The 57,671-nt window shown below is 67.4% G+C and carries 48 protein-coding genes (1 of these 48 running past the window's edge); 10 read left to right on the forward strand and 38 right to left on the reverse strand.

The window, feature by feature from the left end; genetic code table 11:
- The coding region (locus GD429_RS33970; RefSeq protein ID WP_152863778.1) for a cyclic peptide export ABC transporter at positions 1 to 1,652 on the forward strand (1,652 nt) is incomplete at its 5' end.
- A gap of 179 nt (positions 1,653 to 1,831) precedes the next feature.
- On the opposite strand, the gene GD429_RS33975 is transcribed toward GD429_RS33970, so the two are convergent.
- The 14 genes from GD429_RS33975 to GD429_RS34045 form a co-directional block, all read right to left on the reverse strand.
- A complete protein-coding gene (locus tag GD429_RS33975; protein WP_321575086.1) occupies positions 1,832 to 2,854 on the reverse strand; it encodes an iron-siderophore ABC transporter substrate-binding protein in 1,023 nt (340 codons plus the stop codon).
- Entirely contained in the window at positions 2,851 to 3,651 is an 801-nt protein-coding gene (fhuF, locus tag GD429_RS33980) for a siderophore-iron reductase FhuF (RefSeq protein WP_152863780.1), read from the reverse strand. Before fhuF ends, GD429_RS33975 begins: the two co-directional genes overlap by 4 nt.
- Positions 3,648 to 5,738: a Fe(3+)-hydroxamate ABC transporter permease FhuB gene (fhuB, locus tag GD429_RS33985; RefSeq protein ID WP_152863782.1), complete on the reverse strand. Its 2,091-nt coding sequence runs from the start codon at positions 5,736 to 5,738 to the stop codon at positions 3,648 to 3,650. The genes fhuF and fhuB overlap by 4 nt, the downstream gene beginning before the upstream one ends.
- Positions 5,735 to 6,583 carry an ABC transporter ATP-binding protein gene (locus GD429_RS33990; protein ID WP_152863784.1) on the reverse strand — a complete coding sequence of 283 codons (849 nt, stop codon included), beginning with the start codon at positions 6,581 to 6,583 and terminating at the stop codon, positions 5,735 to 5,737. Before GD429_RS33990 ends, fhuB begins: the two co-directional genes overlap by 4 nt.
- Complete coding sequence (locus GD429_RS33995; RefSeq protein ID WP_152863786.1) at positions 6,573 to 7,592, reverse strand: TauD/TfdA family dioxygenase; 1,020 nt, start codon at positions 7,590 to 7,592, stop codon at positions 6,573 to 6,575. Before GD429_RS33995 ends, GD429_RS33990 begins: the two co-directional genes overlap by 11 nt.
- 44 nt (positions 7,593 to 7,636) lie before the next feature.
- Entirely contained in the window at positions 7,637 to 7,879 is a 243-nt protein-coding gene (locus GD429_RS34000; protein ID WP_152863788.1) for an MbtH family protein, read from the reverse strand.
- Between the two features lie 88 nt (positions 7,880 to 7,967).
- Complete coding sequence (locus tag GD429_RS34005) at positions 7,968 to 8,636, reverse strand: RNA polymerase factor sigma-70 (RefSeq protein ID WP_152863790.1); 669 nt, start codon at positions 8,634 to 8,636, stop codon at positions 7,968 to 7,970.
- Between the two features lie 316 nt (positions 8,637 to 8,952).
- Positions 8,953 to 9,975, reverse strand: a complete 1,023-nt coding sequence (locus GD429_RS34010) for a fimbrial protein (protein WP_152863792.1) — start codon at positions 9,973 to 9,975, stop codon at positions 8,953 to 8,955.
- Positions 9,972 to 10,718, reverse strand: coding sequence for a molecular chaperone (locus tag GD429_RS34015; protein ID WP_152863794.1), 747 nt, complete (start codon positions 10,716 to 10,718; stop codon positions 9,972 to 9,974). Before GD429_RS34015 ends, GD429_RS34010 begins: the two co-directional genes overlap by 4 nt.
- A 16-nt stretch (positions 10,719 to 10,734) precedes the next feature.
- Positions 10,735 to 13,188: a fimbria/pilus outer membrane usher protein gene (locus GD429_RS34020; RefSeq protein WP_258282842.1), complete on the reverse strand. Its 2,454-nt coding sequence runs from the start codon at positions 13,186 to 13,188 to the stop codon at positions 10,735 to 10,737.
- Positions 13,189 to 13,308: 120 nt separating this feature from the next.
- Entirely contained in the window at positions 13,309 to 13,821 is a 513-nt protein-coding gene (locus tag GD429_RS34025) for a fimbrial protein (RefSeq protein WP_034184132.1), read from the reverse strand.
- A gap of 861 nt (positions 13,822 to 14,682) precedes the next feature.
- Complete coding sequence (locus tag GD429_RS34035; protein ID WP_152863882.1) at positions 14,683 to 16,173, reverse strand: efflux transporter outer membrane subunit; 1,491 nt, start codon at positions 16,171 to 16,173, stop codon at positions 14,683 to 14,685.
- Positions 16,173 to 19,310, reverse strand: coding sequence for a multidrug efflux RND transporter permease subunit (locus GD429_RS34040; RefSeq protein ID WP_152863796.1), 3,138 nt, complete (start codon positions 19,308 to 19,310; stop codon positions 16,173 to 16,175). Before GD429_RS34040 ends, GD429_RS34035 begins: the two co-directional genes overlap by 1 nt.
- 15 nt (positions 19,311 to 19,325) lie before the next feature.
- Entirely contained in the window at positions 19,326 to 20,525 is a 1,200-nt protein-coding gene (locus tag GD429_RS34045) for a MexX/AxyX family multidrug efflux RND transporter periplasmic adaptor subunit (protein WP_152863798.1), read from the reverse strand.
- 150 nt (positions 20,526 to 20,675) lie between these two features.
- Between GD429_RS34045 and GD429_RS34050 the strand changes: the two genes are divergently transcribed.
- Positions 20,676 to 21,323, forward strand: coding sequence for a TetR family transcriptional regulator (locus tag GD429_RS34050; RefSeq protein WP_152863800.1), 648 nt, complete (start codon positions 20,676 to 20,678; stop codon positions 21,321 to 21,323).
- Positions 21,324 to 21,660: 337 nt separating this feature from the next.
- Entirely contained in the window at positions 21,661 to 22,929 is a 1,269-nt protein-coding gene (locus tag GD429_RS34055) for a M23 family metallopeptidase (RefSeq protein ID WP_152863802.1), read from the forward strand.
- A 165-nt stretch (positions 22,930 to 23,094) separates the two neighbouring features.
- Here the strand turns inward: GD429_RS34055 and GD429_RS34060 are convergent, their stop codons facing one another.
- From GD429_RS34060 to GD429_RS34150, 19 genes are all read right to left on the reverse strand, one after another.
- On the reverse strand, positions 23,095 to 23,820 hold the full coding sequence (locus GD429_RS34060; protein WP_152863804.1) for an amino acid ABC transporter permease: 726 nt from the start codon (positions 23,818 to 23,820) through the stop codon (positions 23,095 to 23,097).
- 2 nt (positions 23,821 to 23,822) lie between these two features.
- Positions 23,823 to 24,545 carry an amino acid ABC transporter permease gene (locus tag GD429_RS34065; RefSeq protein ID WP_152863806.1) on the reverse strand — a complete coding sequence of 241 codons (723 nt, stop codon included), beginning with the start codon at positions 24,543 to 24,545 and terminating at the stop codon, positions 23,823 to 23,825.
- A 94-nt stretch (positions 24,546 to 24,639) separates the two neighbouring features.
- The gene (locus GD429_RS34070; protein WP_105390223.1) at positions 24,640 to 25,455 is read right to left on the reverse strand and encodes an ABC transporter substrate-binding protein; all 816 of its coding nucleotides are present in this window, start codon (positions 25,453 to 25,455) and stop codon (positions 24,640 to 24,642) included.
- Positions 25,456 to 26,036: 581 nt separating this feature from the next.
- Positions 26,037 to 27,341 carry an MFS family transporter gene (locus tag GD429_RS34075; RefSeq protein WP_111017129.1) on the reverse strand — a complete coding sequence of 435 codons (1,305 nt, stop codon included), beginning with the start codon at positions 27,339 to 27,341 and terminating at the stop codon, positions 26,037 to 26,039.
- Positions 27,342 to 27,575: 234 nt separating this feature from the next.
- Positions 27,576 to 29,255 carry a SpoVR family protein gene (locus tag GD429_RS34080; protein WP_152863808.1) on the reverse strand — a complete coding sequence of 560 codons (1,680 nt, stop codon included), beginning with the start codon at positions 29,253 to 29,255 and terminating at the stop codon, positions 27,576 to 27,578.
- Positions 29,252 to 30,520, reverse strand: a complete 1,269-nt coding sequence (locus GD429_RS34085; protein WP_034184124.1) for a YeaH/YhbH family protein — start codon at positions 30,518 to 30,520, stop codon at positions 29,252 to 29,254. The genes GD429_RS34080 and GD429_RS34085 overlap by 4 nt, the downstream gene beginning before the upstream one ends.
- A gap of 125 nt (positions 30,521 to 30,645) precedes the next feature.
- Positions 30,646 to 32,568 (reverse strand): PrkA family serine protein kinase, encoded by a 1,923-nt coding sequence (locus GD429_RS34090; protein WP_034184123.1) that lies wholly within the window; start codon positions 32,566 to 32,568, stop codon positions 30,646 to 30,648.
- Between the two features lie 553 nt (positions 32,569 to 33,121).
- Positions 33,122 to 34,903: a methyl-accepting chemotaxis protein gene (locus GD429_RS34095; protein ID WP_152863810.1), complete on the reverse strand. Its 1,782-nt coding sequence runs from the start codon at positions 34,901 to 34,903 to the stop codon at positions 33,122 to 33,124.
- 294 nt (positions 34,904 to 35,197) lie between these two features.
- A complete protein-coding gene (gene rbsK / locus GD429_RS34100) occupies positions 35,198 to 36,127 on the reverse strand; it encodes a ribokinase (protein ID WP_152863812.1) in 930 nt (309 codons plus the stop codon).
- Complete coding sequence (locus GD429_RS34105; RefSeq protein ID WP_152863814.1) at positions 36,124 to 37,155, reverse strand: LacI family DNA-binding transcriptional regulator; 1,032 nt, start codon at positions 37,153 to 37,155, stop codon at positions 36,124 to 36,126. The genes rbsK and GD429_RS34105 overlap by 4 nt, the downstream gene beginning before the upstream one ends.
- Before the next feature lie 34 nt (positions 37,156 to 37,189).
- Positions 37,190 to 38,209, reverse strand: a complete 1,020-nt coding sequence (locus GD429_RS34110) for an ABC transporter permease (protein WP_152863816.1) — start codon at positions 38,207 to 38,209, stop codon at positions 37,190 to 37,192.
- The gene (locus tag GD429_RS34115) at positions 38,206 to 39,819 is read right to left on the reverse strand and encodes a sugar ABC transporter ATP-binding protein (RefSeq protein ID WP_152863818.1); all 1,614 of its coding nucleotides are present in this window, start codon (positions 39,817 to 39,819) and stop codon (positions 38,206 to 38,208) included. The genes GD429_RS34110 and GD429_RS34115 overlap by 4 nt, the downstream gene beginning before the upstream one ends.
- Positions 39,820 to 39,964: 145 nt before the next feature.
- Positions 39,965 to 40,915: a sugar ABC transporter substrate-binding protein gene (locus tag GD429_RS34120; RefSeq protein WP_152863820.1), complete on the reverse strand. Its 951-nt coding sequence runs from the start codon at positions 40,913 to 40,915 to the stop codon at positions 39,965 to 39,967.
- A 326-nt stretch (positions 40,916 to 41,241) separates the two neighbouring features.
- Entirely contained in the window at positions 41,242 to 41,628 is a 387-nt protein-coding gene (locus tag GD429_RS34125) for a DUF805 domain-containing protein (RefSeq protein ID WP_152863822.1), read from the reverse strand.
- 506 nt (positions 41,629 to 42,134) lie between these two features.
- Complete coding sequence (locus GD429_RS34130) at positions 42,135 to 43,061, reverse strand: CysB family HTH-type transcriptional regulator (protein ID WP_006404867.1); 927 nt, start codon at positions 43,059 to 43,061, stop codon at positions 42,135 to 42,137.
- A 75-nt stretch (positions 43,062 to 43,136) separates the two neighbouring features.
- A complete protein-coding gene (locus GD429_RS34135; RefSeq protein ID WP_152863824.1) occupies positions 43,137 to 44,195 on the reverse strand; it encodes a sulfate/molybdate ABC transporter ATP-binding protein in 1,059 nt (352 codons plus the stop codon).
- Positions 44,196 to 44,208: 13 nt separating this feature from the next.
- Positions 44,209 to 45,159: a sulfate ABC transporter permease subunit CysW gene (gene cysW / locus GD429_RS34140; RefSeq protein WP_152863826.1), complete on the reverse strand. Its 951-nt coding sequence runs from the start codon at positions 45,157 to 45,159 to the stop codon at positions 44,209 to 44,211.
- On the reverse strand, positions 45,156 to 46,049 hold the full coding sequence (gene cysT, locus GD429_RS34145) for a sulfate ABC transporter permease subunit CysT (protein WP_152863828.1): 894 nt from the start codon (positions 46,047 to 46,049) through the stop codon (positions 45,156 to 45,158). The genes cysW and cysT overlap by 4 nt, the downstream gene beginning before the upstream one ends.
- A 122-nt stretch (positions 46,050 to 46,171) precedes the next feature.
- Complete coding sequence (locus tag GD429_RS34150) at positions 46,172 to 47,209, reverse strand: sulfate ABC transporter substrate-binding protein (protein WP_152863830.1); 1,038 nt, start codon at positions 47,207 to 47,209, stop codon at positions 46,172 to 46,174.
- A gap of 264 nt (positions 47,210 to 47,473) precedes the next feature.
- Between GD429_RS34150 and lexA the strand changes: the two genes are divergently transcribed.
- From lexA to GD429_RS34170, 3 genes are read left to right on the forward strand one after another with little or no spacing between them, the layout of a single operon-like run.
- Entirely contained in the window at positions 47,474 to 48,121 is a 648-nt protein-coding gene (lexA, locus tag GD429_RS34160) for a transcriptional repressor LexA (protein ID WP_009689103.1), read from the forward strand.
- Positions 48,122 to 48,147: 26 nt separating this feature from the next.
- Complete coding sequence (locus GD429_RS34165; protein ID WP_034184111.1) at positions 48,148 to 48,483, forward strand: hypothetical protein; 336 nt, start codon at positions 48,148 to 48,150, stop codon at positions 48,481 to 48,483.
- 29 nt (positions 48,484 to 48,512) lie between these two features.
- On the forward strand, positions 48,513 to 49,229 hold the full coding sequence (locus tag GD429_RS34170; RefSeq protein WP_321575087.1) for a DUF2939 domain-containing protein: 717 nt from the start codon (positions 48,513 to 48,515) through the stop codon (positions 49,227 to 49,229).
- A gap of 87 nt (positions 49,230 to 49,316) precedes the next feature.
- On the opposite strand, the gene GD429_RS34175 is transcribed toward GD429_RS34170, so the two are convergent.
- Entirely contained in the window at positions 49,317 to 49,814 is a 498-nt protein-coding gene (locus GD429_RS34175) for a universal stress protein (protein WP_152863834.1), read from the reverse strand.
- 330 nt (positions 49,815 to 50,144) lie between these two features.
- Between GD429_RS34175 and nodI the strand changes: the two genes are divergently transcribed.
- Positions 50,145 to 51,059, forward strand: coding sequence for a nodulation factor ABC transporter ATP-binding protein NodI (nodI, locus tag GD429_RS34180; protein WP_152863836.1), 915 nt, complete (start codon positions 50,145 to 50,147; stop codon positions 51,057 to 51,059).
- 6 nt (positions 51,060 to 51,065) lie between these two features.
- On the forward strand, positions 51,066 to 51,899 hold the full coding sequence (locus GD429_RS34185) for an ABC transporter permease (protein WP_152863838.1): 834 nt from the start codon (positions 51,066 to 51,068) through the stop codon (positions 51,897 to 51,899).
- Positions 51,900 to 51,936: 37 nt separating this feature from the next.
- On the opposite strand, the gene GD429_RS34190 is transcribed toward GD429_RS34185, so the two are convergent.
- The 4 genes from GD429_RS34190 to GD429_RS34205 all read right to left on the reverse strand — a co-directional run bounded on the left by GD429_RS34190 (position 51,937) and on the right by GD429_RS34205 (position 55,661).
- Positions 51,937 to 52,359 (reverse strand): hypothetical protein, encoded by a 423-nt coding sequence (locus tag GD429_RS34190; protein WP_152863840.1) that lies wholly within the window; start codon positions 52,357 to 52,359, stop codon positions 51,937 to 51,939.
- A 101-nt stretch (positions 52,360 to 52,460) separates the two neighbouring features.
- Positions 52,461 to 53,519: a permease gene (locus tag GD429_RS34195; protein ID WP_152863842.1), complete on the reverse strand. Its 1,059-nt coding sequence runs from the start codon at positions 53,517 to 53,519 to the stop codon at positions 52,461 to 52,463.
- The gene (gene mnmH / locus GD429_RS34200; RefSeq protein WP_152863844.1) at positions 53,516 to 54,643 is read right to left on the reverse strand and encodes a tRNA 2-selenouridine(34) synthase MnmH; all 1,128 of its coding nucleotides are present in this window, start codon (positions 54,641 to 54,643) and stop codon (positions 53,516 to 53,518) included. Before mnmH ends, GD429_RS34195 begins: the two co-directional genes overlap by 4 nt.
- A 64-nt stretch (positions 54,644 to 54,707) precedes the next feature.
- Positions 54,708 to 55,661 carry a LysR family transcriptional regulator gene (locus GD429_RS34205; RefSeq protein ID WP_152863846.1) on the reverse strand — a complete coding sequence of 318 codons (954 nt, stop codon included), beginning with the start codon at positions 55,659 to 55,661 and terminating at the stop codon, positions 54,708 to 54,710.
- Between the two features lie 165 nt (positions 55,662 to 55,826).
- Here GD429_RS34205 and GD429_RS34210 point away from each other — a divergent pair, with 165 nt between their 5' ends.
- Together GD429_RS34210 and GD429_RS34215 are read left to right on the forward strand one after the other, a co-directional pair.
- On the forward strand, positions 55,827 to 57,248 hold the full coding sequence (locus GD429_RS34210; RefSeq protein WP_152863848.1) for a M20 family metallopeptidase: 1,422 nt from the start codon (positions 55,827 to 55,829) through the stop codon (positions 57,246 to 57,248).
- Positions 57,249 to 57,283: 35 nt separating this feature from the next.
- Positions 57,284 to 57,671 carry the start of an MFS transporter gene (locus GD429_RS34215; RefSeq protein ID WP_152863850.1) on the forward strand. The gene runs 899 nt beyond the window's last position, so the window shows 388 of its 1,287 coding nt (coding positions 1-388); it begins with the start codon at positions 57,284 to 57,286; its stop codon lies off the right edge, out of view.

Below are 57,671 nucleotides of genomic sequence, written 5' to 3' on the forward strand. Positions count from 1 at the left end.
GCCGTACGTCGCTCGCGCTGGCGCTTACCGCGTGCGTGCTGAACGGCGTCGCGAGCGTGCTGCTCGTCGCGACGCTGAACCGCGCGCTCTCGCAACCCGGTGCGGCCGATGCGTCGCTCGCGTGGCGCTTCGCGCTGTGCGCGGTGATCGCGCTCGTCACGCGGATCGTGTCGGGCACGCTGTTCGCGCGCCTGTCGCAGGACACGATGGCGCGGCTGCGCGCGCATCTCGCGCGGCGCGTCGGCGCGGCCGAACTGCGCGACATCGAGCGGATCGGCGCGGCGCCCGTGCAGTCGGTGCTGACCGACGACGCGACCAACGTGTCGATGCTGTTCTTCGCGCTGCCGAACCTGGTCATGCACGGCTCGATCGTGTTCGGCTGCCTCGGTTATCTCGCGTGGCTGTCGTGGCCCGTGTGCATGCTGGCGCTGGCCGCGATCGTCGCCGGCTCGCTCGGTTACCACACCGGCGACCGCCGCGCGATCGCGTCGCTCGAAGCGGCCGGCCACGCGCAGGACCGCCTGTTCGGTTATCTCGGCTCGCTGTTTTCCGGCGCGAAGGAACTGAAGCTGCACGATGCGCGCGCACGCCAGTTCGTCGACGGCCAGCTCGGCGCCGCGATCGGCGAAGTGCGCGACCACCGCCGCCGCGCGTTCAGCGCGTACGCGGTCGGCGTCGGCTGGATCATCTTCCTGTTCTATGTATTTCTTGGCGTGGCGTCGTTCTGGCCGCAGCTCGGCGTGCATGCCGATCCGGGTGTGGCGGCCGGCTACGTCGTCGTGTTCCTGTTCATGCTCGTGCCGCTCGACGGACTCCTGAACAACCTGCCGACCGTCAACGCCGCACGCGTGTCGCTCACGCGCATCGAAGGCGTGATGGCCGAGTTCGGCGCGCTGCGCACGGTGCCGCCCGCCGCCGACGCGCCGGACGTACCGCCGGCCGGCGCCGTCACGTTGCGCGGCGTCACGCACGCGTATTTCCACGAGCGCGACGAGCGGATGTTCAGCATCGGGCCGATCGACCTGACGATCGAGCCGGGCGAGCTCGTGTTCATCGTCGGCGGCAACGGCAGCGGCAAGACGACGCTCGCGAAGGTGCTGACGGGGCTCTACGAGCCCGAGGAAGGCACGATCGAGGTCGACGGCCGCACGATCGGCTGGCGCGAGCGGGCAGCGTATCGGCAGCGCTTCAGCGCGGTGTTCAACGATTTCCACCTGTTCGATGCGCTGCTCGGCATCGTCGATCCCGACGATCCGGCCCGCGCGCAGGCCGATGCGCGGGCGAATGCGCTCATCGCGAAGCTGGCGCTCGACCACAAGGTGAAGGTGGTCGACGGCGCGTTCTCGACCCGCGCGCTGTCGACCGGGCAACGCAAGCGGCTCGCGCTCGTCGTCGCGTATCTGGAAGACCGGCCGTTCTACCTGTTCGACGAATGGGCGGCCGACCAGGATCCGTCGTTCAAGGCCGTGTTCTACGAACAGCTGCTGCCCGAGCTGCGCGCGCGCGGCAAGGCCGTGATCGTGATCACGCACGACGACCGCTATTTCGATCTCGCCGACCGGCTGCTGAAGCTCGACAACGGGCGCATCGTCAGCGACACGATGCCAGCGCGTTCGCGTGCTCAGAATAGTGTCGACGCGCTGAGCGCGTAAGCCATTCATCGATGGATCGCCGATGCGCCGCAATGAAGGCGCGTCGGCGATGTTCGATTCGGAAGGGAATGTTGCCGGAGAGTGGCGACAAGGAAAGGCCGGGGCATTGACCGTCAAGCCGATTACAACGCGCTGCCTGTTACGACAGCGTTATCCATGCGCGACAACCGTCCGCGCGCTCAACGCGCAGCCGGCAGCTTCAGCATCGTATCGGTCATCACGTCGGCCAGCTTCAGCGCCGACATCGGCCCGCCGAACCCCCAGATATTGCGTTCGACGAGCGCGATCCGGCGGTCGCGCAGCGCGGGCACGAAGCGCCACACCGGCGAGTCGAGTTTCGCCGACAGCGGCACATCCATCCCCGACGCGGTCACGAACAGCACGGCCAGGTCGCGCTGCGTGAGCAGGTCGGCCGACGTCACGTACAGCGTGCCTTCCCGCGTCGGTTTCTTCGGCCACGGATCGAGGCCGAGCGCACGCGCGAGGCCGGCCGACGTGCTGTTGCCCGTATAGGCCCAGTAACGGTCGGGCAAGCCGAGATCCTGCAGCAGCGCGATGCGCTCGCCCTTTCTGCCCGCTGCCGCGAGCCGTGCCGCATTGCGCGCGATCCCCGCGTCGAGTTGCGCATCGACCGCCTGCGCGCGCGCGTCGCGCCCCGTCACCGCACCGATCGTCCGGAAGATCTGCCGCATCCAGTCGAGCTGCGTGACGGGTACGCCATCCTCGGAAACATTCGGGCTGAACTGGAACAGGATCGTCGGCGCGATCCGGTCGAGCGCGTCGAAGATCGGCGCATGCCGGAAGCCGACGCCGATGATCAGATCGGGCTTGACCGCGGCGATCGCCTCGAGCCCCGGCTCCTGCCGCGAGCCGATGTCGGTCACGTGCGCGAGCCGGCCGCTCCGGTAGCCGAGCCAGCCCGGATAGAACGCGGTATCGGCCATCCCGACCGGCACGAGGTCGAGCGCGATCACGCTTTCCGCGAACATGAAGTCGAGCGCGACCACGCGCTGAGGCCGCGCGGGCATCTTCGCGCTCGCCTGCGACACGACGGGGTTGCCGGTCAGCGATACTGCGCCCGGCGTGCCGGGTCCGCCGCCGGCAACGACAACCGCACCGGCCGACGCGGGAAACACGCCGCAGCACGCGGCACCGAGCGCGGCGAGTGCGCCCAATGCGTGCCGGCGACCGGCATGCGTCACCGGATCGCGTCCTGCCGGGCCAGCGCCGCGTCGTCCATCGTCAATAGCAGGGGGCAGCTTCCACACAGTTGCGTTTCTCCAGGAATTTCGTAGCGCAGGCAGCACACGCGGCGCGCGCGGAACGGCGTCGGCAGCAGCGGCGAGCGCGGCACGGCATCGCGCACCGGCATGCGCAGCGGATTCGGTTCGCACGCGAAGCACGTCGAGCCGAACAGCCAGCCCGCGTCGCGCACGGGATCGGCCGAGCAAGGCAGCGACCGGCAGGTGTCGAGCAGATAGTCGAGCAGGTTGCCCGCGTTGCTCCACAGCACGCGCGGCGTGACACGGCCCATCGCCGCGAGCAGGTCGATCACCGCGCCGAGATGCGCGACGAGCCCCGCATAGCGCGGCGCGGGATCGTCGCACGGCGCGCCGAGCGCGTCCGCCGCGAAATACAGCGCGGCGGGCATCCCGTCGTCGAGCGCGACGAACGTGCGTTCGGGCGTCATGTCCAGCGGCCGGCCGAGCGTCAGCGCGGCGACGACGCCGGCCGGCGCCGCACGGCCGAAATAGTATTTGCTCCATTGCGACGTCAGCGCGCGCGCATGCCGTGCAGGATCGCCGCCGTAATGGCGGACCATCGCGTCGAGCACCGCGTCGCGATGGTCGGGCAATGCGCTGACGGGCACGACGATGCGGCCCGGCGCGTGCGTGTCGTCGGGCATGCCGAGCCAGACGACGTCGAGATGGTCGGCGAACGGTTCGGGCGCGAACGCCGAGAAGCGCGTGGCGCGCACGCCGTCGAGCGACGGCGTCATCGCCCCGCGCGCCGGGCGCGGCGCCCCTCGAGGATCAGCAGCCCGAGCAGGTACGGCGCGCCGATCAGCGCGGTCAGCACGCCGGCCGGCACTTCGCGCGGCGCGACGACCGTGCGGGCCGCGAGATCCGCGACGCCGAGGATCAGCGCGCCGCACGCGGCCGCGAGCCACAGCCGCGTGCGATGCCGGCGCGCACCGAGCATCGTCGCGACGTGCGGCGCCATCAGCCCGATGAAGCCGACCGGCCCGACCGCCGCGACGGCCGCGCACGCGGCGAGCGTCGCGATCGTCAACGCGAGCGGCCGCAGCGCGGCCACCGGCAGGCCGAGCGCAGCCGCCTGGTCGTCGCCGAGCGCGAGCATGTCGAGCGGTCGCGCGAGCCACGCGAACACGGGCACCGCGAGCACGCACCACGGCAGCAGCATCGACACCTCGCCCCAGCTGCGACCATAGGTGCCGCCCACGAGCCATACGACGAAGCGCGCGGGCTGCACGCTTTGCTGCGTGATCAGCCATTGCGCGAGCGTCGTCCACAGCGCGCCGATCACGATACCGGTCAGCGCAACCGCGAGCGGCGCATAACGATGCCGGTGATTCAGCGCGAGCGTGATCGCGAGCGACAGTCCGCCGCCGATCAGCGCGGCCGCCGCGAGCGTCACATGGCCCATCAGCGGCCACGTCGACAATGCGAACAGCGTGACGAGCCCCGCGCCCTGCGTGACACCGAGCACTTCGGGGCCCGCGAGCGGATTGCGCACGACGCTCTGCATCGCGACGCCGCTCACGGCCAGCAGCGCGCCCGCGAGCAGTGCGCACAGCAGGCGCGGCATGCGCAGGTCGATCAGCATCCGCGCGAGCGCATCCTGGCCGGACAGCGCGGCGGACCAGCGCGCGGGCGACAGCCACTCCGGGCCGACCGATACGCCGATCAACACCACCAGCGCGCCGACCACGACGAACAGCGCCGTGCGCAGCGGCCAGCCGAGCCGTTCGAGCCAGCCGACGAGCCGCGTCGAGCCGCCGCCCGCCGCACGTTCGGCATCCGCGTGCAGCACGCCCGACCACGCGGCGCCGCGCCGGATCATCGCGAGCATCAGCGGCGTGCCGACCAGCGCGATCGCAACGCCGGTCGACAGTGTCGCGTCGAGTCCCGACGCGAGCACCGCGCTGTCGGTGACGAGCACGAGCGCGCCACCGGCGAGCGCCGACAGCGGCACCAGCAAGCCGAGCCGAGCCGCGCGCGCGCCGCGCACCTGGCGCAGCAGGTTCGGCGCGACGAGGCCGACATACGACAGCGGGCCCGCGATACTGACGGCCACGCTCGTGAACGCGACTGCGACGAGCGTCGCGGCGAGCCGCGTCGCATCGACGCGCACGCCGGCCGCGGCCGCCGCATCGTCGCCGAGCGTGAGCGGATTCAGCGGCCGGATCACGAACGGCAGCGCGACCAGCGGCACGACGAGCCAGCGCGCGGCGAGCGCGAGGCCCGTTGCGCCCGGCTGGTAAAGGCTGCCGTTGGTCCACAGCGCGGCGCCTGCGATGTTCTGCTCGAAGAACGCGAGCACGAGCGTCGACAGCGCCGCGAACAGCAGCATGCACACGCTGCCCGCAAGCACGAGCCGCAACGGCGTCGCGCGCCAGCCGCCGGCCGCGACGATCGCGACCGCAGCGGCGGCCAGCCCGCACACGAACAGCAGCGGCACCGATGCGACGCCCGCCAGCGCCGGCACGAGCATCGCCGCGAGCAGGCCGAGTTGCGCGCCGCCGGTCACGCCGAGCAGATCGGGCGACGCGAGCGGATTGCGCGTGAGCGACTGGAACAGCGCACCCGCGATGCCGAGACAGCCGCCCGCGACGAGCGCGGCCGCGACACGCGGCAGGTTGAGGTCGAACAGGAACACATGCGCGAGCGCGGCGCCGTCGCTGCCGGGCGCCGCTTCCCACCACACGCGCAAATCGAGTGCGACGCGCAGCGCCGCAAGTATCGCGATCAGCGCGACGAGGCCGATCGCGATCGTACCGGCCCGGCCGGACGTCGCGCCCTTCCCCGTCGCCGCGAGGCGCTTGCGCATCGCGAACGTCGTCATATGGCGAGATCCCGATCGAAGACGCTGGCCGCCTGCGGTGTGTCGGATGTGGACGGCCCGTAGGCCGGCACGCACATCGGTGCGCCCGTCTGCGGATGCGCGAGCTTCAGCATCTCGACGCCGAACGCCGCGCGCAGCCGCGCCGGATCGAGCATCGCATCGGGCGAGCCCTGCGCGACGAGGCGGCCCGCGCGCATCAGCACGATCTCGTCGCTGTACGCGGCCGCCTGGTTCAGGTCGTGCAGCACCCACACGATCGTCAGCCCGCGCACGCGGTTCAGCGCGCGCAGTGCATCGAGGATGTCGAGCTGGTGATGGATGTCGAGATAGGTGGTCGGCTCGTCGAGCAGCACGACCGGCGCCTGCTGCGCGAGCGCCATCGCGATCCACGCACGCTGGCGTTCGCCGCCCGACAGCGCGCCGACGTCGCGACCCGCGTCGTCGGCAAGGCCGCTCGTCTCGAGCGCCTCGTCGATCGCCGCATGGTCGGCACGCGACAGCCCGCGCAGGAAGCCGCCGTACGCATAGCGCCCGTACGCGACGAGTTCGCGCACCGTCAGGCCCGACGGAATCTGGTTGAACTGCGCGAGCATCGTCAGCTCGCGCGCGAGCGCGCGACGGCGAAACGACGCGAGCGGCTTGCCGTTCACTTCGACATGGCCGGCACGCGCGGGCTGCAGGCCCGCGAGCGTGCGCAGCAGCGTGCTCTTGCCGCAGCCGTTCGGCCCGCACAGCGCGGTCACGCGGCCGGCCGCGATCGACAGGTCCAGCCCGTCGATCACGACATGGTCGCGATAACCCACCGTCAACCCGCGCGCGGCAAGCGCGGCGGTACTACGCGTCATCGGTCCTCCGTTCGGTCGCGCGCGGGACCGCGTAACTCTGCGCCATCGCGACGACGACCTTGCGCGGCCCCTCGAACGGGTCGCGCGCATGCGCGGTCAGCATGTTGTCGAGCATCAGCACGTCGCCCGTGCGCCACGGGAACACGATGCGCTGCTGGTCGAGCACGCCGCGGATCTCGGCAAGCGCATCGGCCTCGAGCGGCTCGCCGTCGCCGTAATACACGTTGCGCGGCACGTTCTCGAGCCCGACCGCATCGACGAGCGCTTCCTGCATGTCGTCGTCGAGCGCGGACAGGTGGAACAGGTTCGCCTGGTTGAACCACACGCGATCGCCGGTGCGCGGGTGGCGCGCGACGGCCTGGCAGCGTTCACGCGTGCGCAGCAGCAGTTCGCCGTCGTCGTCGGTGCGCCATGCGCATTCGATGCCGCGCGCCGCACACATCCGTTCGACCTCGGCCGGCTCGTCGGTGCCGAACGACTGCTGCCACGGCAGGTCGAGCCCCTGCCCGAAATTGCGCACGTACAGCAGCTCGCGCCGCTCGAAACGCGCGACGAGCGCCGGATCGAGCGCGCGATACACGGCGCGGCTGTCCGCGATCGGCGTCGCGCCGCCCTTGGGCGCCGCGAGCGCGCAGTGGAACCAGATCCGCAGCGGCCATTCGCGCGTATACGACTGCTCGTTGTGCAGCGGAATCGCGCGGTGCGGCGGGTATTCGGTCGACGTGTAGACCGCGCCTTCGACCTGGCTGCGCGGCGTCGACGCATATTCATAGCCGATCAGCGGATCGCCGAACGATGCCGCGAACTGCTGGAACGCGTCGATCGACGGCACGTGAAAGCCCGTGAACAGCACGCCGCCCGCCCGTTCGAGCGTGTCGGCCGCGATCTCGCGCCCCAGCGGCGCGACTTCGTCGATCGACATCCCGTCGCTGCCGCGCGGCGACACGACGGTGGGCAGCCCCGGCTCGATACGCAGGTCGTCGAGCGTCGGCAACGAAAGCAAGGTCATGCAACGTCCTCTTCAGGTGGCGCGCCGGATCACGGCGCAGCGGGTCACGATGCGCGCGACGCGCGCTCGCCGTCCATCGCGCGGCGCAGGCTCGCGGGGCGCATGTCGGTCCAGACGGCCTCGATGTGCGCGAGACAGTCGGCCTTCGGGCCGCGCACGCCGACCTCGCGCCAGCCGGCCGGCACGGGCCGGAACGTCGGCCAGATCGAATACTGTTCTTCGTCGTTGATGACGACCGTGTAGACGAGATCGTCGGTGTCGGCGGAAGGCGTCGTGGCTTGCGTCATGATCGGAAAAAAGCGGGAGACGGTTGAAGGATGCGAAGCGGCGGATTGCGCCGCTCCTGTCTGATAGACGATTGGCCGGCGCGTTTTTTTACCGACGCCGCGCGCGGCCGCCCAGGAACACCGGGCACGCGACGCCGCGATGGCATGCGTCGAGGCATTCCGCGCAGTGGCGCTCCGCGTCGCGCACCATGAAATGCACGAGCGTCTGCGATACGTTCAGCGCGCGCGCCGCGGTCTGCAGCGTCTCCTCGCGCAGCCGCACCATCTCGAAGGCCGCGCGGCTGCGCGCCGGCAGGTCGTCGAGCGCGGCCCATACGCGCCGCAGCGTATCGCGCGTCATCAGCGCGGCTTCCGGCGTCGGCTCGGGCGACGGCACGTCGAAGCCGTCGTCCTCTTCCGTGTGATAGACGTTTTCGAGGCTCTGCCGACGGCACGCGTCGATCGACGCATTGCGCACCATCCGCGTCACGTACGCGACCGGCTGGCGCACCGCGTCCTGGTTCGGGAATTCGACGAGCTTCACGAATACGTCGTGCACGACGTCCTCGGCGCGGCTCGCACAGCCGACGAAGCCGCGCGCGACATTGACGAGCATCGAACGATGCGAGATCAGCACGTCGAGCAGCGCGCCCTGCGCGCGGGGCTCGGCGGCACGGCGCGCTCGCGGCGCGGCGCGCGGCGGCAGGTCCGGATAACTGCCGAGGAACGGGTTCGCCGTTGCCGCCGCCGGTCGGTCGAGCACTTCCGCCATGGCCATCGATCTGCTCCGTCAGATTTCGAGATAGCGCAATTTAACGTAAACGCAAATCATTCTCAATCCGATTACCGAATGCCCCTTTCAGCTGTCAGGATTTGTCTGAACAATAAACGGGATCGTTGTTCGAGCGAACGGGGTTCGCATCGTGCGACGCGCTTTCGGTCCTGAAGGGCCGGTACGATGCGATCATCACCACCCCAAAGTGGGCCGCCGGGTGCGACAAGCGTCGCTTAGCAGATGTGGAAAAGCGCCGGCAAGCCGACGCTTTTTTCCTGACTCGCGTGCAAGGGTGGCAGCCGCGTCCACCCCACCCGCATCAGTAGATAAACAGCCGAATCGTCGCCGTCGCATCGAACCGCCCGATCTTCGGCGGCCCGAACGACTTCAGCACCGCGTCCATCAACACGCTCTGATTCATCACGTTGGACGGAAACTGCGTCAGCGTGAACTGTTGGTTGAACGGAATCGCCTTGCCCTGGCTGTCTTCGATGCCGATACCGAAATTGCTGTCCTTCGCGGGTACCAGCAAACCGTTCCGAACCGGATAGCTCGTTTCGAAGTACCCGTCGACGCGTACCGCGACGTTGCATTTCTTGGTCAGCGACAACGAGAATCGCTTGCGCGGCACCGCCGGCAGGAAGCCGTTGCCGACCGCCTGCACCTGTCCGAAATTGACGATGCCCGGTTCGGGCGTCACGAGCACGTCGACGAAACACGGTGTCGGCTTGAGGTTGCGCAGGCCGCTCAGGCGGTACTGGAAGCTCGGGTTGTACGCGTTCAGCCCGAACTCGCCATCGAACTGGAACACCGTGTAGATATCGCTCGGCGGCTGGACCCAGTTGCCCTTCTTGCGCACGACGACCTGGTAGTCGATGCTGATGCGCGTCTGCTGGCAACGCCCGCGGTCGAAGTCGTACCTGCTGCACGGCGGCACCGAATACCCGGTAAACACGCCGCCGCCGCGATTGCTGGTCTTGTCGAAATAGTCGACGCCCTTGTAGCGGATGCCGATCTCGAGCCCCCACGCGGCAGGGTTCGTGCGATTCGGATTCGCGTAGAAATAAATGTTGTCGACGACCTTCAGGCTGCCGTCGTCACCCAGGTCCTTGTAGCAATATCCCGACGTCGTGCGCACCGGCGACACCCAGATCACGTAGCCGTCCGGCGCGTCGGTCGGATACGACGCAACGCCGCCGATCGGCTCCGTCAACGAAGTCGCGCCGCTGTTGGTCAGGCAGCGCAGTGCCCACGCGGGCTGCACGGCCGCGATCAGCAGCACGAGTACGATCCAGCGCAACCAGGCCGTCGGCGCTTCCCGAAGACGCATTCCCCCGCTCATTTCTTCACGCTCTTGCAAGCCCCCGCGTCGCACGCATACTCGACCGCCACCTGGCCGCCGTAATCGTCGATATGCGTGACGAACAGCGTCGACGGCGTCGCGGCCTTGAACGGCACGTCGGCCGTGCTCATCGGGCTCACCATCACCGGCTCGATCGGCACCGGCGTCTTCTGCGCGCCCGAGCTCACGTCGACCACCGTCACGTGGTAAGGCGTCGGGTTGTCGAACACCAGCTTGTGCGCGACCGCGTCGACGCGCAGCGTCATCGGCAGCGTCCAGTCCTCGTCGCGCGCGGGCTGCACGGCCTTCGGCCGGTAGAACAGCTTCATCTGCGTATGCAGCGCGATCTGCAGCGTGTTCGGCGTATCGGTCTTCGGCGGCACTTCGCGGATGTTCAGGTAGAACACCGATTCGCGATCGGCCGGCAGCGCGGTGCCCGGCAGCTTCGCGATCCGCAACACGTTGCGCTCGTTCGCCTCGACCCGCTGCAGCGGCGGCACGACCATCAGCGGCGACGTGATCTTGTTGCCGTTCGCGTCCTCGAGCCACGACTGCACGAGATACGGATACGTCGTGCTCTTGTTGGTGATCGTGACGATCGCGGCCTGCTCGCCTTCGTTGAAGATCACGCGCGTGCGGTCCGGCACGATCGCCGCATGCGCGGCGCCCGCGAGCAGCGCGCCTGCGGTCGCGAGCGCGCACGATGCGCGGCGCGGGAAGGAAAGGGAAAGAGAATTTTTCATCGCAGGATCCGTGGATTCATCGTTCGACCCGTGCGGCCGCTGCGTGCGACTCGCCGGGCGTCTGGCACGTCACCGGGATCGGCGTGCCTTCGAGTTGGAGCTGGTTCGGCAGCGCATCGACCGTGCAGAGCGTGCGTTCTCCCGCGCGCACCGCGAGCGACGATTTCGGCTGAACCTGCGTCAGGAACGCCGCGCCGCCCTCGCCGACGATGCCGAGTTCCTTGCCGTTCGCCGCGTCCTGCACCGACGCGCCGAACGGCAGCGGCTTGCCGGCCGGGTCGGTCAGCGTCAGGTACAGGTTGCTGCCGCGCGCGGCGGAGAACTTCACGAAGCCGATCGCGCCGTCGGTCAGCACCATCCGCTGGATCGGGTTCGTCACCTGCACTTCGAGCGGCAGCTTCTCGACGTTGACGGTCGCGTCATACACGTTGTACGGCGAGATGCCGTCGAGCACCGCATAGCCGCGCGAATCGGTATGCGTGAGCGTGCCGGACAGCGGCACGTCGGGCACGCCGTCGGTCGACACCAGCAGCCTCGTGTCGCCCGCATTGCCGTTCGCGTGCGCGGACACGCCGTACTGCGTCGCGACGAACGAACCGTCGACCTCGAGCGACGCGGCCGCATACGCATTGGCGAGCGTCGACGCCTGTGCCGTGAGCTGGTACGCCGACGAGCGCTGGCGGAAGCTCGCGTTCGCCGAGGCGCGGCCGTCGGTCGCGCCCGCATTGACCTGGTAGGTGCGGCCATCCGGATCGTCGTAGATGTAGCCCGCGTTCACGCTCGTGCTGCCGCTGCCCGTCGTCAGGTTCGACGTGACGGTGTGGCGGCCGCCGATCGGCAGCGTCGCGGTGACCGAAAACTGGTTGCCGCTCGCGCCCGCGCTCTGCGTGCGAAACGCCGACACGCTGACGTTCAGGTTGCGCAGCGCGCCGATCGAGAACGCGCGCGTCAGCGTGAGGCCGACGCGCTGCTCGGACGAACGCGCCCAGTAGGTCGTCTGGTCGTACGAGAAATAGGTCGACGTGTCGCCGAAGCGCTTCGACATCGTTGCCGAGTAGCGCTGCTTGCTGTTGGCAAGGCCGTACGCGGTCGGGTCGCCCGTGAACTGCGCGAAGTTCGTGTAGTCGCGCTCCGAAAACCGGTAGCCGAAGAAGCGCACGTCGGCATCGAGCCCGTCGAAGTGCTTCGAATAGTTGACGCGATACGAGTTGCCGTTGCGCGTCGCGCCGTTCCACCACAGGCGTGCCCGCGCATGCGTGACGTCGGCCGACACCGCGCCGAACGCGCCGAAATCGCGGCCGACGCCGAGCGCGATCGACGTATAGCCCGATGCGGCGATGAAGCCGCCGTACACGGTGACGTCGAACGGCAGGCCGTACGCGATTTCGCCGAAGCCGAAGAACGGCGTGACGCCGGCGCCGCCGAACAGGCGCGGCTTGCCGACGGCGGCCTTGTAGCGCAACTGACCGGTGCGCGCGAGGAACGGCACGGCGGCCGTCGTCACCTGGAAGCGCTGCACGCTGCCGTCCTCTTCCTCGACCGCGACGTCGAGCGTGCCCTGCACGCTCGTGTTGATGTTCTGCAGTGCGAACGCGCCCGGCGACACGCGCGTCACGTACAGCACGCGGCCTGCCTGCGACACGGTCACGGTCGCGTTGGTGCGTGCGACGCCCGCGATCAGCGGCGCATAACCGCGCAGCGAAGGCGGCAGCATGCGGTCGTCGCTGCGGATCGACGCGCCCGTCAGCGCGAACGTATCGAAAATGTCGGAGCTCAGGTAGTCGTCGCCGAACGTCACCGTCGACTGGATCGACGGCAGCGCGCGAAATGCATAGAGTCGGCTGAAGCGGAACGTGCGGTCCGCGTACGCCGTGTTGCCCACGTTCGACTGCGCCTGGTAGTCGCCGCGAAAGCGCCATGCATCCCAGTTCGCGCCGATCGTCCCGTAGGCCTGGATCGAATTCGTCTGCCCGCCGCCCGCACCGAAGTTGCGGTTCGTGTTCGCGATCACGCGATAGTCGAGCATCGCGCCGGGGATCCCTTCGGACCAGCGCTCCGGCGGCAGGTAGGTCGAATCGGTGAATTCGAGCGCGGCCTGCGGAATCGTGATCTTGAGCCGCCCGTCGCTCTTCAGGTAACGCACGGTCGCCCCCTCGATCGCGCCGAGGTCGACGCAACGCCCGCCCTGGAAGCGTGGCAGGTCCTTCGCGAGCGACGGCTTCAGCCCGAACTGCGCGACGAGCTCCGGCCGCAGGCACGGCTTGCCCGCGCCGGACGCGTCGACGGCGATGAACTCGATCGCCTGCAGCCCGTAGAACAGGTCGTTGACCTGCACGTCGAGCATGTACTCGCCCGGCAGCGTGAAGTCGGCCTGCGAGAACTGCGACAGGTCGACATTGCTCGTTCCGTCGATGTCGAGGAACGACGAATTGAATTCCGTCGCATGGCCCTGGCTGCCGACGACCAGCACGGAGACGCAAAGGAAGGAATGTCTGATTCGCACGCGGTGCTACCGGAAGTCCGAGGGAGAGAAAAAGCGGGGGGGAAATGAACGAGGAAGGGTGCGCGCACCCTTCCCCGGTATGGCGGCTTACTGGTAGCGGACCGTGAAGTTCGCGACGCCGTCGGCGGTACCCGGCGTCACGCCGGCTGCCGTCGCTTCGTACATCGCTGCGAAGCGGGCGATGTTCGTGCCGTTTTGCAGCACGGTCGGGGCCTTCTGCTCGGCGCCGTTGTCGAGGTATTCGCCCGACGCGGCCTGCAGGCGGATGCCGACGTTGGTTGCCGAACCGATCGTGGCGAGCAGCTTCGGCTGGCCCGCGCTCGACGTGCCCGTGAACGTGAAGTACGCGTTCTGCGCGATGCTCGTGTCGCAGTCGGTCAGCTTGATGTCGAAGTTGGTCGGCGTGGACTTGTCGCCGGCCTGCTTGAACACGTTGGTCGGCACCTTGCCGAGATTCACGGTCTGGTTGACCGAGCCCGAATCGATGCCGCACGCGCCCGCGACGATCTCGCCCGTGAAGTTGATCGTGCCGGTGCCCGCTGCGAAGGCCGAGGTCGACAGGGCCGCGAGTGCGACAGCGGTCAGGAGGGATTTTTTCATGACGTTTTCCGTGAGAATTGCAAAGGGAATGGGCGACGTGGCGGATACAAAAGGCAGCGCGTGGTTGGCTCCCGTCCGTCACGAGGCGGCATTATCGAGATAATCATGAAAGTTTTTTGTAAATCATTGTCAAATATCTCTGACAATGTTCGATTTACGCCTCTTGAATCCAATTATTTCCCGACGATTTTCAATCGCGCCATTTTCGTACGCAGTCCTTTTTTGCTCCACGGAACCAATTGAAGATTAACGAAATTTTTCGCTGATAATCAGCCCACCCCCGCCAACTCCATCTGGTACGGGCTCACGCAAGATTCGATCCCAAAAGGACAAAACATTGTCAAATGCCGCCACCGTTGTCATTCGACAACGCCAATATCAAGTCATTTTCAACTGACAGGAAATTAACCGCGATCTTCGCCAACCTCTATTTAGAGCGCAAACGATTGCGAAGCGAATGCAAACGTTTCACCGCGACTTTTTGTCTTCGTTATTAATTCCAATACACGGATTAATCCGACCGTCAATTCCCGATCGAGAATCAGGCATTCGCGCGACCGTCGGAACGCGACATGCGGGCCTGAATGAAAGCGCTGAAAAAGGAAGATGCGCGGCGCACGTTTGCGCCGGCTGGCGACACGATCGGTCACCGGATGCGGGCCGTTCCGGAAGATGCCCTTCCGCACCGCCCGGGGATGAAACACGGCTCGGATGACTTGCCCGACAGCGGAAGGCATCGCCGATGGCGATCGGCAATACAACGGGCAACGATGTCGATCGAAACGGGAAACGGCGACCGCACGTCGAATCGTGCGGCCGCCGTCTCGTTGCCCGGCACGCTGCGGCGTCAGGCGACGCGCATCATGCGGAAGCCGCGACCTCCGCCGAGGCCGACGCCGATGCCGGCGCCCAGCCGCCGCCGAGCGCGCGATACAGCGCGATCACGTTCGCGAGCCTGAGCTGCTTGAGCCGGATCAGCTCCTGCCCCGACTCGTACGTGCTGCGCTGCGCGTCGAGCAGTTCGAGATACGTCGCGACGCCGCCCGCATAACGGCGCTCCGCGAGCTTCAGCCGCGCACCGTCGGCCGTGTAGACGTCCTGCTGCGCGGCAAGCTGGCGATCGATCCAGTCGCGCGCGGCAAACGCGTCGGCCACTTCGCGGAACGCGATCTGTACCGCCTTCTCGTATTCGGCGACCGCGATGTGCTTGCGCGCGTTCGCGACGTCCAGATTCGCGCGATTGCGTCCGCCCGCGAAGATCGGCAGCGTGATGCGCGGCGCGAACGTCCACACGCTCGTGCCGGCCGCGAACAGGCTCGAGAACGCGTCGCTGACCGAGCCGTAGTCGGTCGTCAGCGCGATGCGCGGGAAGAACGCCGCACGGGCGGCGCCGATCTGCGCGTTCGCGGCCTTGAGCCGCGCCTCGGCCTGCCGGATGTCCGGCCGCCGCTCGAGCAGCGCGCTCGGTGCGCCGGGCGCCACGGGTGCGATCGACAACGTGTCGAGCGCGGTCGCGTCGCCGGGCACGTTGCGCGCGAAATCGCCCGCGAGCAACTGCAGCGCCCGCACGGCCTGCGCATGCTCGCGCTGCAGCGCGGCCTGCGACGCACGCGCGGACGCCACCAGCATCTCGGCCGAACGCAGCTCGATCGCGTCGCTCGTGCCGGCCGCGTAGCGGCGCTGCGTGAGCGCAGCCATGCGCTCGCGCGCGTCGAGCGTGCGCTGCGCCAGCGCGAGCTGCTCGTGCAGCGAGCGCTCCGATACATACGCCCCCGCCACTTCGGCGATCACGCCGATGCGAACCGTGCGCTGCGCGTCGGCCGTCGCGAAATATTCGGCGAGCGCCGCGTCGGACAGGTTGCGCACGCGGCCGAACAGGTCGAGCTCGTACGCGCTGACGCCGACGCCCGCGCGATACAGCCCGCTGATCGCGCTTTGGCGCACGACCGGGTCGTACTGGCGCGCGCGTTCATAGCCGAGATTCGCATCGACCGACGGCATCAGGTCCGCGCGCTGCACGCCGTACAGTGCGCGTGCCTCCTCGAGCCGGCCGGCCGCGATCCGCAGGTCGCGGTTGTTCGCGAGCGCCGCGTCGATCCACGCCTGCAGCGCCGGATCGGTGAAATACGCATGCCAGTCGTCGAGCAGCGCGGCATCGGACGCCGCAGCCGCAGCCGCAGCCGCAGCCGATTCGGCAACCGGCGCCGCGCTGCCGTCAACCGGCGCATAGGTCGCCGGCACCGGCGCCGCCGGCCGCTCGTAGCGCGGCGCGAGCGAGCAGCCGGCGAGCGCGAGCGTAGCGGCCAGCGCGAGCTGCGCCCGCAGTACGGCGCGTGCATTCAGCGCAAACATCATTGCGATCCCTCCATCGTCGCCGGTTGCGCGCCGCCGCGCCGGCGCGGGCCGACGTCGAAGAGGCGGCCGACGATCACGAAAAACAGCGGGACGAGGAACACCGCGAGCACGGTCGCCGTGATCACGCCGCCGAGCACGCCGGTGCCGATCGCCATCTGCGCGCCGGACGCGGCGCCCGACGCGAACGCGAGCGGCAGCACGCCGACGCCGAACGCGAGCGACGTCATCACGATCGGCCGCAGCCGCAGGCGCGCGGCCTCGAGCGCGGCGTCGACGAGCGACATGCGCTGCGCGACCAGATCCTTCGCGACTTCGACGATCAGGATCGCGTTCTTCGCGGACAACCCGATGGTCGCGATCAGTCCCACCTTGAAATAGATGTCGTTCGGCATCATCCGCAGCGTGACGCCGAGCACCGCGCCGATCACGCCGAGCGGGACGACCAGCATCACCGCGAACGGGATCGACCAGCTCTCGTAGAGCGCCGCGAGCGCGAGGAACACGACCAGCACCGACAGCGCGAACAGCATCGGCGCCTGCGTGCCCGACAGCCGCTCCTCGAACGACTGCCCCGACCACGCGTAGCCGATGCCGGCCGGCAGCTTCGCGGCGATCCGCTCGATCGCGGCCATCGCCTCGCCGCTGCTGTGGCCCGCCGCAGCCGAGCCGTTGATCGTGAACGACGGATAGCCGTTGTAGCGCGTGAGCTGCGGCGGCCCCATCGTCCAGTGCAGCGTCGTGAACGCCGCGAGCGGCACCATCTCGCCGCGCGCGTTGCGCACGCGCAGCTTCTTCACGTCATCGGGATCGAGCCGGTGCAGCCCGTCGGCCTGCACGACCACGCGCCGCACCTGCGTGCCGTGCATGAAGTCGCCGATATAGTCCGAGCCGAACATCACCGCGAGCGTCGTGTTGATCTCGTCCATCGACACGCCGAGCGCCGACGCCTTCGCGCGATCGATGTCGAGCTTCAGTTGCGGCGCGTCCTGCGTGCCCGCGAACATCAGGTCGGTGAGCGCGCGGTCCTTGCCGCCCGCCGCGAGCAGCTGCTCGCGCGCGGCGCTGAACGTCGCGTAGTCGAGCCCGCCGCGGTTCTGCAGCCGGAAGTCGAAGCCGCTCGACGAGCCGAGATCGGGCAGCGCCGGCGAGTTCATCGCGAACACCGTCGTGTTCGGCGTGCCCGCGAAGCGCTCGTTGATGCGCGCGACGATCGACTGCACGTGATCGCGCGCGGCCTTGCGCTCCTTCCAGTTCTTCAGCGAGACGAAGATCATCCCGCCGTTCGGCCCTTCGCCGTACAGGTTGAAGCCGCCGAGCGCGAACGTATACGCGGCCGGCTCGTCGTGGCGGATATACGACTCGACCTCGCGCACGCTCTGCATCGTTTCCGCGAGCGGCGTGCCCTGCGGCCGGATCACCATCACCATGAAGTTGCCCTGGTCCTCGTCGGGCAGGAACGCGGTCGGCAGTTGCGTGAGCATCAGCGCCGCGGCCGCGGTCAGCGCGCCGTACACGACGAGCCAGCGCACCGGCTTCTTCAGCATCGCGCCGACGCGCGTCGCGTAGCGCTGCGTCGCACGCGCGACGAAGCGGTTGAACCAGCCGAAGAAGCCGCGCTTCTCGTGATGGTCGCCGGACACGGGCTTGAGCAGCGTCGCGCACAGCGCGGGCGTCAGCGACAGCGCGAGGAATGCCGAGAAACCGATCGACACCGCGAGCGACAGCGCGAACTGCCGGTAGATGTTGCCCACCGCGCCGCCGAAGAACGCCATCGGCAAGAACACCGACGTCAGCACCACGGTGATCCCGACGATCGCACCGCTGATCTGCGTCATCGCCTTGACGGTCGCGTCGTACGGGCCGAGCCCTTCCTCGACCATCAGCCGCTCGACGTTCTCGACCACGACGATCGCATCGTCGACGAGGATGCCGATCGCGAGCACCATCCCGAACATCGTCAGCACGTTGATCGAGAAGCCGGCCGCATACATCACGCCGAACGTGCCCGCGAGCGCGACCGGCACGACGAGCGTCGGGATCAGCGTCGCGCGCAGGTTCTGCATGAACAGGAACATCACGAGGAACACCAGCACGCCGGCCTCGATCAGCGTCGTGACGACCTTGTTCATCGACACGCGCACGAACGACGACGTCTCGTACGGAATCTGGTATTTCACGCCCGGCGGGAAGTATGCGGACAGCTCGTCCATCGCCGCGCGCACGCGCTTCTCGGTGGACACCGCGTTCGAGCCGGGCGCGAGCTTGATGCCCATCCCGGTCGCGACCTTGCCGTTCACGTACGACGGATAGTTGTAGTCGTTGCCGCCGAACTCGACGCGTGCGACGTCGCGCAAGTACAGCGCGGAGCCGTCGGCCTGCGTGCGCAGCGCGATCGCGCCGTAATCGGCCGGCGTCTTCAGCGGCGCGTCGGCGAACACCGTCGCCGCGATCGGCGCACTGGCCGGCACCGCGCTGCGGCCGATGTCGCCGATCGTCACGCGCGCGTTGTGCGCGCGCACGGCCGATGCAATGTCCGACGCGGTGAGGCCGTGCCCGGCCATCTTCACCGGGTCGGGCCAGATCCGCATCGCATATTCGGCGCCCCAGAACTGCACCCTGCCGACGCCGTCGACGCGGCGCAGCGCCTGCACGACGTTCGCCGACGCATATTCGCCGAGCTGCACGTCGGTCATCCGGCCGTCGTCCGACGTCAGCGACACGACGAACTGGATGTTGTCGGCGGCCTTCTCGACCTGGATGCCGTTGCGGCGCACGGGCTCGGGCAAGCGCGCCTCGACCGTCTTCAGCCGGTTCTGCACCTCGACGGCCGCGAGATCGGCGTTCACGCCCTGCTTGAACGTCAGGTACAGCGACGCCATCCCCGCGCTGCTCGTCGCGGACGTATACATCAGCCCCGGCGCGCCGTTCATTTCGCGCTCGATCAGCGCGGTCACCGATTCCTCGACGACCTGCGCGGACGCGCCCGGGTACGTCGCATAGATGCTGACGACGGGCGGCGCGATGTCCGGGTACTGCGCAACGGGCAGCGCGCGGATCGCGAACGCGCCGCCCAGCATGATGAAGATTGCGATCACCCACGCGAAGACGGGGCGGTCGATGAAGAAACGTGCCATGGTGGTTTGAACCGGTCAGGTTTGACGGGCGGCCGCCTGCGAAGCGGCCGCTGCCGGCGCCGCCTTCGACGGCGGCGCCTTCTCGACGGGCTTGACGGCCGTATCGGGCGCGAACTGCGCGGCGTTGTCGACGATCACGCGCTCGCCGCCCGTCAGGCCGCGCGTGATGCGCCAGTCATGGCCGCTCATCTGGTCGGCCGCGACCTCGACGTCCTTGACCTTGCCGTTCGTGCCGACGACGCGCACCGACGTGCGATCGGTCGTGCGCAGCAGCGCGTCGCGCGGCACGAGGATCGCCCGCTGGTCGACCGCCGTGTCGAGCGCGATCCGCACATACGCGCCCGGCAGCAGCTCGCGCTCGGGATTCGGGAACAGCGCGCGCATCGCGACGGTGTCGGTGGTCGGATCGACCGCGAGATCGCTGAACAGCAGCTTGCCCTTCAGCGGATACGCGGTGCCGTCGGCGCGCAACAGCGTCACCGCGATGTCGTGCTGCGCAATGCCGGTCGCGCGCCCGCTCTGCACCGCGCGGCGCAGCGCGTCGACGTCGGCGGCCGGCTGCGAGAAGTTCACGTAGATCGGATCGAGCTGCTCGACGGTCGTGAGCGGCGTCGCCTGGTCCTGGCCGACGAGCGCGCCCTCGGTCACGAGCGCGCGCCGTGCGCGGCCCGCGATCGGCGCGGTGACGGTCGCATAGTCGAGCTGCAACTGCGCGCGCGCGAGCTCGGCCTTCGCGGATACAACCCCGGCTTTCGCCTGCGTGTCGTCGGCAACGGCCTCGGTATGGTCGCGCTCGCTGACCGCGCGGTCGCGCACCAGGTCGTCGTAACGGCGGCGCTTGTCGCTCGCCGCGAGCGCGGCGGCCTGCGCCTTCGCGAGCGCACCCTGCGCGGCGTCGCGCGCGGCCTTCAGCGGTGCGGGATCGATGCGGAACAGCACCGCGCCCTGCTTCACTTCCTGGCCTTCCTCGTAGGTGCGCTCGGTGACGATGCCCGCGACCCGCGCGCGCACTTGCGCCTGCCGGTACGCGTCGAGCCGGCCCGGCAATTCGACGGTCATCGGCACGGCCGTCGGGCGTACCGTCACGACGGTCGCCTGCTTCACGGTCTCCGGCGCGGCGTCCTTGTCGCCCTTTCCGCACCCGGCCACGACCAGCACGGCCGCCAGCGCGAACGGCGCCAGCCGGTGGCGCAACAGGAAGCGATTGTTATTCATGTATGACCTCGGATCGTTCGCCGCCGATAAAATGCGGCGGCTCAGGGTGGCCGATTATAATCAGTCACGACTGATTAAATAAACGCTGTTTCGATCCGACCGCCACGCTGTCTCAATAAAACGACAGTGAATTGTAAGGAAACTCACGACATGGCCCGCAAGACCCGGGAAGAATCGCTCGCCATCAAGCACCGAATCCTCGACGCCGCCGAGCTCGTACTGCTCGAGAAAGGCGTCGCGCAAACCGCGATGGCGGACCTGGCCGAGGCCGCCGGAATGTCGCGGGGCGCCGTCTACGGCCACTACCGCAACAAGATGGAAGTGTGTCTCGCGATGTGCGACCGCGCGTTCGCGCGCACGTCGGAAGGCTTCGACGCGGGCGACGGCCTGCCGCCGCTCGCCACGCTGCGGCGCGCCGCGTCGCACTATCTGCAGGAATGCGGCGAGCCGGGCCCGATGCAGCGCGTGCTCGTGATCCTCTATACGAAGTGCGAGCAGAGCGAGGAAAACGGCGCGCTGCAACGGCGTCGCATGCTGCTCGAGTTGCAGATGCTGCGGATCACGAAGGCGCTGCTGCGCCGCGCGATCGCGGCAGGCGAACTCGCCGCAGATCTCGACGTGCACCTGGCGGCCGTCTATCTCGTGTCGCTGCTCGAAGGCGTGTTCGCGTCGATGATCTGGACCAACCGGCTGCGCGGCAACCTGTGGAACGACGCCGAAGCGATGCTCGACGCCGGCTTCGACGCCGTCCGCACGTCCGCCGCGTTGCACGGCCGAGCGCAAAAATTGCCGGGCTGACGAAAATTATCGTAACAAATTCTGATTTAACCCGATTTACCGCACTGCGAAACGAATGAGCTGACCCCCTTTAAAATTTTTAACGTTTCGCGGAACATCGGTAGACTGACGCTGTCATCTTTCTTTAGCGTCTTCGTGATAACCGGGTTCGACCCGGTAAACACGCCGCCGTTCGAAGCGGGCCCGCCCCGCGCGTTGGGTCGAACGGAAACGACACAGGCCCCTGGCGGGGCCTGTTTTGTTGCACGCCCGCCGCCCGCCCCGTCGCCATTCGACGGTTGTGCCGCCGCGGCCCCTGCCCACACCCCTTTGAACCGCTTTCCTGGATGTGGACACCTTGGTCAAGCCTGTCGCAACCCCTGATGTTTTCGCGCCCGGCCGCGCGCAGCGCATCGTGCGCGCGCTCGTGCCGGCCGCCGTGCTCGGCGCCCTCGCCGCACTCGGCCTGGCCGCCGCGCTGCCGGCCGTGTCGCAACTGCCGGGCGCCGTCGACTCGGGCACGGCCGTGCTGCCGCAGCGCGTGCTGTCCGACACGCCGTTTCCCACCGCGCAGCATTTCGTGACGAGCGAGCTCGCCCGCACGATCGGCGAGCGCAATGAACACGGCGAACGCAACGACCGTAGCCTGCAGCCGGGCCTGTTCGCGCCGCTCAGCGCGCACCGCAACGACATGCTCGGCTATGCGAGCCTGTTCCAGCTCGCGCCGCCCGAAAACCAGCACGGGATGCGCGCGGGCGACATCGAGCTCACGCTGTCCGATACGCTGAACCGGCTCGACGTGCCGCCCGAGGTGCGCATCCAGCTCGGCGATCTCGTCACCGGCAAGGTCGCGCTGCGCGCGAGTGCGCAGCGCGGCGACTATTACCGCGTCGCGTACGACACGAACGACGGCACGCCGCGCCTCACCGCGCTCGAACTGCGCGTCGCCGGCCGCACGTTCGGCGCGATCTGGTTCCGCGCGCCGGGCGCCGAGCACGGCGCGTACTACAACACGCTCGACGGCTCGCCGCTCGAAGCCGCCGCGTTCACGATGCCGGTCAAGTGGACGCGCATCAGCTCGTTCTTCGGCGAGCGCGTCCATCCGCTGTCGCAGGCGATGGCGTTCCATACGGGCGTCGATCTCGCCGCGCCGTCCGGCACGCCCGTCGCCGCGGCGGCCGACGGCGTCGTGTCGTTCGTCGGCACCGATCCCGGTGGCTACGGCCGCTACGTGATCGTCGATCACGCGGACGGCTACTCGACCTACTACGCGCATCTGTCCGCGTTCGCGCACGGGCTCAAGACCGGCGAAACCGTGAAGCAGGGCCAGCGGCTCGGCTCGGTCGGGATGACGGGCGCCGCAACGGGCCCGCACCTGCATTTCGAAGTGCGCGTAGCGAACGATCCGGTCGACCCGCTCGTCACGCTCGCCAACGCGCAGACGGCGCTGTCCGACATGCAGCTCACCGCGTTCCGCCAGGAAGCCGCGCAATGGCGCTTCCGCCTCGCGTCGATAAATACGGCGCCGTTCGCGTTCGCGCAGAACGACGGGCCGCTGTGGGGCGATTTCGCGACCGACAAATCGACGTTGCGCGCGGTCTTCAACGCGCACTACTCGGCGTCGTGACGCGCGTGCCGCCCGCCTTCGCTCCGGAAGCGGCGGCGCAGGCGGTCGGCCATCTACCGTTCCTGTCCGTACTGCACGCCGGGCCCGACCTGCGCGGTGTGCAGCACGCTGCGGATATTCGCTAGCGCGTCCTCACCGGCAGTACGCCACGGCCGCTGCGCCTCCTCACCGCGCGGGCTCCGTGCACTCGGCCGTCGCCGGTGCGGCGCGTTGCGCATGCGAGCCGCGCGACAACAGCCAGCGCGCCGCGCCGTCGAGCGACGTGCACAGCACCAGATAGATCGCCGCGACGAACAGGAAGATCGGCGCCGGATACACCGTCAGCCGGTTGTTCACCTGCGTCGCGACGAACGACAGTTCCGGCACGCCGACGATATACGCGAGCGACGTGTCCTTCACGAGCGCGACCCACTGGTTGACGAACGACGGCGTCATGATCCGGATCGCCTGCGGCAGCAGCACATGGCGCACCGTTTGCCGGCGCGTGAGCCCGAGCGACAGCCCGGCCTGCCATTGGCCGTCGCCCGCGGCGACGATGCCCGCATGCACCGCATGCGCGAGATACGCGCCGCCGACGAGCGCGAGCGCGCACACGACCGTCGCGAGCCCCGGCACATCCATGTGCAGCAGCACGGGCATCAGGAAGTACGTCCAGAAGATCAGCATCAGCACGGGAATCGCGCGGAAGAAGCCGATGAACGCGAGCAGCAGCACGCGTACGGGGCCGCGCGCGAGCGCCATCGCGACGCCGAGCGCGATACCGAGCACGGCCGATGCAACGGCCGACGCGATCGCGAGCACCAGCGACAGCGCGGCGCCGCCGAGCGGGCCTTCCGGGAACGCGCCGACGAGCAGGTACGGCAGGTTGGAGAGCAGCAGCGAAAAGTCCATCGTCAACGCCCCGCCCCAAGCCGGTCGCGCCATTGGGTGGCCGCGTACGCACCGGCCTCGATCGCGGCCACCGCCGCGACGTACAGCAAGGTCGCGACGCCGAACGCGGCGAAGGTCTTGAACGTTTCCGTTTCGACCTGCCGCGACGCATACGACAGCTCGGCCACGCCGATCGCCATCGCGAGCGACGAGTTCTTCACGAGATTCATGTATTGGCCGAACAGCGGCGGCAGCGCGATGCGCACAGCCTGCGGCAGCACCACGTAACGCAGCGACTGCATCGGCGTGAGGCCGAGCGCGGCTGCCGCATCATGCTGCGCGCGCCGCACGCCGCGCAGGCCGGCTTCGCATTCCTCAGCGACGAACGCGGCCGTATACGCGCTCAACCCGACCCAGCCCGCGACGAATTCGAACGACGGCCATGCGAGCGTGAGCGGGCCCGCGCTCAATTCATGGCGCGCGTTCAGCCACGCGATCCACGTATCGGGCAGCAGCGACGCGACGCCGAAATACCAGAACAGCAACTGCACGAGCAGCGGCGTGTTGCGGAACGCGACGACGTATGCGGCGGCCACCATGCGCAGCACCGTGCCGCGCGCATGCCGCATGACCGCGAGCAGCAGCCCGCCGGCGGTCGCGGCGACGGCCGACGCGGCCGCGAGGCCGAGTGTCAGCAGGAAACCCTGCCAGAGCCAGGACAGATATTTGGGAGCCAACCCGAGCATGCTGGGGGACGTGCGCGAAGCACGCGATCGGAACAAAACGGAAAGCGCCGCGCCGCCGACGTTCCGGCAAATCGCGGCGCGCGTGCGGCGTGGATCAGGTCTTGTCGCCGATGCGGAAAATGCGCGTGAGCGGCGTCTTCGTCGTCGGCCCGAACCATGCATCGTAGATCTGCACGGCGCGGCCGTTTGCCTCGAGCCCCTTCAGCGTGTCGTTGACGAAGCCGAGTAGGCGCGTTTCGCCCTTCGGCACGCCGACACCCATGTAGTCGTTCGAGATCGTGAACGCGGGGATCTCGTAGTTCTGCTTGTCGGGCACGTTCGCGAGCAGGCCGATCAGCTTCGGGCCGTCCTGCGTGATCGCCTGCACGTTGCCGGCTCGCAGCGCGGCGAACGCGAACGGCGTGTCGTCATATGCGACGATCGTCGCCTTCGGGAATTTCTCGCGCAGCGTGATCTCGTTCGTCGTGCCCTTGTCCGCGCCGACGCGCAGGCCGTTCAACTGGTCGGCCGATTTCAGCACGCCCTTCTTCGCGAGAAACTGCTGGCCCGACGAGAAATACGGAATGCTGAAGTCGACCTGCTTCGCGCGCTCGTCGGTGATCGTGAAGTTCGCGAGCACGAGATCGACCTTGCCGGACGTCAGGAACGGAATGCGGTTCGCGGGGTTGGTCGGCTGGAGCTGCAGCTTCACGCCGAGCTTGTCGGCGAGCGCCTTCGCATAGTCGACGTCGAGACCGACGATATGGTTGTTCCTTGCATCGACATAACCGAACGGCGGGTTGCTGTCGAACGTCGCGACGCGCAGCACGCCGGCCTTTTTGATGTCGTCGAGACGGTCCGCATGCGCGACCGTGCCGGCGGTGACGAGCGCGGCCCCGACGAGCCACGTAGCGAGAGTGTGGATTTTCATGAGCACGACCTGTTTTTTATGAAGGCCGCCGCGGATCGCGCGGCGGCCGTTTCGAGGAACATCGCGACGAAGTGTGGTGTCGCGAAGCCGCTAACGTATCAGCGCATGCGGCGAATCCGAACCAACAAATGATGCTTTGCTCAGCGGGTTTCGTGATGAGGCATGCGAGCCGCGCGGCGGCACCAACCCCGTCGGGACTGGCGTGGCATGCAGCGCAAAAAAAAAGACGCCCGCTGCAGGCAACGGGCGCGAATCCCAGTCAAGGAGGTGTCACACGAACTACGGGTTCAGATTAAGGAAATTGAGCGTAACGGACAACGAATCGATTTCGATATCGATATGACGCGCCCCACCGACGCGACGCCGAGGACGTCTACCTGCGCGATTGTCCGGTTCCCCGTATACGGCCCGTCGCGCTCGCCGAGCGTCGAGCAGATGTTCGCATGGCTGGTCGAGCAAGGCCGGCCGTCGAGCGTGTTCGACCACGCACCGCCGCACGCGGAATCGCGCGCCGCAAAAAAAACGTCCCGCCGGCTGGCGGGACGTTCGTCACGATGCGACTGCGCGCGACGCGCAATCGATCACGGTTCGTTGCGCAGATACCCTTCCTTGCTCGGATCGCGCATCCGCCACGACACGATCAACGAGATCGCGCACAGCACCGTCACGTACCAATAGAAGGTTTCCTCGCTGCCGACCGACTTGAACCACAGCGCGACGTACTCTGCCGAGCCGCCGAAGATCGCGTTCGCGACCGCGTACGACAGGCCGACGCCCATCGCGCGCACTTCCGGCGGGAACATCTCGGCCTTGATGAGGCCGCTGATCGACGTGTAGAAGCTGACGATCGCCAGCGCGACCGTAATCAGCACGAACGCGGCCACCGGGCTCGTCACGTCCTTCAGCGCATGCATCAGCGGCACCGTGCCGATCACCGCGAACGAGCCGAACAGGATCATCGACGTGCGGCGGCCGATCTTGTCGGACAGCGCGCCGAACACCGGCTGAATCAGCATGTAGACGAGCAGCGCGACGGTCATCACGTTGCTGGCCGTCTTCGCGTGCATGCCGGCCGTGTTCACGAGGTACTTCTGCATGTACGTCGTGAACGTGTAGAAGATCAGCGAGCCGCCGGCCGTGAAGCCGACCACCGTCAGGAACGCGCCCTTGTGCCGCCACACGCCGCGGATCGTGCCGGCGTCCTTCTTGTCGCGCGATGCGCTGGTCGACGTCTCGTCGAGCGATTTCCGCAGATACAGCGAGATCAGCGCGGCCGCCGCACCGACCACGAACGGAATGCGCCACCCCCACGCCTTCAGTTCGTCGGTCGACAGCGTCTGCTGCAGGATCACGAGCACCAGCAGCGCACAAAGCTGGCCGCCGATCAGCGTCACGTACTGGAACGACGCGAAGAAGCCGCGCCGGCCCTTCAGCGCGACCTCGCTCATGTAGGTCGCGCTGGTGCCGTATTCGCCGCCCACCGACAGGCCCTGGAACAGGCGCGCGACCAGCAGCAGCGCCGGCGCGAGCGCGCCGATCTGCGCATAGGTCGGCAGCACCGCGATCACGAGCGAACCGCCGCACATCATCAGCACCGAGATCATCATCGCCGCGCGACGGCCGTGACGGTCGGCGATGCGACCGAACAGCCAGCCGCCGATCGGGCGCATCAGGAAGCCGGCCGCGAACACGCCGGCCGTGTTCAGCAACTGCGTCGTCGTGTTGCCGCTCGGGAAGAACGCCGGCGCGAAGTACAGCGCGCAGAACGAGTAGATGTAGAAGTCGAACCACTCGACGAGGTTGCCCGATGAGGCGCCGACGATGGCGAACACGCGCCGCCGGGTGTCATGCGCGGACAGCGCAGCTTGGTCGGTCTGGACGTCCATGGATTGGTCTGTTCCTTTTAATGCTTTCTGGGCGAGACGGCTTGGGGCCGCCGCGTGCGGTCGCACGTGGCACCGGTTCCGGCGGCACGACGCTACGGGATTTTAGCGAAATGTAAAGTAACAGGCTTTCCGGGTTCGTCCGGATGTAGAAGATTTTTCTCCCGCCGCGCGTTCGTCATATGAAAACGCCAGCCCGCAGGCTGGCGTCCGATGCAAACTATTCGAAAGCGGCGCTCAGACGCGCACCTCCGGCGGCACGTAGCGGCACTCGTAGCGCTTGCGCACGGTGCCGGCCTCGTCGACGCTTTCCAGGTACACGTCGAACTGCCAGAGCCGCGCCATGTGCTTGAGCACCTCGTCGCTGTCGTTCGACAGGTGGCGGTTGTCGGTCATGAAGTGGCGCAGCGTGAGGCTGCGGTCGCCGCGCGTGTTCACGGCCCACACCTGGATGTTCGGCTCGCGGTGATGGATATCGTACTGCCGCGACAACGCCTGCCGCACGTACTGGTAACCGGAATCGTCGTGGATCGCAGACACCTCGAGCGAATCGCGCATGTCGTCGTCGAGCACCGAGAAGAGTCGCATCTCGCGGATCAGGTTCGGCGACAGGTACTGTGCGATGAAGCTTTCGTCCTTGAAGTTGCGCATCGCGTAATGCATCGCCGGCAGCCACGGGGTACCCGCGATCTCCGGAAACCACTTGTAGTCCTCCTCCGTCGGCGCTTCGCAGATCCGCCGGATGTCGCTCATCATCGAGAAGCCGAGCGCATACGGGTTGATCCCGCTGTAGTACGGTTTCGTGACGGGCGGCTGGTAGACCACGTTGCTGTGCGAATGCAGGAACTCCATCATGAATCTGTCTTCCAGCTTGCCCTGGTTGTACAGCGTGTTCAGCAGCGTGTAGTGCCAGAACGTCGCCCAGCCTTCGTTCATCACCTGCGTCTGCCGCTGCGGGTAGAAATACTGGCCGATCTTGCGCACGATGCGGATCACTTCCCGCTCCCACGGCTCGAGCAGCGGCGCGTTCTTCTCCGCGAAATACAGCAGGTTCTCCTGCGGCTCGGGCGGATAGCGGTCTTCCTGCTCTTCCATCAGCTCGGGTTTCTTGCCCGGCAGCGTGCGCCACAGTTCATTCACCTGCGACTGCAGGTACGCCTCGCGCTCGCGCCGCAGCGCGGCTTCCTTCGACAGCGACGGCTTCTGCGGCCGCTTGTAGCGGTCGACGCCGTAGTTCATCAACGCATGGCACGAATCGAGCAGTTCCTCGACGCGATCGAGGCCGTAGCGCTCCTCGCATTCCGCGACGTAGTTCTTCGCGTACACGAGATAGTCGATGATCGCGTGCGCGTCGGTCCACAGCCGGAACAGGTAGTTGCCCTTGAAGAACGAGTTGTGCCCGTACGCCGCGTGCGCGATGACGAGCGCCTGCATCGTCATCGTGTTCTCTTCCATCAGATACGCGATGCACGGATTCGAATTGATGACGATTTCGTACGCGAGGCCCATCTGGCCGCGGCGGTAGCTCTTCTCGGTGGAAAGGAAGTGCTTGCCGAACGACCAGTGGCGGTAGTTGACGGGCATCCCGACCGACGCATACGCGTCCATCATCTGTTCGGCGCTGATCAGTTCGAGCTGGATCGGGTAGATGTCGAGCTCGTATTGTTCGGCGACCTGCGAGATGTGCGTGTCGTATTCCTCGAGCAGTTCGAACGTCCAGTCGGACGGGCACGGCAGCGGCTTGCGTTCGGCAACGTTCATACGCGCTTCCTTTTGCCCGGAACCGGGCAAGTCGGCGGCCGGCGGCGGCGGTTCGGCCTGCGCGCGTTGCTGCGATGCGGCAGGGCCGGCCGTGTCGTCGCCGGAGGGGCGCGGCTCGTAGCCGCGCGACTCGTTGTGCAGATGGCGGGTCGTCATGACGTTTCCACCTGCTTTTCGAACAATTCGCGAAACACCGGGTAAATGTCGGCAGCCGATTCCACTTTTTTCATCGCGAGATGCGGTTGCGACAGTGCCAGCTGCGCGTATTCCAGCCACAAATTCTGCTCTTCCGGCGCGACCTGGATATACGCGAAGTAACGCGTCTTCGTGAGGATATCCTCTTCCAGGATTTTGCGACACTTGGGCGAATCGTCGGTCCAGTTGTCGCCGTCGGACGCCTGCGCGCCGTAGATGTTCCATTCGGTCGGCGAGTAGCGCTCGTTCTGCACCTTGCGCATCAGTTCGAGCGCGCTCGACACGACCGTGCCGCCGCTCTCGGTCGAATGGAAGAAGGTATCCTCGTCGACTTCCTCGGCGCGCGTATGGTGACGGATGAACACGACCTCGATGCGCTCGTAGTTGCGCTTGAGGAACAGGTAAAGCAGGATGAAGAAGCGCTTCGCGAGATCCTTGCGCTGCTCGTCCATCGAGCCCGACACGTCCATCAGGCAGAACATTACGGCCTGGCTCGACGGCTGCGGCTGCTTCACGCGGTTGATGTAGCGCAGGTCGAACGGATCGATGAACGGAATCCGCCAGATGCGCCCCTTCAGGTGATGGATCTCGGCCTCGAGCGTCGCGATTTCCGCGCGACGGTCTTCCGGATCGCTCTTCATCGCTTCGAGTTGGGCCTCGAGTTCGCGCAGCTCGTTGACGAGCGGCGAGCCGAGCGCGATGCGCCGGCCGAGCGCGCTGCGCAGCGAGCGCACGACGTCGATGTTGTTCGGCGTGCCTTCCGCCGACCAGCCCGCGCGCACGTTCTTCCAGCTCGGCACCGTCAGCAGGTGCGTCTTCACGAGGCGCGGCAGTTCAAGATCGTCGAAGAAGTACTGCATGAACTCGTCGCGCGACAGCTCGAACACGAAGTCGTCCTGCCCTTCGCCCTCGTTGCTCGCCTGACTGCCGCCGCCGCCCGAACCGCCCTGCGGACGCGGGATCTTGTCGCCGCGCACGTAGTCCTCGTTGCCGGGATGCACGTATTCACGACGCCCGCCCGGCCCGTGCCGGAAATTCGGCTCCGCGATGTCCTTGCGCGGAATCGTGATGCTCTGCGTGCTCTGGATATCCTTGATGCTACGGTCGCGCACCGCGTCGGACACGGCACGACGAATGTAGTTCTTGACGCGACGCAGAAAGCGTTCACGGTTGGCGATGCTCTTGTTCTTGCCGGCCAGCCTGCGGTCGATGATTTGATGAAGCACTGCCGGTCTCCCGCTCGAAAGTCGATATGCCGGGACGCTCGCCGCACATGCCGTCTCCCGTCATGCGGGCGGCGTCCCTGAAAGCGCCCGCGCGGACTCGCCGCACGGGCTCGGTACCGCGCGCGTCATGACGACTTGCGCACGCGCAGGTACCAGTCGCAAAGCAGCCTCACCTGCTTCGGCGTATAGCCCTTCGCGACCATCCGGTTTACAAAGTCCTCATGCTTGCGCTGCTCTTCCGCCGAACCCTTTGCGTTGAACGAAATCACCGGCAACAGTTCCTCGGTGTTCGAGAACATCTTCTTCTCGATCACGACGCGCAACTTCTCGTAGCTCGTCCACACGGGGTTCTTGCCGGCATTCGCCGCCCGCGCACGCAACACGAAGTTCACGATCTCGTTGCGGTAATCCTTCGGATTGCTGATGCCGGCCGGCTTCTCGATCTTCTCCAGCTCCGCGTTCAGCGCGGCGCGATCGAAGCTCTCGCCCGTATCGTGATCGCGGAATTCCTGGTCCTGGATCCAGAAGTCGGCATACGTGACGTAGCGGTCGAAGATGTTCTGGCCGTACTCCGAATACGACTCGAGGTAGGCCGTCTGGATCTCCTTGCCGATGAAATCCGCGTAGCGCGACGCGAGTACGTCCTTCACGAAGGACAGGTACTTCTGCTCGGTTTCCGGCGGGAACTGCTCGCGTTCGATCTGCTGTTCGAGCACGTACATCAGGTGCACGGGGTTGGCCGCGACCTCGCTCGAATCGAAGTTGAACACGCGCGACAGGATCTTGAACGCGAAGCGTGTCGACACGCCCGTCATCCCTTCGTCCACGCCCGCGTAGTCGCGATATTCCTGGTACGACTTCGCCTTCGGATCGGTGTCCTTCAGGTTTTCGCCGTCGTACACCTGCATCTTCGAGAACAGGCTCGAATTCTCCGGCTCGTGCAGGCGCGACAGCACCGAGAACTGCGACATCATCTTCAGCGTGCCCGGCGCGCATACGGCCTCGGCGAGTGACGAGTTGCGGATCAGCTTCTCGTAGATCTTGGTCTCTTCCGACACGCGCAGGCAGTACGGCACCTTCACGACGAAGATCCGGTCGAGCAGTGCCTCGTTGTTGCGGTTGTTGCGGAACGCCTTCCACTCCGACTCGTTCGAGTGCGCGAGGATGATCCCGTCGAACGGAATCGCGCCGAAGCCCTCGGTGCCCTTGAAGTTGCCTTCCTGCGTGGCGGTCAGCAGCGGGTGCAGCACCTTGATCGGCGCCTTGAACATTTCGACGAACTCGAGCAGGCCCTGGTTCGCGAGGCACAGGCCGCCCGAGTAGCTGTATGCGTCGGCGTCGTCCTGCGCATACTGCTCGAGCTTGCGGATGTCGACCTTGCCGACCAGCGACGAGATGTCCTGGTTGTTCTCGTCACCCGGCTCCGTCTTCGCAATGCCGATCTGCCGCAGGATCGACGGATAACGACGCACGACGCGGAACTGGCGGATGTCGCCGTTGTATTCGTGCAGGCGCTTGACGGCCCACGGACTCAGGATGCTCTTCAGGTAGCGGCGCGGAATGCCGTACTGTTCCTCGAGGATCGGGCCGTCTTCGTCGTAGTCGAACAGCCCGAGCGGCGATTCGTTGACGGGCGAGCCCTTCAGCGCATAGAACGGCACGCGCTCCATCAGTTGCTTCAGACGCTCGGCGATCGACGACTTGCCGCCGCCCACCGGACCGAGCAGGTAGAGGATCTGCTTCTTCTCTTCGAGCCCTTGCGCGGCGTGGCGGAAATACGCGACCACCTGCTCGATCACTTCCTCCATTCCGTAGAACTCACGGAATGCCGGATAGACCTTGATGACCTTGTTCGCGAAGATCCGCGACAGGCGCGGCTCGTTGCGGGTATCGATGTGTTCAGGTTCCCCGATTGCTGCCAGCATGCGTTCACCAGCCGTCGCGTACGCGGATGGATCGTTCTTGCAGAGCGCGAGATACTCCTCCAGCGAGAGCTCTTCCTCTCGCATTTTTTCGAAGCGGTTCGCGAAGCTGCTGTAAATATCCATGCTACCTCCCTCGCCTGAGTCTGAAGACGTGCCTGCCTTCGTACGACTGCGCAGAAGCAAGCGCGTTCGAATTCATCCTAAACCCTTTCTAATTTTTTTTCACGAACTCTTCGTATGAAGTTCGTCATTCTCGACAACACCGCTTGGACAACGCATTTCGTCGTTTTACAATCGACCTCCCGAGCCGCAGAAACTGCATCCGTCGCGTCTCGTCGAACAACGGAACGTCTTGTGCGTTGGACACTTCCGACGTCGTCACGCCCCCCTTCATCCCTATACGTTCGAGCCGTCGTTTACGACGACACGCCGCGCGCACCGTTACAAATTTTCTTGCCGTGCCCCTTACGGAGATACCCGTACGACGGATGCGGCAACACGACGCGCACCGTTGCGCGTATTGCGCGCATCCGCCGGTGCAGGTCGCGCGATGCATGCGACGATGCACGACCGTTCATGCGCGCTGTCACAATTTGCCTGCCGCCGAAACGACGACGCCCGCAGGTCGCGGGCGTCGTTCGTCACCAAATGGGGATAGATGCGCGGCGCGCGCGAATCAGAAGGTCTCCCAGTCGTCGGCGCCTGCAGCGGCTGCGGCCGGCGCCGCTGCGGGCGTTGCAGATGCTGTCGCGGGCTTGCGTGCCGGCTTCGCCGCAGCCATGCGCTTCGGCGGTGCATCGCGATCGTCGCGTGCGGCAGCCTGTTGCGCAGGCACGGCAACCGCAGCCGCAGCCGCGGGTGCGCGCGACGCATGACGCGCCGCGCCCGGCGCGGCGGCGCCCTGGCGGGCGGCTTCGTCGTCGAGCTGGAACACCGACGCCGTCTCACGCAGGCGCGCGGCCTGCTCATCGAGCGACTGCGCAGCGGCCGCGGCCTCCTCGACGAGCGCCGCATTCTGCTGCGTGACCTCGTCCATCTGCGCAACCGCGCGCGCCACCTGGTCGATCCCGCCGCTCTGCTCCTCCGACGCCGCGGCGATTTCGCCCATGATGTCCGTCACGCGCTGCACCGCACCGATCACGTCGCTCATCGTGCGCCCGGCTTCGTCGACCAGCGTGGAACCCGACCGGATGCGCTCCACCGACGCGTCGATCAGCGCCTTGATCTCCTTGGCCGCGGCCGACGAACGTTGTGCGAGGCTGCGCACCTCGCCCGCGACGACCGCGAAGCCGCGACCTTCCTCGCCCGCGCGGGCGGCCTCGACGGCCGCATTCAGCGCAAGAATGTTGGTCTGGAACGCGATTCCCTCGATGATCGCGATGATGTCGGCGATCTTGGCCGAGCTGTCGTTGATCTCGCCCATCGTGCCGACCACCTGGCCGACCACCGTATTGCCCTTGTTTGCAATCTCCGACGCATTCGCGGCCAGCGCGCTTGCCTGGCGTGCATTGTCCGCGTTCTGTTTCACGGTGCCGGTCAGCTGTTCCATGCTCGATGCGGTTTCCTGCAGCGCAGCGGCCTGTTCCTCGGTGCGCGACGACAGGTCGATGTTGCCGGCCGCGATCTGGCGGGCCGCCGTTGCGATCGACTCGCTGCCGCCGCGCACGGTGCGAACCGTGTCGACAAGCCCACGCTGCATCTTCGCGAGGCCGTCGAGAAGCAGGCCCATCTCGTCGCGCCGGTGCACGACGATCGGCCGGCGCAGGTCGCCTGCGGAGATCGCGTCGAAATGCGCGAGCGCGTCCGCGATCGGGCGGCCGATCGCGCGGCTCAGCGTCAGCCACGACAGCAGCGCGGCGCCGATGCCGGCCGCAAGCGCGACGATCGACAGCACCCGCATCGTGTCGTATACCGATTGCGCGTGATCGAAGCCCACCTTCGCATCGGTGAACTGGAAGTTGCGCAGCGCTTCGCTCGCCACCGAGAGGTCGTTGTAGAGCGCCTGGAGCTGCTTGGCGCCGTCGCCGATGCGATCGCGCTGGTCGGCCGCGACGATGCTCGCGAACGCGTCGCAACTGCGTTGCAGCGCCAGCCGCTTCGCGGCGACATCCTGCGCGATCCGATCCTCGTCCGGCCCACGCGGCAACGCGAGATACTTCTGCCACCACGCGTCGGACTGCGCGCGCATCCCGCGGCTGCGCTCGATGGCGGCCGCCGAGTCGGGCGTGCCGGACAGCAGCGCCGCGCGGTCGAGTGCGAGGCGCTCGCGCGCGGCGAACATTTCCGCGACCGCCACGTCGACCGCGCTCGGCATCTGGTTCGTGAAAATCTCGCGCGTCGAGTCGTTCGCACGCGTCATCCCGTACAGCCCGAGCACGCCGGTTACGCCCAGCAGCACCGCCAGAAACGCCATCGTCAAACCGATGCGTGCACGAATCGTCAGATTCCTGAAGACCATCATCCTTCCTGTGTTGCGTCGTCATGAACGGGCCGGGCCCGTTGGCTCGAAGCATTGCTTCACTTGGTGCATTTACGACCGCACGCCGCACAACTTGATGGTTTTTATGTCATTTTTTCGAATTATTTGTCAGCTTATTACAGATGACTAAACAATCGACGCAAAATCCGGTGGGTTCGACAAACAGGAGGGAAGCCGGCCTGCGGGGCGCCGGCCAGTGGCAGGAGGCACGGCCCCGGCCGTCTCGTGCGACGGGCCGGCCGTGATGCGGAATCGGGGATCCGGAATCGGGCCCTATTCGGCCAGTTCCGCGAGCGCAGGAATCGACGGCTGCGCGCCCGCTCGCGTGACCGACAGCGCCGCCGCGCGCTGCGCGAAGCGGATGGCTGTGTCGACGTCCGCGCCGGCCGCGATCCGCGCGGAAAAACCGCCGATGAAGGTATCGCCGGCCGCCGTCGTGTCGACGGCCTGCACGGCCGGGGCCGGATAATGCCGCGCGATGCCGTCGGCCGTCAGCGCGAGCACGCCGCGCGCACCGAGCGTGACCAGCACGTTGCGCGCGCCGCCGGCTTGCAGCGCACGCGCGGCGGCTTCGGCATCGGCCGGATCGCGTACCGGCAGCGCGGTCAGCGCGGCCGCCTCGACCTCGTTCGGGATCAGGTAATCGACCAGCGGCAGCCAGCCGTCCGGCAGCGGCGCGACGGCCGGGGCCGGATTGAGCACCACCGTGCGGCCGAGCCGCCGCCCGGCCGACAGCGCCGCGAACACCGCGTCGGGCGGCGTCTCGAGCTGGCAGATCAGCACGTCGGCCGACGCCAGCGCGGCTTCGTGCCGCGCGATCGTATCGGTCGTGACCTCGCCGTTGCCGCCCGCGACGATCACGATCGCGTTCTGGCTCGCATCGTCGACGACGATCAGCGCGACGCCGGTCGACGCCGACGCGCTCGTCGCGAGCCCCGTGCAGTCGATGCCCTCGGCTTCGAGGCCCGCGCGCAGCGCGGTGCCGTGCGCATCCGCGCCGACGCAGCCGATCATCGCGACCTGCGCGCCGAGCCGCGCGGCGGCGACGGCCTGGTTGCCGCCCTTGCCGCCCGCCGCCTGCGCGAACGCGTGCCCGGCGAGCGTTTCGCCCGGCAGCGGCAGCCGCGGCGCACGCACGACGAGATCCATGTTCAGGCTGCCGACCACCGTCACGCGGCCGGCGCCCCCAACGGGCGCCGTCATACGCGACCGCCGGATGCAGCCGGCTCGCGGTAGATCGCCGTCGATTCGCGCAGCACGAGGCGCGGCGACACGACGCGACGGCGGCTCGGCACGGCCGTCGAGCCGCCGCCGATCCGCTCGATCAGCGTCTGCGCGGCCATTTCGCCGAGCGCGCGCACCGATTGGCCGACCGTCGACAGCGCCGGATACGTGTAGCGGGAAAATTCGATGTCGTCGAAACCGATGATCGAGCAGTCGTCGGGCACGCGCATTCCGCGCTCGGCCGCCGCGCGCAGCGCGCCGACGCCCATCAGGTCGTTGCCCGCGAAGATCGCGCTCGGCCGCACCGATTCGAACAGCCGCGACGCCGCGTGATAACCGCCGAGGCACGAGAAATCGCTTTCCGCGATCGCACCCGGCACGATGTCGACGCCGCGCTCGGCCATCGCGCGGATGAAGCCGTGCACGCGCATCGCGCTGACGGCCGTGTCGGTCGGCCCGGTGATGCAGCCGATCTTCGCGTGCCCGAGTTCGAGCAGGTGGCGCGTCGCCAGGTACGCGCCGCGCTCGTGGTCGATCTGCACGAGATCGGCCGCGAGCCCCTCGATGTTGCGGTCGACGACGACAAGCGGCGCATGCGTGTCCGCGAGCGTCTGCGCCAGCACCGCATCCTCGCCCGCCGACGCGACGATCAGCCCGTCGATGCGCTTTTCCTGCAGCACGCGCAGGTAGTTGCGCTGCTTCACGGGATCGTCGTCCGAATTGCAGAAGAACACGCAATAGCCGTTGGCCGCGCACTGATCCTCGATGCCGCGTGCAAGCTCCGCGAAGTACGGATTCGTGCTGTTCGGCACGACGAGGCCGATGGTCGCCGTCGACCGCGCCTTCAGCGAGCGCGCCACGGCCGACGGCACGTAGTTCAGCTCGCGGATTGCACCCTCGACCTTCGCACGCACATCCGCTGACACCGGCCGCGAATTGTTCACCACGTGCGAGACGGTCGTAAACGACACGCCCGCCATGGCCGCCACATCCTTGATCGTCGCCATTTCCCGTTCTCTCTGGTCTGTTCTGTCTGTCTTTCTACCGCGCGCGCGCGCGCCGGCTACGATACGTATCGAGCACGACCGCCACCACGATCACCGCGCCGGTGATGATCCGTTTCGTCGGCTCGTTCGCGCCGACCTGCGCCAGCCCCGCGGCCAGCACGGAGATGATCAACACGCCGAAGAACGTGCTGATCACCGAGCCGCGCCCGCCCATCAGGCTCGTGCCGCCGATCACGACGGCTGCGATCACCTGCAGTTCGAGACCCGCGCCCGCGTTCGGATCAGCCGCCTCGAGCCGCGAAATCTGGAACAGCGACGCCAGCCCCGCGAGCGCGCCCATCAATGCGAATACGAGAATTTTATACGGTCGCGGGTTAACCCCTGCAAGTCGGACGGCTTCCTCGTTCGTGCCGATCCCGACGAGATAGCGTCCGAACACGGTGCGCGTGAGCACGAACTGGGCCGCGATCATCACCGCGACCGCAATCAGGAACGCCGGCGAGATGCCGAGCGCGATCGGGTTCGACAGGAAATCGAACGCGTCGCCGATATAGGCCGTGCGCGAATTCGTCAGTTGGTACGCGAGGCCGCGCGCGGCCTCCAGCACGCCGAGCGACACGATGAACGACGGGATCCGCCAGCCGACCGTGACCGCGCCCGTCAGCGCACCCGTGGCGGTCGCGACCGCGATCCCGATCAGCGCGGCCGGCAGCGGCCCCCATTGCCATTTCAGCGCGGCGACGCTGACCATCGACGCGGCGAGCGCGAGCACCGAGCCGACCGACAGGTCGATCCCGGCAATGATCAGCACGAAGGTCATCCCGACCGACATCACGACGAGATCGGGAATCTGGTTCGCGATCGTGCTGAACGTGTCGTAGGTCAGGAAATGCGAGCTCAGCACCGAAAACAGCGCGATCATCGCGGCCAGCGCGCCGGCGAGACCGAGATAGTTCGACAGGCCGAGCCGCGTGCCGGACAACGTGCGCGCGCGGCGCCCCGTCAGGTCCTGCTGCGCGCCTGCATCGGTCGGAGATACGGGAGGCTGGGTCATTGCTGTCGTCCTGTCGTCGAAGTGCCGGGAGCGGCGCCCTGCGCCGGCCCCGCGTCCGGATGCTGCGCGCCGCCCGGCGTCGCTTCGCGGCCGAAGCCGGCGAACGCCGCGGCCAGCAGCGCATCCTGGGTCCAGTTGCCGCGCTCGAACACGGCGGTCATGCGCCCGGCCGACATCACGCCGATCCGGTCGCAAATCAGCATCAGCTCGCGCAGATCGCTCGACACGACGACGAGCGCGCGGCCTTCACGCGCGAGCGCGCCCATCAAAGTGTAGATCTCGAATTTGGCGCCGACGTCGATCCCGCGCGTCGGCTCGTCGAACAGCAGCACGCCCATGTCGCGCGCGAGCCAGCGGCCGATCACGACCTTCTGCTGATTGCCGCCCGACAGCTCGCCGACTGCCTGCGCCGCGCCGTGCGTGCGGATTCGCAGCGCGTCGATCTGCCGCTCGGCGAGCGCCGTTTCGCGCGCGGTGTCGACGATGCCGCCGCGCGCGAGCCGGTCGAGCTGGCCGAGCGACACGTTCGCGGTGACCGACTGCGACAGCAGCAGCCCTTCGCCCTTGCGATCCTCGGTAATCAGTGCAATGCCGTGCTTCACCGCATCGACCGGCGAACCGATCCGCGCCGGTTTCAGCGGCTGGCCGACCGCGATCATCCCGGCATCGGGCGGATCGGCGCCGTAGATCAGCCGCAACAATTCGGTGCGCCCCGCGCCGATCAGCCCCGAAATGCCGAAGATCTCGCCCGCGCGCACCTCGAGCGACACGTCCTGCACGGCCGACCCGCGTGTGAGGCCCGACACCACGAGCCGCGGCGCGCCGATATGGCGCTCGCCGAGATCGATGTGCTCGCCGATCTCGCGCCCGACCATCAACGTGACGAGCCCGTCGGACGTCGTCGCCGCCATGTCGCCCGCATACACGAGCCGGCCGTCGCGCAGCACCGCGACGCGCTCGGCGACGCGCGCGAGCTCCTCGAGCCGGTGCGAGATGTAGACGATCGCGACACCGCGCGCCTTCAGCCGGTCGATCTGCTCGAACAGCAGCGCGACTTCGCGCGCGGTCAGCATCGCGGTCGGCTCGTCGAGAATCAGCACGCGGCAATCGCCGATCAGGTTGCGCGCGATTTCGACCATCTGCTGATGGCCGATGCCGAGCGCGCCGACGGGCGTATCGGGATCGACCGTGTCGAGCCCGACCTGCGCCATCGCGGCACGCGCGTCGTCGCGCAGCCGCGTGCGATCGATGATCCCGAAGCGCCGCGGCAGGCGGTTCAGGAACAGGTTTTCGGCGATAGTCAGCGTCGGCAGCAGGTTCAGCTCCTGCATCACCATGCGCACGCCGAGCGCCTCGGCCTGCGTGCGGCTCGCCGGCGCATATGCCTGGCCGCCGAGCTGCATCGTGCCGGTAGTCGGTTCGACGAGCCCGCCGATGATCTTCGACAGCGTGCTCTTGCCGGCGCCGTTCTCGCCCGTCAGCGCGAGCGCCTGGCCCGCCGCGAGCGTCAGCGTGACATCGGCGAGCACGGGTTCGGCATAGGTCTTGCCGATGCCGGAAACGGACAGCACCGGGCTAGCTGAACGGGAGGGTTGGAAGGTCGGTTCCATCGCGATCCTGGTTGCGGCCGCGCGCACGCGGCGCACGGGGGTGACGCTCACAAGTGCATGTGCATGCAGTGGCCGTGATCGCGCTCACACCGGATAACGGCCGCCGCGCCGGATTCTTGAGGACGGCGGCCGCGCCGGCGCGGCGTCACTTCGTCACGAGATCCACCGGCGTCTCGACCACGCCGGACATGTCGGCCTGCTTACGATGCTCGGAGATCGCCTTGAGCGCCGTGTCGATGCCGAACACGGCCTGCTTCGCCGCGTATTGATCGGCGGTCGCGAGCACGCGGCCGTCCTTCAGCATCGGCTTGATCGCGTTGATGTTGTCGTAGCCGACCACGGCCACCTTGCCCTGCTTGCCGGCCGCGCGCACGGCCGACACGGCGCCGATCGCCATGTTGTCGTTGCCGCACAGCAGCGCCTTCAGGTTCGGGTATTCGTTGAGCATCGCGGCAGCCACCGCATTGCCCTTGTCGATCTCCCATTCGCCTGACTGCACCGACACGACCTTCATCCCGCCCGCCTTCATCGCGTCCTGGAAGCCGGCCGTACGCTGCTGCGCATTGGTCGTCGTCGACACGCCTTCGACGATGCCGACCTGGTCGCCCGCCTTCAGTTTCTTCGCGAGGTAGTCGCCGATCTTGCGCGCGCCCTTGCGGTTGTCGGGGCCGACGAACGGCACGTTCAGGTTCTTCGACTTCAGTACGTCGGGATCGAGCCGGTTGTCGATGTTCACGACGACGATGCCCGCGTCGACGGCCTTCTTCACGACCGGCACGAGCGCCTTCGAATCGGCCGGCGCGAGCACGATCGCGTCGACCTTCGATACGATCATCTGCTCGACGATGCGGATCTGGTTCGCGGTGTCGGTCTCGTCCTTGATGCCATTGGTGATCAGGTCGAACTGATTCGCGTTGTGTTTCTGGTATTCCTTCGCGCCGGTTTCCATGGTCAGGAAGAACTCGTTGGCGAGCGACTTCATCACGAGCGCGACCTTCGGCTTGGCCGAAGATTGAGCGTGGACGGCCGGTGCGGCGGCGACCGCGACGGCGGCGAGCGCGGCGGTCAGGAAGCGACGGCGAAAGCGGACATTCATACACATCTCCTGGCGACTGGCCCGAAGGGCCGGACTGTTGTTCGACTGTTGTTTTAATGTGAGCAAACGTTTGCGCCACACTACCCGGGCAATGGCCATCGATGCTGCTGTCGGTACCACGGAATGGAAGCGAGGCAGACGGCCGACTGCCTGGCGCGTGCTGTCGTTTACGCGCCGCCGCCGGCTGGAAGCCGGCGGAGTGAAAGCTATGCTGTACCGATTCGCTTCGACGCGCAACCTGTCTGATCAATATTTAAGGGTTTGTTCGGAGTGCGCGATAGTGCGTCGCGACGCGCAAAAACCACACTTGCGGAAGCCGCCGCGCGTCACGCCGGGTCCCGCGGCGCCGGTTGGTCTTCATCGGCCGACGGCGGCTCGCCGAAACGGTTCGCATGCGGTGTGCCGGCGATGAAGCCGTTCATCACGAACAACGCGATCGCGCCGACGATCGGCACGAAGAGCAGCAGCATCCACCACCCCGACTTGTCGATGTCGTGCAGCCGCTTCACGCCGACGGCAATCGACGACCACACTGCGACGACCGCGATCGCGAACAGCACGAGCATCGCCAGCAGCGGCAGATCGTCGTCCGACGAACCGCGGGAACCCGCGTCGAAAATCGCGCTGAGCACTGCGGAAACCAGTGCGTAGATCCACCACGGCATGCGCCCGATCCGGCCTTCGAAGGAAAAGAGAAACCATTTGAGATTCATTGTTTACCTCTTCTTCGTGCGTGTTGCGTGTTGCGCGCGCTGCGCGAGATGTCGTCGAATGTGTCGGACCCGGCCGGCCGTGCGCGCGTTTTTCCGAATGCGGATTGCCGGCCGGCGACGCTTTCCGCGCGTCGTCTCCGCGCCGCGCGTTGCGCCGCAGGTGCTGGGGCCGACCAGCCGAGAAGGCTGCCGTTCGACGGCCCGCCCACCCGTCAGCCGGCATTCACGCGCATTGAATCATATCTTCCGACGAGTGGCCCGTTCGATATGGCGGCAGCGAAGCGTTCGAACGTGCCGTCTTGTTTTTCTGCCGGCAGGCGAACGCGTGCCGATCGCCGTTGCGGCGAATCGGATTCGAAAGATGGAAACCGCGACTGCGGTCGAAGGTTCGATGAGTCGACCAACCATGACGGCGGCACGCCCGCCGCCGCCCCGCGCACCGCCTCCGGCGAGCGCATGCCGCGCCGCCCGGGGCAACAGCCCGGACGGCGCGCGAAGCGCTGCCGTCAGACGGCTTCGCGCAACTGCCCCGCGATTTCCGCTTCGTTCAGGTGCGGCGCGAACATCTCGATCAGCCGGTACGCATACGCGCGCAGGAACGCGCCCTTGCGCAGCCCGACCCGCGTCGTGCTCGCCTCGAACAGGTGCTGCGTATCGAGCGCGACGAGGCCCGTGTCGCGCTGCGGATCGTAAGCCATCGCCGCGACGACGCCGATCCCCATCCCGAGCTCGACATAGGTCTTGATCACGTCCGCATCGATCGCGGTCAGCACGACGTCGGGCACGGCGCCTGCCTGCGCGAACGCCTGGTCGATGTGCGAGCGGCCCGTGAAATCCTGGTCGTACGTGATGATCGGGTATTCGGCGATTTCGTCGAGCGTCAGGTTCTCGCGGCCGACGAGCGGATGGCCCTTCGGCACGACGACCGTGTGGTGCCACGAATAGCACGGGAACGTGACGATGTCCGGATAGCGGTCGAGCGCCTCGGTCGAGATGCCGAGATCGGCCTCGCCGTTCAGGATCATCTGCGCGATCTGCTGCGGGCTGCCCTGACGCAGCGCGAGATGCACCTTCGGGAACACGTCGGTGAACTGCCGGATCACCTTCGGCAACGCGTAGCGCGCCTGCGTGTGCGTGGTCGCGACGACGAGGTGGCCGCTGTCCTGGTCCGCGAACTGGCGTGCGACGCGGCGCAGGTTCTCGGCGTCGAGCAGCATCCGCTCGATCAACTGGTGCACGGCCTTGCCGGGCTCCGTGAGGCCCGTCAGCCGCTTGCCGCGCCGAATGAAGATGTCGACGCCCAGCTCATCCTCGAGATCCTTGATCTGTTTCGACACGCCCGACTGCGACGTGTACAGCACGTTCGCGACTTCCGTCAGGTTCATGTTCTGGCGCACCGCTTCGCGCACGAACCGCAATTGCTGAAAATTCATGGGTATGCCTCTTAGGCTGTCGTTGTTTGATTGTCGAATCGGAGCGAATTCCGCCCCCTGCCCTGTATTCTCGCTTCAACGCGCGGGAAACACGCGCACCGCGCGCGGCACGGCCGTCGCGCCGTCGCCGACCCGCAGCGAGAGCGCACGCCATGCATCGCGATCGAGTTCCGCCTCGAGTGCGCCGCCCGCGCGCGCCTCGAGCTCGACGCGCACCGAACCGCCCAGCGGGATCACACGGCGCACGTCCACGGCGATGCCGTCCCGGTGCCCTTCGCCGGCCGGCCAAAGCTGCAGGTCGTGCGGCCGCACGTAAGCGTTCGCGGGGCCCGCGAAGTCGGCGTCGACCTCGATCGGCGCAGCCGCACCCTCGGCGACGAAGCCGCGCCCGGCGACCGTACCCGGCAGCCGGTTCGCCGCGCCGAGGAACTCATACACGAACGCGCTCTGCGGATGATCGTACACGTCCTGCGGGCTGCCGACCTGCTCGACGTGGCCGCGGTTCAGCACGACGATTCGATCCGCCACCTCCAGCGCCTCCTCCTGGTCGTGCGTGACGAAGATCGTCGAGATGTGCAGGTCGTCGTGCAGACGGCGCAGCCAGCCGCGCAGCTCCTTGCGAACCTTCGCGTCGAGCGCGCCGAACGGTTCGTCGAGCAGCAGCACCTTCGGCTCGACCGCGAGCGCACGGGCGAGCGCGATGCGCTGGCGCTGGCCGCCCGACAGCTCGGACGGATAGCGCTGCGCAAGCCAGTCGAGCTGCACGAGCTGCAGCAGCTCGTGCACCTTGTCGCGAATCGCGGCTTCCGACGGCCGCTCGCGGCGCGGCTTCACGCGCAGCCCGAACGCGACGTTCTCGAACACGGTCATGTGGCGGAACAGCGCGTAGTGCTGGAACACGAAACCGACCTGGCGGTCGCGCGCGCCGACCGACGCGACGTCGAGCCCCTGCAGCACGACCTGGCCCGCGTCCGCGTGCTCGAGGCCCGCGATCACGCGCAGCAGCGTGGTCTTGCCGCAGCCGGACGGCCCGAGTAGCGCGACCAGCTCGCCGGCAGGGAAGTCGAGCGACACGTTGTCGAGCGCCGTGAAATCGCCGAAGCGCTTCTCAAGGTTACGGACGGTAATACCCATTCTGGTTGCCTCTTTACGATTTCGACGAAACGGCGGCAGCAGGGCCGACATGTGCGGGAACGGCGTCGCGCGCGCCGGCCAGTTCGGCGGCGAGATGACGCTCGGCGAGCAGCTTCAGCGCGAGCGTGACGAGCGCGAGCAGCGCCAGCATCGACGCCACCGCGAACGCCGCCGCGAAGTTGTATTCGTTGTACAGAATCTCGACGTGCAGCGGCATCGTGTCGGTCACGCCGCGGATGTGGCCCGACACAACCGATACCGCGCCGAATTCGCCCATCGCGCGCGCGTTGCACAGGATCACGCCGTACAGCAGGCCCCACCTCACATTCGGCAGCGTCACGCGGCGGAATATCTGCCAGCCCGACGCACCGAGCACGCGCGCGGCTTCTTCTTCGTCGGTGCCTTGCGCCTGCATCAGCGGAATCAGCTCGCGTGCGACGAACGGGAACGTGACGAAGATCGTCGCGAGCACGATGCCCGGCACCGCGAAGATGATCTGCACGTCGTGATCCTGCAGCCACGGCCCGAGCCAGCCCTGCGCGCCGAACAGCAGCACGTACACGAGGCCCGAGATCACCGGCGACACGGAGAACGGCAGGTCGATCAGCGTCGTCAGCAGCGCCTTGCCGCGAAATTCGAACTTCGCGATCGCCCACGACGCGCACACGCCGAACACGAGGTTCAGCGGCACGGCGATCGCGGCGACGGTCAGCGTCAGCTTGATCGCCGCCCATGCGTCGGGATCGGCCAGCGATTCGAGATAGAAGCCGACGCCCTTTCGCAGCGCCTCGACGAACACCGCGGCGAGCGGCACGACGAGGAAGAACGCGAGGAACGCCAGCGCGATGCCCGTGAGCAGCCAGCGCACGACGCGCGACTCGCTGACGGGGTCGAGCCGTTTCGCGGCGCGCCCTTGCGCGGCCGACGGCGGGGGTTTCAGCACGACGGTTGCCTCCTGGCTCATTGCTGGCCTCCTGCTGCGGTTGCGGTGACAATCGCGGGCGCGGGGCCGCTTGCGCCCTTGCTCGTGCGGCGCTGCAGATACCATTGCAGCGTGTTGATCAGCAGCAGCATCAGGAACGACACTACCAGCATCACGACCGCGAGCGCGGTCGCGCCCGCGTAGTCGTATTGCTCGAGCTTCGTGATGATGAGCAGCGACGTGATCTCGGATTTCATCGGCACGTTGCCGGCGATGAAGATCACCGATCCGTATTCGCCGAGCGCGCGCGCGAACGCCAGCGCGAAACCGGTCAGCAGCGCCGGCAGCACGGCCGGCAGCACGACGCGGCGGAACGTCAGCCAGCGCGACGCGCCGAGGCACGCGGCGGCCTCTTCCTGCTCGCGCTCGAAATCCTCGAGCACCGGCTGCACGGTGCGCACGACGAACGGCAGCCCGATGAAGGTCAGCGCGACCAGCACGCCGGCCGGCGTGAACGCGATCTTGATGCCGAGCGGCGCGAGATACTGGCCGACCCAGCCGTTGGTCGCGTAAACGGCCGCGAGCGAGATGCCGGCGACCGACGTCGGCAGCGCGAACGGCAGGTCGATGATCGCATCGACGAGGCGCTTGAGCGGGAACGTGTAGCGCACGAGCACCCACGCGACGAGGAAGCCGAACACGGCGTTGATCAGCGCGCCGCCGAGCGCGGCCGAGAACGTCAGCCGGTACGACGCGAGCACGCGCGGCGACGTGACGGCGGTGACGAACTGGCCCCACGACAGCGTCGCGGTCTTCAGGAACGTGGCGGCGAGCGGAATCAGCACCACGAGGCTCAAATAGGCCACCGTGATACCGAGCGTCACGCCGAAACCGGGCAGCGCGCTCGGCTTGCGAAAGGTGTACGTCGTCATCGGATGCTCTTGCTGGGTCGATGCTGCTCATGGGCCCGACGCAAACGCCGGCGCGATGAATTGCGCCGGCGGCCCGTCGGGGATGCGGCGCGCTGTCGTGGCGCGCCGCTGTCGTTATGGCGTTACTGCGGCTTGTAGATCGAGTCGAACACGCCGCCGTCCGCGAAATGCGTCTTCTGCGCATTCGTCCAGCCGCCGAACGTGTCGTCGACCGTGTACAGCTTCAGCTTCGGGAACTGCTTGGTCAGTTCCGCCGGCACGTTCTTCGAACGCGGCCGGTAGTAGTTGCGTGCCGCGATCTCCTGGCCCTGCGGGCTGTACAGGAAGTTCAGGTAAGCGTCGGCCAGCTTGCGCGTGCCCTTCTTGTCGACCACCTTGTCGACCACCGCGACGGGCGGCTCGGCCAGGATGCTCACCGACGGCACGACGATCTCGAACTTGTCGGTACCGAATTCCTTGACCGACAGGAATGCCTCGTTTTCCCACGCGATCAGCACGTCGCCGATCCCGCGCTGCACGAAGCTCGTGGTCGCGCCGCGCGCGCCCGAATCGAGCACGCCCGCGTTCTTGTACAGCTTCGTGACGAACTCCTTCGCCGTCTGCTCGTTGCCGCCCGGCTTGTGCACCGCATACGCCCACGCGGCCAGGTAGTTCCAGCGCGCGCCGCCCGACGTCTTCGGGTTCGGCGTGACGATCGAGATGCCCGGCTTGGTCAGGTCGTCCCAGTCCTTGATCCCCTTCGGATTGCCCTTGCGCACGAGGAACACGATCGTCGACGTGTACGGCGACGCGTTGTCGGGCAGGCGCTTCTGCCAGTCCTTGTTGACGAGCCCCTTGTTCGCGAGCGCGTCGATGTCGTACGCGAGCGCCAGCGTGACGACGTCGGCCTGCAGGCCGTCGAGCACCGAGCGCGCCTGCGCGCCCGAGCCGCCGTGCGACTGCTTGAAGTTGACCGTCTCGCCCGTCTTCGCCTTCCACTCCTTGCCGAACGCCTGGTTGAAGTCCTGATACAGCTCGCGCGTCGGGTCGTACGACACGTTCAGGAAGGTCGTATCGGCCTGGGCGTGCGTCGCGACGCCCAGCGCCGCCGCCGCGCCCAGCGCGAGTGTTGCGATCAGGCGGCCCACTCCGCCCGCCAGCCCCGTATTGCGCTTCGCCATCCTTGGTTCTCCAGTGTTGTCGGTATTGCGATGTCGGGCCAGTCTAACGAACGGGTTACATGATTAAAAATAATCGTTCTTCATTTTTTAATACTCAAAAGTGCTAACGCATACGGGATGGACGGTTGCGGCGGACGAACCGGCGTTCGGACGTCGCGAAATCGCGCCGGAACCGGCGTGATCGCGTCGAACCTCAAGTAACGCTTGAAATTCGCGAAGTACTGTATAAAAATACAGCTCACTGTCTATCCATACAGTTGAGCCATGACCAAACTCACCGCCCGTCAGCAGCAAGTTTTCGACTTGATCCGTCGCGCGATCGAGCGCTCCGGATTCCCGCCCACCCGTGCCGAAATCGCGGCCGAACTGGGCTTCAGCTCGCCGAATGCGGCCGAGGAACACCTGCGTGCACTGGCGCGCAAGGGCGTGATCGAGCTGGCCGCCGGCGCATCGCGCGGCATCCGCCTGCTCGGCATCGACGACGCCCCGCACCAGTTCACGCTGCCGCATGCCGGCCTGATGCAACTGTCGCTGCCGCTCGTCGGCCGCGTCGCGGCCGGTAGCCCGATCCTCGCGCAGGAGCACATCTCGCAGCATTACGCGTGCGATCCCGCACTGTTCTCCAGCAAGCCCGACTACCTGCTGAAGGTGCGCGGCCTGTCGATGCGCGACGCCGGCATTCTCGACGGCGACCTTCTCGCCGTGCAGAAGCGCACGGAAGCGAAGGACGGCCAGATTATCGTCGCGCGTCTCGGCGACGACGTCACGGTCAAGCGCCTGATGCGCCGGCCGGGCGGTCTCGAGCTGATCGCGGAGAACCCGGATTACGAAAACATCTTCGTCAAGGCCGGCAGCGCGGAATTCGCGCTGGAAGGCATCGCCGTCGGGCTGATCCGCTCGGGCGAACTCTGACATTCCGTCTCGCTGAGGAGAACACCATGGAACGCCTTGCCCGCCTGCTGCCTTTCCGTCAATTCGGTCGCCTGCGTCATCTGCGCGGCCGCACGCCTTGCGCACCGCTGTCCGCGGCAGCGCCCGTGAAAGAAGAAGTCGCAGTCGAACGGCAGGCGTCCCTGCTGCCGTCGGCGCTCCCCGCTTTCGCGCGGGTATCGCTGAACGCCGGCCTGAATCATGCGGAACCCGCGCGCCGCGCGCCGGTGCGCGTCTATCACGGCCGCTCGCGCCTGATCATGGTCGGCACGATCGATGCCGTGTGCCGGATGATCGATCGCTGCATCGCGGAGGAACGATCGGCCGCGCAAGGCGGTCTCTGATTGCGGAACAATCCCGCACCGGAGGCAATGTGACTGGATCTTCGGGCCGCACATGGCGGCCCAGGCCCGTGCTGATCGTCGTGCTGGCCATCGCCGTCGTTGCGGCGATCGGCTACGCATACGCGTCGCCATACGTCGCGCTCGGTCGCCTCAAATCGGCGATCGATGCGCGCGACGCACCGGCCATCAGCGAATATGTCGATTTTCCGTCGCTGCGCATCAGCCTGAAGCAGCAGGTCACGGAAGAGTTGATGCGCCGGATCGACGCGGTGAAGAAGGACAATCCGTTCGCGGTAATCGGTGCGCTGATCGGGTCCGCGCTGATCGGCCCGCTGGTCGATGCGTACGCGACCCCGGAGGGCGTGGCCGCGCTGCTGAGCGGATTGCCGCCGCGGGGCAATCCGGGCGAGCGTCCGCCCGAATGGTCGAATCTGCCGCAAGGCAATGCCCCGGCCGACACGCCGGCCGCACCGCCGGCCAATCCGGCTCCGGCGAGTGCAGCCGTTCCAGCCAGTAACGCGGCCACCGCCGCCGCGTCGTCGCCGGCGCCGGCCGCTGCCGCACCGGCCAGCGTGAACGATGCAACGCACACGCCGCATCAGCGGCAAACCAGCGCCGGCTACCGGAATGTCGACGAATTCGTCGTGACCTACCAGCGCAGCGCCGACGGCACGCGTTATGCGGCAATATTCCACCGCTTCGGGCTGTTTTCGTGGAAGTTGTCCGCGATCGACCTGCATGCGTAGCCGGTCGCGCGCGACGCCCGCACCGCGGATGCGGTGCGGCGCCTGACCGGCGCGAATCGCCGGTCAGGCAATCATCGCGTCATTGAATCATTTGGCGCTCGCCGTGGCCGCTTCACGCTCGCGCGCGATTTCGGCCTTCTGCTCCTCCGCCGACGAACACGCAACCAGAATGCTGCAGTTCACGCGATCGAGCAGTTGCGTATTGCCCGACCCCATCCACCATCTCGACAGCCCGCTGCGGCACCGGTGGCCGACGACGACGAGGTCGACCTTCAGCTCCGACGCGAGATTCGCGATTTCGTCGATCGGATAGCCGAACGCGAAATGGCCTTCGGCCTGCACGCCGCGCTCGCGCAGCCAGTTCACGCCTTCCTGCAGGATTTCGCGCGCGGTTTCCTCGAAGCGGCCGCACGCGACGTCGGTCAGCAGACCCGCGCTTTGCGCAATGCTCGAACGCATGTCGACGACCGACAGCAAGTGCGTTTCGGCCTTCAGGTCCATTGCGAGATTGGCGCCGCAACGCAGTGCCTTGCGCCCTTCGAGCGAGCCGTCGTAACACAGCAAAATCTTGTTGTAGCTAGCCATGAAACCTCCCTATCGCGACAACGAGCCTACGCATTCATCATGGTGCGCCGCAATTCAGGACGCAAGGGATGGAAAACGCTGATTCGCGCCGCTCGGCGCGTGCGCGATGATGCGGTGCACGATCGGTGCGCACATTCATCGCATCGTGCAGGCCTGCCCTGAAGAGACGCAGCCGATGCACTAGAATGGCTCGTTCGTATTCCAGCAGGCCATAACGTGCCGGCGTCGCGCGCTTCGGTCATGCCCTGTGACACGCATTCGCCCGATCCGTTCGCCAACCGGCCACGCATTGGGCGGCGGAACGCACCCGCTTACAACGACAACATGCCCATGTCCGTCGCACCGATCGATCTCCGCAACGTCGAAAAGCGCTATGGCGACAAACTCGTCGTCAACGGCCTGTCCTTCAACGTACAGGCCGGCGAATGCTACGGCCTGCTCGGGCCGAACGGCGCCGGCAAGACCACTACGCTGAAGATGCTGCTCGGCCTCGCGTACCCCGATGCGGGCACCATTTCGCTGTGCGGCGAACCGGTTCCATCGCGTGCGCGGCATGCGCGCCAGCGCGTCGGCGTCGTCCCGCAGTTCGACAATCTCGACCCCGACTTCACCGTGCGCGAGAACCTGCTCGTGTTCAGCCGCTATTTCGGGATATCGGCTCACGCTGCGCGCGCGCTCGTACAGCCGCTGCTCGAATTCGCGAAGCTCGAGAACAAGGCCGACGCGAAGGTCGGCGAGCTGTCGGGCGGCATGAAGCGCCGTCTCACGCTCGCCCGCGCGCTCGTCAACGATCCCGACGTGCTGGTGCTCGACGAGCCGACGACGGGCCTCGATCCGCAGGCGCGGCACCTGATGTGGGAGCGGCTGCGCTCGCTGCTCGCGCGCGGCAAGACGATCCTGATCACCACGCATTTCATGGAAGAAGCCGAACGCCTGTGCGACCGCCTGTGCGTGATCGAGGAAGGCCGCAAGATTGCCGAAGGCGCGCCGCACGCGCTGATCGAATCGGAGATCGGCTGCGACGTGATCGAGATCTACGGGCCCGACCCGGCCGCGCTGCGCGACGAGCTGTCGGCGTTCGCGAAGCACACCGAGATCAGCGGCGAGACGCTGTTCTGCTACGTGAGCGACCCGGAGCCGCTCAGCGCGCGGATCAAGGGTCGTACGGGGTTGCGCTATCTGCATCGCCCGGCCAATCTGGAGGATGTGTTCCTGCGGCTCACGGGCCGCGAAATGCAGGACTGATCGACCATGGACGTGCGCAACTATTCCGCTGCCGCACCTTCGGCACCGCCGCGCGAGTCACGCTTCGCGATCGCGATGCCGGCGAACGCAACCAACTGGGTCGCCGTATGGCGGCGCAACTATCTCGTCTGGCGCAAGCTTGCGCTCGCGTCGATGTTCGGCAATCTTGCCGATCCGATGATCTATCTGTTCGGGCTCGGTTTCGGGCTCGGCCTGATGCTCGGCCATGTCGACGGCGTGTCGTATATCGCGTTCCTCGCGGCCGGCACGGTCGGGTCCAGCGTGATGATGTCCGCGAGCTTCGAGTCGATGTATTCGGGCTTCTCGCGGATGCACGTGCAGCGCACCTGGGAAGCGATCATGCATACGCCGCTCGCGCTCGGCGACATCGTGCTCGGCGAGATCGTCTGGGGGGCCAGCAAGGCCATGCTGTCGGGGGTCGCGATCATGTTGGTCGCGGGTGCGCTCGGCTATGCGCAGTTTCCGTCGATGCTCGCGGCGCTGCCCGTGATTGCGCTCGCGGGCCTCGCGTTTGCCAGCGTCGCGATGATCGTCACGGCGCTCGCGCCGTCCTACGACTTCTTCATGTTCTATCAAACGCTCGTGCTGACGCCGATGCTGCTGCTGTCGGGCGTGTTCTTCCCGATCACGCAGCTGCCGCCGGTCGCACAGCACGCCGCGCATGCGCTGCCGCTCGCGAACGCGGTCGAGCTGATCCGGCCCGCGATGCTCGGCCGGCCCGCGACGGACGTCGCGTTGCACGTTGCGGTGCTCGCCGGCTATGCGGTCGGCGGATTCCTGCTGTCCGCGTGGCTGTTCCGGCGGCGGATGATGCGCTGACAGCCGGCGCACCGGGCGCCGGCTTCGTGCGACGACGTTACTCGTCGTCGTCGCTCCACGGAATCTCGACGTCGGTCAGGAACGCGACGGTCGCGAGCGGGCCGCCTTCCTGGCGGCCGAGCTTGCCGTCCGCGCGATGCCATTCGACGCGGAACTGAGTGCCCGGATCGTCGGCGACCAGATAGACCGAGCGCAGTTCTTCCTTGTCGGCTTCGTCCACCGGGCCGTCGAACGACACCAGCATCTTCTGCGGCCACAGGCCGTTGACGGGATCGTAAATGCGGTCGCCCTGCGGAATGTCGATGCTGGCGTCTACGCCGATCGTTGCCGAGGCCTCGATGATCATCGTGCCGAGCGCGTGCAGCACGGCAGTCGCCCGCGCGGAATTGGCCTGGCGGATCGCGAGATCGCCGCGCGTCAGCGCCTTTTCGAGTCGAGGATGGATCTTCGGTTGGGTCATGCGTTTTCCTGTTTGCTTCTTGTAAAGGGCGCCGCACGCGTGAAGCCGCGGCGCCGGATGAATATGACGATCGCGCCCGCCCGGCGCGCCGCTCGCGCCCGTCAGAACCCGAACGCGACCGCGAGCAGACCGCTCACGACCCCGAACACGACGACGAGGGTCGAGACGATCGCCAGCATGTAGGGCTTGAACGAACGCGCGAGCATCGCGAGCGACGGCACGCTGATCGGCGGCAGCGTCATCAGCAGCGCGGCGGCCGGGCCGACGCCCATGCCGAGCGACAGCATCGCTTGGATGATCGGCACCTCGCCGGCCGTCGGGATCACGAACAGCATGCCCGCGACCGCGAACGCGACGATCCAGCCGAGATGATTGCCGATGTCCGGGCCGATATGCGGGAACAGCCATGCGCGCGCGGCGCCGAGCAGCAGCACGAGCACGATGTATTCCGGCACGAGCCGCACGGCCATGCGCGCAAGCAGCTTCATCCAGCGGGCGAACGGATTGCCGGCCGCGGCCTGCTCGGCCGCCAGCGCGGCGAGCTGCGCATCGTCGATGCTGCGGTCTTCAGGGCGAGCAATGCGGTTCAGCAGATAGCCGATGCCGAACACCATCGCGATACCGAGCACGAGGCGCAGCGCGCTCCAGTGCCAGCCGAGCACGAAGCCCATGAAGACCAGCGCCGCCGGGTTCAGCACCGTGTTGCCGAGCCAGAACGCGACCGCGCCGCCCGGCGACGCATGGCGCGCACGCAGCCCCGCGACGACCGGCGCCGCGCAGCACGTGCACATCATCCCGGGCAGCGACAGCAGGCCGCCCGCGGCGACGCTGCCGAAGCCGGTACGACCGAGCACGCGCGCGACCCAGTGCGCGGGCAGCAGCGCCTGCACGGCCGACCCGAGCAGCAGGCCCAGTACCATCGCCTGCCAGATCGCCTTGCCGTACGCCCACGCGTAGTCGAGCGCAGCCTTCAGCGACGGCTCGGGCGCGGCCGCCGACGTGCCCATCAGGATCGACTGGCCGATCGAATGGTGCTCGGCGGCAACGAACGCCTTGTTGTAGTACGGGAACCATTTCACATAGAACAATCCCGCGACCGCGATCAGCAGGAAGGTCATCCAGCCGAGGGCCGGATTGGGTTGGGTGCGTGTGGTCGTCATCGTGTAGTCGTCGATTGGTTTTTATCGGTTTCGGATTGCGCGCCTGCCGCAAGCGCGGCCGACGCGGGCAGCCCGGCCTGCGCGAGTTGGGTCAGCAGCGTGCTTGCCTGATCGCGCACGTCGGCCGCGTTGGGCCGGAAAGCGAACGTCAGCGCCCGGTTCGGCTTGCCGTACGCCGCGCGGTAGGTGCGCGCATAAGCGGGATCGTAATGCTTGTCGATCAGCGTGGAGAACAGTTCGGCCCGCGCGTTCGCATCGATCAGCGCGTTCCAGTGCGCCACCTCTTCGCGGCTGTGCAGGCCGATCAGCCGATGGAGCTGCGCCTTGAACGCGGCCGGTTCGTCGAACAGGTGGCCGTAATCGTCGAGCAGGAACGCGATGCGCTCGTCGTGCGCCGCTTCGACCTGCACCCACGGCCCCGCGTGAAACGCGTCGATCAGCGCGATCGGCAACTGCACGAGCCCGATCTTGCGGCTTTCCGATTCGACAAACACCGGCCATTCGGGGTCGAAACGTCCGAGCGTTTCGACAAGCCCCGAATCGAACCCCTTCTGCGACGGCTGCGGCGTGCCCGGCAGCGCGCCGAGCAGCGAGCCGCGATGGCACGCGAGCGCCTCGAGATCGAGTGTCTGCGCCCCCGCGTCGCGCAGCGCGTTCAAAAGGCGCGTCTTGCCGCAGCCCGTGTGGCCGACGAGCGCGATATAGCGAAAACGCGTCGGCAGCGTGTCGAGCGTCGCGCATACCGAGCGGCGGTACGCCTTGTAGCCGCCGTCGAGCTGGCGCGCCTGCCAGCCGATCAGGTTGAACCAGGCCGTCATCGAGCCCGAGCGCTTGCCGCCGCGCCAGCAGTAGATCAGCGGCCGCCAGTTGCGCGGACGGTCGGCGAACGTCGTGTCGAGATGGCGCGCGATGTTGCGCGCGACCATCGCCGCGCCGACGCGGGTCGCCTCGTAAGGCGACACCTGCCGGTACATCGTGCCGACGAGCACGCGCTCTTCGTTGCTGAGCACGGGCGCGTTCAGCGCGCCGGGAATATGGTCCTCGGCGAACTCGAGCGGCGTGCGCACGTCGATGATCTCGTCGAACTCGCCGGCGCGATCGAGGGTGACAATCAGGTTCTTCAATTTGGCGTCGAACAGGGGCGATGCGGCTCGGTGAGCCGCATGGGCGCGGAAGGCGGATTGGCGATTATCTCACGGGCCGGCGTCTCGGTCCGCGCGCGGCGGCCGGCGGCGACGATGCAACCTGCATCGCGTCGATCAGATGGTCGCGGAACGCCCGTACCGACGCGGGCAGATCACGCCCCGCCATCGTCTGCACCTGGATGCTGCGCTCGCGAAGCTGCGGGTTCGTCACGGGCACGACGACGAAGCCGTCCGCATCGAAGCGGTCGCGCACCGACAGCAGCCCCGTGAACATCACCGCGCCCGTACGCCGCGCATAGCCGTACATCGCCGCCGTGTTGTTGCTCGTCAGTTCGGGCTCGAGCAGCAGCCCGTCGAGCGCGCACGCGATGTCGATCAACTGGCGCACCGTCGTGCCGGCCTCGGGCAGCACGTGCGGATGCCGCGCGACATCGGCAAGCGACACCGCGTCGCGCGCCGCGAGCGGATGGTCGCGCAGCACCAGCGCGAAGATCGGCGCCCGCTCGGTGTGCTCGACGCGCACGCCCTTCTCCGGCGCGAGGCTGAAGGTCAGCGCGATGTCCACGTCGCCGTCACGCACGCGCCGCGTCGCGTCCGCCGGCGACACGACCCACACGGAGAAATCGACGCCCGGGTGGCGCGCCTTGAAGCTCGCGAGCGCGCCGGGCAGGAAATCGATCGCGAACCCCTCCGAACACGCGATCTTCAGCAGGCTGCCATGCAGCGCGTCGAGCCCGCCGATGTCCTTCATCACATGTTCGGCCTCCAGCAGGCTGCGCTGCGCGAAGGCCAGCAGCCGCTCGCCGGCCTCCGACAACGCCATCCCGCGCGGCCGGCGCTCGAACAGCGGCGCGCCGAGCTCGCCCTCGAGCTTCGCGATCTGGCGGCTGATTGCCGACACGGCCACGTGCAGCCGCGCGGATGCGTCGCTGATCGAGCCGGTGCGCGCCACTTCGACGAAATACCGCAGCGCCAGGCCATGCAGGAAAGCCGCCATCGTTCTGTCTCCGCGCCGTTCCCGGCCGCGCTGCCTTGCCTTTTCGGCAAAGGAAGGTTCGAAATTCGATCATTGTGACAAAAAAAACGGCTTTCTAGAATCGATCGCACTTCACGCTGCACGCGCGATCCGCGCACGCCGCCAGCCCGACAGAGGAGACCCGACTTGAGCCGTACCGCCGCCATCCAGCACGCGCTGAACCAGTTCGAATCCGGTGCGTTCTTCACGACCCTGAGCCGCCGCGTCGGCCTGCGCACCGAAAGCCAGGAAAGCGGCACCGGTGCCGCGCTGCGCGCCTACCTCACCGACGAGATCGCGCCCGAGGCCGCGCGCCTCGGCTTCACGTCGCGGATCGTCGACAATCCCGTCGACGGCGGCGGCCCGTTCCTGCTCGCGTCACGCCACGAGGACGACGCGCTGCCGACCGTGCTGATCTACGGCCACGGCGACGTCGTGCGCGGCTACGACGCGCAGTGGCGCGCGCCGCTGTCGCCGTGGACGCTGACGGCCGACGGCGACCGCTGGTACGGCCGCGGCAGCGCCGACAACAAGGGGCAGCACACGATCAACCTGGCCGCGCTGGCGAGCGTGCTCGACGCGCGCGGCGGCCGGCTCGGCTTCAATGCGAAGCTGCTGATCGAGATGGGCGAGGAAACGGGGTCGCCGGGCCTCGACGCGCTGTGCCGCCAGGAGCGCGATGCGCTCACGGCCGACGTGCTGATCGCGTCCGACGGCCCGCGTATTGCCGCCGCGCGCCCAACCGTGTTCCTCGGTTCGCGCGGCTCGGTGAACTTCAAGCTGAGCCTGCGCGCCCGCGACGGCGCGCATCACTCCGGCAACTGGGGCGGGCTGCTGCGCAATCCGGCGATCGTGCTCGCGCATGCGCTCGCGAGCCTCGTCGACGCGCGCGGCGCGATTCGCGTCGCGGGGCTGCGCCCGCCGCCGATCCCGGCCGCCGTGCGCGACGCGCTCGCCGATCTTTCCGTCGGCGGCGGCCCCGGCGATCCGGCGCTCGACGCCGGCTGGGGCGAGCCCGGCCTGTCCTCGGCCGAGCGCGTGTTCGGCTGGAACACGTTCGAGATCCTCGCGTTCAAGGCCGGCAACCCGGAGCACCCCGTCAATGCGATCCCGCCCGTCGCGTATGCGCACTGCCAGTTGCGTTTCGTCGTCGGCACCGACTGGGAAGCGCTGCATGCGCACCTGCGTGCGCACCTCGATGCGCACGGTTTCGGCGACATCGAGATCGACATCGATCGCGGCGCACCGGCGACGCGCGTACCGCCGGACGATCCGTGGGTCCGCTGGGCCGTCGCGTCGCTGGCGCGGACCACCGGCAAGAAGCCCGCGATCCTGCCGAACCTCGGCGGCACGCTGCCGAACGAAGTGTTCGCCGACACGCTCGGGCTGCCGACGCTGTGGGTGCCGCACTCGTACCCGGCGTGCTCGCAGCATGCGCCCGACGAGCACCTGCTCGCGAGCGTCGTCAGCGAGGGGCTGCAGATGATGGCCGGCCTCTTCTGGGATCTCGGCGACGATGCGCCGCCCGTTCGCCGCGCGGCGCCCGCCGCGGCCGGCGCCGCCCTGTAACGCGCTTCGCCCCTTTCTCGGGACCTGCACACACGATGAATACGACCACCCTGACCTCGCAGGAAGCCGCCCGCCCCAGCGCCGCGAAGATCCGGCGCATCATCTTCGCGGCATCGATCGGCAACGCGCTCGAATGGTTCGACCTGATCGTCTACGGCTTCTTCGCGGTGACGATCGCCAAGCTGTTCTTTCCCGCGACGAGCGAAGCGACGTCGCTGATGCTGACGCTCGGCACGTTCGGGCTGTCCTACCTGATCCGGCCGATCGGCGGCTTCGTGCTCGGCGCGTACGCGGACCGCGCGGGCCGCAAGGCGTCGCTGCTGCTGTCGATCGCGATGATGATGGCCGGCACGCTGCTGATCGCGCTGATGCCGACCTACGCATCGATCGGCATTCTCGCGCCGCTCGGGATCATGCTGTCGC

This window comes from Burkholderia sp. BE17, from assembly GCF_009362305.1.
Lineage (GTDB): Bacteria > Pseudomonadota > Gammaproteobacteria > Burkholderiales > Burkholderiaceae > Burkholderia > Burkholderia pyrrocinia_C.

Excerpts from the sequence above, each read along its gene's own strand:
- fhuF (WP_152863780.1), bottom strand. The coding sequence starts at position 3,651 with ATGACGCCGTCGCTCGACGGCGTGCGCGCCACGCGCTTCTCGGCGTTC.
- fhuB (WP_152863782.1), bottom strand. The coding sequence starts at position 5,738 with ATGACGACGTTCGCGATGCGCAAGCGCCTCGCGGCGACGGGGAAGGGC.
- GD429_RS33990 (WP_152863784.1), bottom strand. The coding sequence starts at position 6,583 with ATGACGCGTAGTACCGCCGCGCTTGCCGCGCGCGGGTTGACGGTGGGT.
- GD429_RS33995 (WP_152863786.1), bottom strand. The coding sequence starts at position 7,592 with ATGACCTTGCTTTCGTTGCCGACGCTCGACGACCTGCGTATCGAGCCG.
- GD429_RS34000 (WP_152863788.1), bottom strand. The coding sequence starts at position 7,879 with ATGACGCAAGCCACGACGCCTTCCGCCGACACCGACGATCTCGTCTAC.
- GD429_RS34005 (WP_152863790.1), bottom strand. The coding sequence starts at position 8,636 with ATGGCCATGGCGGAAGTGCTCGACCGACCGGCGGCGGCAACGGCGAAC.
- GD429_RS34010 (WP_152863792.1), bottom strand. The coding sequence starts at position 9,975 with ATGAGCGGGGGAATGCGTCTTCGGGAAGCGCCGACGGCCTGGTTGCGC.
- GD429_RS34015 (WP_152863794.1), bottom strand. The coding sequence starts at position 10,718 with ATGAAAAATTCTCTTTCCCTTTCCTTCCCGCGCCGCGCATCGTGCGCG.
- GD429_RS34025 (WP_034184132.1), bottom strand. The coding sequence starts at position 13,821 with ATGAAAAAATCCCTCCTGACCGCTGTCGCACTCGCGGCCCTGTCGACC.
- GD429_RS34035 (WP_152863882.1), bottom strand. The coding sequence starts at position 16,173 with ATGTTTGCGCTGAATGCACGCGCCGTACTGCGGGCGCAGCTCGCGCTG.
- GD429_RS34040 (WP_152863796.1), bottom strand. The coding sequence starts at position 19,310 with ATGGCACGTTTCTTCATCGACCGCCCCGTCTTCGCGTGGGTGATCGCA.
- GD429_RS34045 (WP_152863798.1), bottom strand. The coding sequence starts at position 20,525 with ATGAATAACAATCGCTTCCTGTTGCGCCACCGGCTGGCGCCGTTCGCG.
- GD429_RS34050 (WP_152863800.1), top strand. The coding sequence starts at position 20,676 with ATGGCCCGCAAGACCCGGGAAGAATCGCTCGCCATCAAGCACCGAATC.
- GD429_RS34060 (WP_152863804.1), bottom strand. The coding sequence starts at position 23,820 with ATGGACTTTTCGCTGCTGCTCTCCAACCTGCCGTACCTGCTCGTCGGC.
- GD429_RS34065 (WP_152863806.1), bottom strand. The coding sequence starts at position 24,545 with ATGCTCGGGTTGGCTCCCAAATATCTGTCCTGGCTCTGGCAGGGTTTC.
- GD429_RS34070 (WP_105390223.1), bottom strand. The coding sequence starts at position 25,455 with ATGAAAATCCACACTCTCGCTACGTGGCTCGTCGGGGCCGCGCTCGTC.
- GD429_RS34075 (WP_111017129.1), bottom strand. The coding sequence starts at position 27,341 with ATGGACGTCCAGACCGACCAAGCTGCGCTGTCCGCGCATGACACCCGG.
- GD429_RS34080 (WP_152863808.1), bottom strand. The coding sequence starts at position 29,255 with ATGACGACCCGCCATCTGCACAACGAGTCGCGCGGCTACGAGCCGCGC.
- GD429_RS34090 (WP_034184123.1), bottom strand. The coding sequence starts at position 32,568 with ATGGATATTTACAGCAGCTTCGCGAACCGCTTCGAAAAAATGCGAGAG.
- GD429_RS34095 (WP_152863810.1), bottom strand. The coding sequence starts at position 34,903 with ATGGTCTTCAGGAATCTGACGATTCGTGCACGCATCGGTTTGACGATG.
- rbsK (WP_152863812.1), bottom strand. The coding sequence starts at position 36,127 with ATGACGGCGCCCGTTGGGGGCGCCGGCCGCGTGACGGTGGTCGGCAGC.
- GD429_RS34105 (WP_152863814.1), bottom strand. The coding sequence starts at position 37,155 with ATGGCGACGATCAAGGATGTGGCGGCCATGGCGGGCGTGTCGTTTACG.
- GD429_RS34110 (WP_152863816.1), bottom strand. The coding sequence starts at position 38,209 with ATGACCCAGCCTCCCGTATCTCCGACCGATGCAGGCGCGCAGCAGGAC.
- GD429_RS34115 (WP_152863818.1), bottom strand. The coding sequence starts at position 39,819 with ATGGAACCGACCTTCCAACCCTCCCGTTCAGCTAGCCCGGTGCTGTCC.
- GD429_RS34120 (WP_152863820.1), bottom strand. The coding sequence starts at position 40,915 with ATGAATGTCCGCTTTCGCCGTCGCTTCCTGACCGCCGCGCTCGCCGCC.
- GD429_RS34125 (WP_152863822.1), bottom strand. The coding sequence starts at position 41,628 with ATGAATCTCAAATGGTTTCTCTTTTCCTTCGAAGGCCGGATCGGGCGC.
- GD429_RS34130 (WP_006404867.1), bottom strand. The coding sequence starts at position 43,061 with ATGAATTTTCAGCAATTGCGGTTCGTGCGCGAAGCGGTGCGCCAGAAC.
- GD429_RS34135 (WP_152863824.1), bottom strand. The coding sequence starts at position 44,195 with ATGGGTATTACCGTCCGTAACCTTGAGAAGCGCTTCGGCGATTTCACG.
- cysW (WP_152863826.1), bottom strand. The coding sequence starts at position 45,159 with ATGAGCCAGGAGGCAACCGTCGTGCTGAAACCCCCGCCGTCGGCCGCG.
- cysT (WP_152863828.1), bottom strand. The coding sequence starts at position 46,049 with ATGACGACGTACACCTTTCGCAAGCCGAGCGCGCTGCCCGGTTTCGGC.
- GD429_RS34150 (WP_152863830.1), bottom strand. The coding sequence starts at position 47,209 with ATGGCGAAGCGCAATACGGGGCTGGCGGGCGGAGTGGGCCGCCTGATC.
- lexA (WP_009689103.1), top strand. The coding sequence starts at position 47,474 with ATGACCAAACTCACCGCCCGTCAGCAGCAAGTTTTCGACTTGATCCGT.
- GD429_RS34165 (WP_034184111.1), top strand. The coding sequence starts at position 48,148 with ATGGAACGCCTTGCCCGCCTGCTGCCTTTCCGTCAATTCGGTCGCCTG.
- GD429_RS34175 (WP_152863834.1), bottom strand. The coding sequence starts at position 49,814 with ATGGCTAGCTACAACAAGATTTTGCTGTGTTACGACGGCTCGCTCGAA.
- nodI (WP_152863836.1), top strand. The coding sequence starts at position 50,145 with ATGTCCGTCGCACCGATCGATCTCCGCAACGTCGAAAAGCGCTATGGC.
- GD429_RS34185 (WP_152863838.1), top strand. The coding sequence starts at position 51,066 with ATGGACGTGCGCAACTATTCCGCTGCCGCACCTTCGGCACCGCCGCGC.
- GD429_RS34190 (WP_152863840.1), bottom strand. The coding sequence starts at position 52,359 with ATGACCCAACCGAAGATCCATCCTCGACTCGAAAAGGCGCTGACGCGC.
- GD429_RS34195 (WP_152863842.1), bottom strand. The coding sequence starts at position 53,519 with ATGACGACCACACGCACCCAACCCAATCCGGCCCTCGGCTGGATGACC.
- GD429_RS34205 (WP_152863846.1), bottom strand. The coding sequence starts at position 55,661 with ATGGCGGCTTTCCTGCATGGCCTGGCGCTGCGGTATTTCGTCGAAGTG.